Annotated in this window: 55 protein-coding genes and 1 pseudogene (2 of these 56 only partly in view); 13 read left to right on the forward strand and 43 right to left on the reverse strand. The window is 50.1% G+C overall.

What is annotated here, in order from left to right:
• The 3 genes from ACJJJB_RS12410 to rpoE all read right to left on the reverse strand — a co-directional run.
• A protein-coding gene (locus ACJJJB_RS12410) for a MucB/RseB family sigma factor regulatory protein (protein WP_020413468.1) crosses the window boundary here: on the reverse strand, positions 1-1,063 show its 5' portion. 131 nt of this gene lie to the left of the window's left edge; 1,063 of the gene's 1,194 nt are visible here — the first part of the coding sequence; it begins with the start codon at positions 1,061-1,063; its stop codon lies off the left edge, out of view.
• 1 nt (position 1,064) lies between these two features.
• The gene (locus tag ACJJJB_RS12415; RefSeq protein WP_083922729.1) at positions 1,065-1,751 is read right to left on the reverse strand and encodes a sigma-E factor negative regulatory protein; all 687 of its coding nucleotides are present in this window, start codon (positions 1,749-1,751) and stop codon (positions 1,065-1,067) included.
• 117 nt (positions 1,752-1,868) lie between these two features.
• Entirely contained in the window at positions 1,869-2,483 is a 615-nt protein-coding gene (rpoE, locus tag ACJJJB_RS12420) for an RNA polymerase sigma factor RpoE (RefSeq protein ID WP_020413470.1), read from the reverse strand.
• A 169-nt stretch (positions 2,484-2,652) separates the two neighbouring features.
• Between rpoE and nadB the strand changes: the two genes are divergently transcribed.
• On the forward strand, positions 2,653-4,269 hold the full coding sequence (nadB, locus tag ACJJJB_RS12425) for an L-aspartate oxidase (RefSeq protein WP_020413471.1): 1,617 nt from the start codon (positions 2,653-2,655) through the stop codon (positions 4,267-4,269).
• Positions 4,270-4,306: 37 nt separating this feature from the next.
• Here nadB and ACJJJB_RS12430 read toward each other — a convergent pair whose 3' ends face one another.
• Both ACJJJB_RS12430 and ACJJJB_RS12435 read right to left on the reverse strand, forming a co-directional pair.
• Complete coding sequence (locus ACJJJB_RS12430; protein ID WP_445365000.1) at positions 4,307-4,759, reverse strand: protein YgfX; 453 nt, start codon at positions 4,757-4,759, stop codon at positions 4,307-4,309.
• Complete coding sequence (locus ACJJJB_RS12435; protein WP_020413473.1) at positions 4,734-4,979, reverse strand: FAD assembly factor SdhE; 246 nt, start codon at positions 4,977-4,979, stop codon at positions 4,734-4,736. Before ACJJJB_RS12435 ends, ACJJJB_RS12430 begins: the two co-directional genes overlap by 26 nt.
• 114 nt (positions 4,980-5,093) lie before the next feature.
• Here ACJJJB_RS12435 and ygfZ point away from each other — a divergent pair, with 114 nt between their 5' ends.
• From ygfZ to ACJJJB_RS12450, 3 genes are all read left to right on the forward strand, one after another.
• Positions 5,094-6,134, forward strand: a complete 1,041-nt coding sequence (gene ygfZ / locus ACJJJB_RS12440) for a CAF17-like 4Fe-4S cluster assembly/insertion protein YgfZ (protein WP_353376561.1) — start codon at positions 5,094-5,096, stop codon at positions 6,132-6,134.
• 171 nt (positions 6,135-6,305) lie between these two features.
• A complete protein-coding gene (locus tag ACJJJB_RS12445) occupies positions 6,306-6,824 on the forward strand; it encodes an I78 family peptidase inhibitor (RefSeq protein ID WP_444946386.1) in 519 nt (172 codons plus the stop codon).
• 128 nt (positions 6,825-6,952) lie between these two features.
• Positions 6,953-7,552 carry a class I SAM-dependent DNA methyltransferase gene (locus ACJJJB_RS12450; protein ID WP_444946385.1) on the forward strand — a complete coding sequence of 200 codons (600 nt, stop codon included), beginning with the start codon at positions 6,953-6,955 and terminating at the stop codon, positions 7,550-7,552.
• 203 nt (positions 7,553-7,755) lie between these two features.
• Here the strand turns inward: ACJJJB_RS12450 and ACJJJB_RS12455 are convergent, their stop codons facing one another.
• The 8 genes from ACJJJB_RS12455 to ACJJJB_RS12490 all read right to left on the reverse strand — a co-directional run bounded on the left by ACJJJB_RS12455 (position 7,756) and on the right by ACJJJB_RS12490 (position 15,052).
• Entirely contained in the window at positions 7,756-8,565 is an 810-nt protein-coding gene (locus ACJJJB_RS12455; protein ID WP_020413477.1) for a hypothetical protein, read from the reverse strand.
• A 530-nt stretch (positions 8,566-9,095) separates the two neighbouring features.
• Entirely contained in the window at positions 9,096-9,818 is a 723-nt protein-coding gene (gene ung, locus ACJJJB_RS12460) for a uracil-DNA glycosylase (protein ID WP_353376557.1), read from the reverse strand.
• Positions 9,819-9,820: 2 nt separating this feature from the next.
• Positions 9,821-10,411, reverse strand: coding sequence for a uracil-DNA glycosylase family protein (locus tag ACJJJB_RS12465; RefSeq protein WP_040628784.1), 591 nt, complete (start codon positions 10,409-10,411; stop codon positions 9,821-9,823).
• Between the two features lie 344 nt (positions 10,412-10,755).
• Positions 10,756-11,694 carry an esterase-like activity of phytase family protein gene (locus tag ACJJJB_RS12470; protein WP_445365001.1) on the reverse strand — a complete coding sequence of 313 codons (939 nt, stop codon included), beginning with the start codon at positions 11,692-11,694 and terminating at the stop codon, positions 10,756-10,758.
• 55 nt (positions 11,695-11,749) lie between these two features.
• Positions 11,750-12,688: a hypothetical protein gene (locus ACJJJB_RS12475; protein WP_353376556.1), complete on the reverse strand. Its 939-nt coding sequence runs from the start codon at positions 12,686-12,688 to the stop codon at positions 11,750-11,752.
• Positions 12,689-13,071: 383 nt separating this feature from the next.
• Positions 13,072-14,001, reverse strand: a complete 930-nt coding sequence (locus ACJJJB_RS12480; protein WP_445365002.1) for an esterase-like activity of phytase family protein — start codon at positions 13,999-14,001, stop codon at positions 13,072-13,074.
• A 17-nt stretch (positions 14,002-14,018) separates the two neighbouring features.
• Entirely contained in the window at positions 14,019-14,501 is a 483-nt protein-coding gene (locus ACJJJB_RS12485; RefSeq protein WP_020413483.1) for a YajQ family cyclic di-GMP-binding protein, read from the reverse strand.
• A 14-nt stretch (positions 14,502-14,515) separates the two neighbouring features.
• Entirely contained in the window at positions 14,516-15,052 is a 537-nt protein-coding gene (locus tag ACJJJB_RS12490) for a YaeQ family protein (RefSeq protein WP_445365003.1), read from the reverse strand.
• Positions 15,053-15,138: 86 nt separating this feature from the next.
• Here ACJJJB_RS12490 and ACJJJB_RS12495 point away from each other — a divergent pair, with 86 nt between their 5' ends.
• The 4 genes from ACJJJB_RS12495 (at position 15,139) to ACJJJB_RS12510 (ending at position 19,204) form a co-directional block, all read left to right on the forward strand.
• Entirely contained in the window at positions 15,139-15,753 is a 615-nt protein-coding gene (locus ACJJJB_RS12495) for a LemA family protein (protein ID WP_282952868.1), read from the forward strand.
• A gap of 15 nt (positions 15,754-15,768) precedes the next feature.
• Positions 15,769-16,518 (forward strand): TPM domain-containing protein, encoded by a 750-nt coding sequence (locus ACJJJB_RS12500; RefSeq protein ID WP_445365004.1) that lies wholly within the window; start codon positions 15,769-15,771, stop codon positions 16,516-16,518.
• Positions 16,518-17,129: a TPM domain-containing protein gene (locus tag ACJJJB_RS12505; RefSeq protein WP_245556691.1), complete on the forward strand. Its 612-nt coding sequence runs from the start codon at positions 16,518-16,520 to the stop codon at positions 17,127-17,129. The genes ACJJJB_RS12500 and ACJJJB_RS12505 overlap by 1 nt, the downstream gene beginning before the upstream one ends.
• 290 nt (positions 17,130-17,419) lie before the next feature.
• Positions 17,420-19,204 carry a hypothetical protein gene (locus ACJJJB_RS12510; protein WP_445365005.1) on the forward strand — a complete coding sequence of 595 codons (1,785 nt, stop codon included), beginning with the start codon at positions 17,420-17,422 and terminating at the stop codon, positions 19,202-19,204.
• Positions 19,205-19,309: 105 nt separating this feature from the next.
• Here the strand turns inward: ACJJJB_RS12510 and ACJJJB_RS12515 are convergent, their stop codons facing one another.
• The 13 genes from ACJJJB_RS12515 to ACJJJB_RS12575 form a co-directional block, all read right to left on the reverse strand.
• A complete protein-coding gene (locus ACJJJB_RS12515; protein WP_020413489.1) occupies positions 19,310-19,450 on the reverse strand; it encodes a class IIb bacteriocin, lactobin A/cerein 7B family in 141 nt (46 codons plus the stop codon).
• 41 nt (positions 19,451-19,491) lie between these two features.
• Positions 19,492-21,636: a peptidase domain-containing ABC transporter gene (locus tag ACJJJB_RS12520; protein WP_282952862.1), complete on the reverse strand. Its 2,145-nt coding sequence runs from the start codon at positions 21,634-21,636 to the stop codon at positions 19,492-19,494.
• Positions 21,636-22,883 carry an HlyD family secretion protein gene (locus ACJJJB_RS12525; protein WP_282952861.1) on the reverse strand — a complete coding sequence of 416 codons (1,248 nt, stop codon included), beginning with the start codon at positions 22,881-22,883 and terminating at the stop codon, positions 21,636-21,638. Before ACJJJB_RS12525 ends, ACJJJB_RS12520 begins: the two co-directional genes overlap by 1 nt.
• Positions 22,884-23,381: 498 nt before the next feature.
• Positions 23,382-24,320 (reverse strand): hypothetical protein, encoded by a 939-nt coding sequence (locus ACJJJB_RS12530; RefSeq protein WP_353376547.1) that lies wholly within the window; start codon positions 24,318-24,320, stop codon positions 23,382-23,384.
• 233 nt (positions 24,321-24,553) lie between these two features.
• On the reverse strand, positions 24,554-26,038 hold the full coding sequence (lysS, locus tag ACJJJB_RS12535; RefSeq protein ID WP_282952859.1) for a lysine--tRNA ligase: 1,485 nt from the start codon (positions 26,036-26,038) through the stop codon (positions 24,554-24,556).
• Between the two features lie 84 nt (positions 26,039-26,122).
• A protein-coding gene (gene prfB, locus ACJJJB_RS12540; protein ID WP_157533496.1) for a peptide chain release factor 2 occupies positions 26,123-27,218 on the reverse strand; the annotation gives its coding sequence in 2 pieces (ribosomal slippage) (positions 26,123-27,145 and positions 27,147-27,218; 1,095 coding nt in all).
• A 96-nt stretch (positions 27,219-27,314) separates the two neighbouring features.
• Entirely contained in the window at positions 27,315-27,710 is a 396-nt protein-coding gene (locus tag ACJJJB_RS12545) for a MerR family transcriptional regulator (protein ID WP_026305094.1), read from the reverse strand.
• 61 nt (positions 27,711-27,771) lie between these two features.
• Complete coding sequence (locus ACJJJB_RS12550) at positions 27,772-28,224, reverse strand: hypothetical protein (RefSeq protein ID WP_353376544.1); 453 nt, start codon at positions 28,222-28,224, stop codon at positions 27,772-27,774.
• A 33-nt stretch (positions 28,225-28,257) separates the two neighbouring features.
• Entirely contained in the window at positions 28,258-28,887 is a 630-nt protein-coding gene (locus ACJJJB_RS12555) for a LysE family translocator (protein ID WP_353376543.1), read from the reverse strand.
• The gene (locus ACJJJB_RS12560) at positions 28,833-29,807 is read right to left on the reverse strand and encodes a DMT family transporter (protein ID WP_445365006.1); all 975 of its coding nucleotides are present in this window, start codon (positions 29,805-29,807) and stop codon (positions 28,833-28,835) included. The genes ACJJJB_RS12555 and ACJJJB_RS12560 overlap by 55 nt, the downstream gene beginning before the upstream one ends.
• Positions 29,808-29,886: 79 nt before the next feature.
• A complete protein-coding gene (gene recJ / locus ACJJJB_RS12565) occupies positions 29,887-31,614 on the reverse strand; it encodes a single-stranded-DNA-specific exonuclease RecJ (RefSeq protein WP_445365007.1) in 1,728 nt (575 codons plus the stop codon).
• A gap of 49 nt (positions 31,615-31,663) precedes the next feature.
• Positions 31,664-33,076: a threonine synthase gene (gene thrC, locus ACJJJB_RS12570; protein WP_444946377.1), complete on the reverse strand. Its 1,413-nt coding sequence runs from the start codon at positions 33,074-33,076 to the stop codon at positions 31,664-31,666.
• A 92-nt stretch (positions 33,077-33,168) separates the two neighbouring features.
• A complete protein-coding gene (locus tag ACJJJB_RS12575; protein ID WP_445366287.1) occupies positions 33,169-34,491 on the reverse strand; it encodes a homoserine dehydrogenase in 1,323 nt (440 codons plus the stop codon).
• 385 nt (positions 34,492-34,876) lie between these two features.
• On the opposite strand from ACJJJB_RS12575, the gene ACJJJB_RS12580 reads away from it, so the two are divergent.
• The 3 genes from ACJJJB_RS12580 to aspA all read left to right on the forward strand — a co-directional run bounded on the left by ACJJJB_RS12580 (position 34,877) and on the right by aspA (position 38,383).
• Positions 34,877-35,887, forward strand: a complete 1,011-nt coding sequence (locus ACJJJB_RS12580; protein WP_282952851.1) for a type I asparaginase — start codon at positions 34,877-34,879, stop codon at positions 35,885-35,887.
• Positions 35,888-35,975: 88 nt separating this feature from the next.
• Positions 35,976-36,791 (forward strand): helix-turn-helix domain-containing protein, encoded by an 816-nt coding sequence (locus ACJJJB_RS12585; RefSeq protein ID WP_353376538.1) that lies wholly within the window; start codon positions 35,976-35,978, stop codon positions 36,789-36,791.
• Between the two features lie 125 nt (positions 36,792-36,916).
• On the forward strand, positions 36,917-38,383 hold the full coding sequence (aspA, locus tag ACJJJB_RS12590; protein WP_020413503.1) for an aspartate ammonia-lyase: 1,467 nt from the start codon (positions 36,917-36,919) through the stop codon (positions 38,381-38,383).
• 49 nt (positions 38,384-38,432) lie between these two features.
• On the opposite strand, the gene ACJJJB_RS12595 is transcribed toward aspA, so the two are convergent.
• The 6 genes from ACJJJB_RS12595 to ffh all read right to left on the reverse strand — a co-directional run bounded on the left by ACJJJB_RS12595 (position 38,433) and on the right by ffh (position 43,162).
• Positions 38,433-39,185: a DsbC family protein gene (locus tag ACJJJB_RS12595; RefSeq protein ID WP_020413504.1), complete on the reverse strand. Its 753-nt coding sequence runs from the start codon at positions 39,183-39,185 to the stop codon at positions 38,433-38,435.
• 390 nt (positions 39,186-39,575) lie between these two features.
• Positions 39,576-39,932: a 50S ribosomal protein L19 gene (rplS, locus tag ACJJJB_RS12600; protein ID WP_281165165.1), complete on the reverse strand. Its 357-nt coding sequence runs from the start codon at positions 39,930-39,932 to the stop codon at positions 39,576-39,578.
• Positions 39,933-40,014: 82 nt separating this feature from the next.
• On the reverse strand, positions 40,015-40,770 hold the full coding sequence (gene trmD, locus ACJJJB_RS12605) for a tRNA (guanosine(37)-N1)-methyltransferase TrmD (protein WP_282952849.1): 756 nt from the start codon (positions 40,768-40,770) through the stop codon (positions 40,015-40,017).
• Positions 40,771-40,782: 12 nt separating this feature from the next.
• Positions 40,783-41,322, reverse strand: coding sequence for a ribosome maturation factor RimM (gene rimM, locus ACJJJB_RS12610; RefSeq protein WP_020413507.1), 540 nt, complete (start codon positions 41,320-41,322; stop codon positions 40,783-40,785).
• A gap of 22 nt (positions 41,323-41,344) precedes the next feature.
• Positions 41,345-41,584, reverse strand: a complete 240-nt coding sequence (rpsP, locus tag ACJJJB_RS12615) for a 30S ribosomal protein S16 (RefSeq protein WP_026305099.1) — start codon at positions 41,582-41,584, stop codon at positions 41,345-41,347.
• A gap of 156 nt (positions 41,585-41,740) precedes the next feature.
• Positions 41,741-43,162 carry a signal recognition particle protein gene (gene ffh / locus ACJJJB_RS12620; protein WP_282952847.1) on the reverse strand — a complete coding sequence of 474 codons (1,422 nt, stop codon included), beginning with the start codon at positions 43,160-43,162 and terminating at the stop codon, positions 41,741-41,743.
• A gap of 204 nt (positions 43,163-43,366) precedes the next feature.
• Here ffh and ACJJJB_RS12625 point away from each other — a divergent pair, with 204 nt between their 5' ends.
• Positions 43,367-44,167 carry a cytochrome C assembly family protein gene (locus ACJJJB_RS12625; RefSeq protein WP_020413510.1) on the forward strand — a complete coding sequence of 267 codons (801 nt, stop codon included), beginning with the start codon at positions 43,367-43,369 and terminating at the stop codon, positions 44,165-44,167.
• Positions 44,168-44,263: 96 nt separating this feature from the next.
• A complete protein-coding gene (locus ACJJJB_RS12630) occupies positions 44,264-45,526 on the forward strand; it encodes an HlyC/CorC family transporter (protein ID WP_026305100.1) in 1,263 nt (420 codons plus the stop codon).
• 30 nt (positions 45,527-45,556) lie between these two features.
• Here ACJJJB_RS12630 and rnhB read toward each other — a convergent pair whose 3' ends face one another.
• The 11 genes and pseudogenes from rnhB to ACJJJB_RS12685 form a co-directional block, all read right to left on the reverse strand.
• Positions 45,557-46,174 (reverse strand): ribonuclease HII, encoded by a 618-nt coding sequence (gene rnhB, locus ACJJJB_RS12635; RefSeq protein ID WP_282952846.1) that lies wholly within the window; start codon positions 46,172-46,174, stop codon positions 45,557-45,559.
• Positions 46,171-47,337, reverse strand: coding sequence for a lipid-A-disaccharide synthase (gene lpxB, locus ACJJJB_RS12640; RefSeq protein ID WP_282952845.1), 1,167 nt, complete (start codon positions 47,335-47,337; stop codon positions 46,171-46,173). The genes rnhB and lpxB overlap by 4 nt, the downstream gene beginning before the upstream one ends.
• A 112-nt stretch (positions 47,338-47,449) precedes the next feature.
• Positions 47,450-48,229, reverse strand: a complete 780-nt coding sequence (gene lpxA, locus ACJJJB_RS12645; RefSeq protein WP_020413514.1) for an acyl-ACP--UDP-N-acetylglucosamine O-acyltransferase — start codon at positions 48,227-48,229, stop codon at positions 47,450-47,452.
• A 122-nt stretch (positions 48,230-48,351) separates the two neighbouring features.
• Entirely contained in the window at positions 48,352-48,789 is a 438-nt protein-coding gene (fabZ, locus tag ACJJJB_RS12650) for a 3-hydroxyacyl-ACP dehydratase FabZ (protein WP_020413515.1), read from the reverse strand.
• Between the two features lie 85 nt (positions 48,790-48,874).
• The gene (gene lpxD / locus ACJJJB_RS12655; RefSeq protein ID WP_444946374.1) at positions 48,875-49,936 is read right to left on the reverse strand and encodes a UDP-3-O-(3-hydroxymyristoyl)glucosamine N-acyltransferase; all 1,062 of its coding nucleotides are present in this window, start codon (positions 49,934-49,936) and stop codon (positions 48,875-48,877) included.
• Positions 49,937-49,949: 13 nt separating this feature from the next.
• Positions 49,950-50,465, reverse strand: a complete 516-nt coding sequence (locus tag ACJJJB_RS12660) for an OmpH/Skp family outer membrane protein (protein WP_020413517.1) — start codon at positions 50,463-50,465, stop codon at positions 49,950-49,952.
• A gap of 70 nt (positions 50,466-50,535) precedes the next feature.
• Complete coding sequence (bamA, locus tag ACJJJB_RS12665) at positions 50,536-53,121, reverse strand: outer membrane protein assembly factor BamA (RefSeq protein WP_282952842.1); 2,586 nt, start codon at positions 53,119-53,121, stop codon at positions 50,536-50,538.
• Positions 53,122-53,233: 112 nt separating this feature from the next.
• A pseudogene (gene bamA / locus ACJJJB_RS12670) lies at positions 53,234-54,460 on the reverse strand (outer membrane protein assembly factor BamA); the annotation flags it as partial.
• Positions 54,461-54,574: 114 nt separating this feature from the next.
• The gene (gene rseP / locus ACJJJB_RS12675) at positions 54,575-55,930 is read right to left on the reverse strand and encodes an RIP metalloprotease RseP (protein WP_353376532.1); all 1,356 of its coding nucleotides are present in this window, start codon (positions 55,928-55,930) and stop codon (positions 54,575-54,577) included.
• Between the two features lie 57 nt (positions 55,931-55,987).
• Positions 55,988-57,172 carry a 1-deoxy-D-xylulose-5-phosphate reductoisomerase gene (ispC, locus tag ACJJJB_RS12680; RefSeq protein WP_020413521.1) on the reverse strand — a complete coding sequence of 395 codons (1,185 nt, stop codon included), beginning with the start codon at positions 57,170-57,172 and terminating at the stop codon, positions 55,988-55,990.
• Between the two features lie 122 nt (positions 57,173-57,294).
• A protein-coding gene (locus ACJJJB_RS12685) for a phosphatidate cytidylyltransferase (protein WP_020413522.1) crosses the window boundary here: on the reverse strand, positions 57,295-57,671 show its final stretch. 469 nt of this gene lie beyond the right edge of the window; 377 of the gene's 846 nt are visible here — the last part of the coding sequence; its start codon lies beyond the right edge, outside the window; the stop codon is at positions 57,295-57,297.

Here is a 57,671-nt window from a genome sequence, read left to right on the forward strand (position 1 = left end):
TCGCCCGCCCCTTAAAGTTCTCCAGCTCAGGGCCAAGACGCTGTACAAACACAGTAAACACGCCGAGCCCATCGCTAAAGACCATCATATCGCCATCTGATAGCGGCTTTACCGAAACCACTTTGAACCCATCGGGCAACCAGCGCACCTGCCAGCGGCTCTGTGAAGTCTCACAAGTGCTGCGATTGTCGATACGTCGTGCTGCGTTTGAAACCGTCTGCAGGGCCGAGTCCTCTACTGGAGACAAATCCAGCTGTACAAATTGATAGCGCTCCAAGACGCGCCCCTGGGTACTCACCAGCATTGTTTTCAAGGGCAAGCCTGTCTCACGGTCAAGACTTACCACCAGCCCCAGTCGATAGCGGTCGCGGGGCCTGGCCTCAATCACTACCGCATCCCGGTCGGCAATACGCTCTTCACCACGCAAGATAAACTGATAAGCGCGCTGAACTTGTTGCTGCCCCACCGCATTCCATAAAGTAGTCCTCGCGCTGGGGGACGCACCGAATTCGCAGTTACCACCACTACCGTGACTGATCAATTCACGCGGTTCGCCACTCAAATAGCGAACCCGCTCAACTTGCTCACCATCACGCACCGCATGCACTACCTGTAGGGTCTCCAACATGCCGGCATGCTCGAAAGTCACCAGCCCGCTATACTCCAGCTCGCTGACAGCCTTGGCGAGCTTGTTCAACCACTGCTCTACCTCATTTCCGGCAGCCTGGGCACTAGCCATATTGGAACCAACAAGTGCCCCAGGGGCAGCTGCCGAAGGCTCAATAACAGCCGTTTCCGCCATCACTGGTGCAGAAGGGTCAATTACAGCAGCTGTAGTTGCTGAACTGGCTTCCCCTCCTGCAGCGACCAAACCAGATTCCGCTACAGGAGAACCCTGAGAGCTGGCCATATCGAGGTTTACTGCACTGGGGGTATTGGGGTCACCACCGGCAGCCTCCTGTGCGAATGACAGCGGGGCCAGCAGGAAGGAGGCCAACAGCAGGCTGCTGGCACTAAGGGTTGCGCTATTGATAAGACCCCCCCGGTAAACGACTTTCGTCACACTACATTCCAACCTGTTCGCCGTAGGTCGCTCGGGCAAAGGGCACCATACCCTGACTACCAACATGCGCGGCCTGTTCGGAGTGTTGAATCATCACACGGTTTAAATGGCGCATCAGCTCCGGCGTAGGTGCCTGCTGAATCACTGCCTGCCCGCGCTGCTCAGGTACAAAGCGCGGTGTGGCCGTACTTACTGAACGAGTCGAGGGGGCTGGAACATAAAAACCAGAAGGTTGTGGCGCCGACTGGGCTACCGGCTGCGCCGGGCGCTCGATTTCGGCGACCTGATCTATACCCTGCACTAGGTTCTGCTGGGTATCGGTAATCTGTTGCACCCCAAGGATTGCGGCGAAGGCCACAGTGGCTGCCACTGCACCGCGCGAAAGCGGACGCCACCAACGACTGTTAACCAGTTCGTTGGCGGCTACAGAAGCACTTCCAGTCTGAGACAGAGGCTCTTCGAGATCGATCGCTGCAGAGATGCTCGCAGCCAAGCCACTATCTACAGGGGCGACATGCTCGCGACGCATTACGCTCGCGGCCAGTTGGTAGCGTGACCAGCGCTCACCCAACTCTTCAGAGACAGCAGAGGCTTTAAGCAGCCGCTGCAACTCCAATTCGCTGCCTTCGCCATCCATAAGCGCCGAGAGCGATTCGTTGAGACGTTCCTGATGATTCCCGTGGGACATAGGGGTTAACCCTCTTGTGCAATCATTTATTCGGTGCCCACACGCACCATAATTGGTATCAGTTATGACCGGGCTCTCGGCGGTTGGTTTCCCCGGCAGGGAAAATTTTCCGCAAAATTAGCCTCTGTCACCCAGTGTTTCCGGCTCACCGGCCATCACGGCCTGGACTGTCCGGTCAATCGCTTCCCGTGCGCGAAATATCCTAGAGCGCACTGTGCCTACCGGGCATCCCATTACCTCGGCGATCTCCTCATAGCTCAATCCCTCAAGCTCCCTCAACGTAACTGCTGAGCGCAGATCTTCTGGCAGTGCGCGAATAGCGCGATGAACAGCCCCCTCCAATTGGTCGCGAAACATCTGATTCTCAGGAGTCTCGTTATCCCGCAAAAGATCGGCACCCGAGTAGAACTCGGCATCCTCAAGATCCACATCTGAGGACGGCGGACGGCGACTGCGGGAAACCAAGTGGTTCTTAGCGGTATTAATCGCGATTCGATACATCCATGTGTAAAAAGCACTGTCGCCACGGAAATTGGCAAGTGCCCTATAGGCCTTTATAAAAGCCTCCTGAGTTACATCCTGTACCTCACTGTGGTCCTTGATAAACCTACTGACTACGGCAACAATTTTGTGTTGGTATTTGAGTACTAAAAGATCAAAAGCGCGTTTGTCTCCCTTTTGAACCCGCTCTACCAGCTCACGGTCACTCGTTGACGCCTGATGCGCTGTCATCCCCAACTCCCATATCCAGCCACACTGCGGGCGCCACTTGTCATTATTAAGGGGCTGCCGGCGCAGGCGTTTCTTTTACTTTGTTGATGACACTGACAATAGGACATAAGTTCCACGTCAAATCGACGAATAATCAGGAGGCGCTATACTACGCGACCCTAAAAGATAAATGAAATCTATGAATGCCCAGGCAAACTACGACATTCTCGTAATCGGCAGCGGTGCCGCCGGCCTTACCCTGGCCTTGCACCTCTCAACCAAGTATCGCGTAGCTCTGCTCTCCAAGCAGCGCCTGCAGGACGGCTCCACCTGGTTCGCCCAAGGAGGCATCGCTGCAGTGCTAGATGAGATGGATTCGGTGGAGTCGCACATTGCAGACACATTAGACGCGGGTGCAGGACTCTGCCACCCATCGTCTGTACGCTTCACGGTGGAGGAGAGTACCGCTGCTATTCGCTGGCTGATCAACCAGGGCGTAGACTTTACCCGCGAGGGGGAGGATTACCACCTTACGAAAGAGGGGGGGCACAGCCATCGCCGCATCATTCACAGCGCTGACGCCACTGGTAAAGCCGTACACAGCACTCTGCTGGTAAAGGTGCTTAACAGCTCCAATATCGACTGTTTTGAACACCGCGTCGCCATAGACCTGATCCGCCAGCCTGATCCCGAGAAGGGGCGTTTTCGCTGTGCTGGCGCTTATGTTCTGAATAAAAATACTGAAGAGGTCGAGCTTATTCAGGCCAAGGCTGTGGTGCTCGCCACAGGAGGTGCCAGCAAAGCTTACCTCTATACCAGCAACCCCGACGGAGCCAGTGGCGATGGTATTGCCATGGCTTGGCGCGCTGGTTGCCGGGTTGCCAATATGGAATTTAATCAGTTCCACCCCACCTGCCTGTACCATCCAAAAGCCAAAGCCTTCCTTATAACTGAAGCTCTACGCGGCGAAGGTGCACAATTGCAGCTGCCTGACGGCAGCCGTTTTATGGAGAGCTTTGACAGGCGTGGCGAACTGGCCCCTCGGGATATCGTCGCCCGGGCAATTGACCATGAGATGAAGCGCCTGGGTGCAGATTGCTTGTACCTGGATATCTCCCACAAAGACCCCGACTTTGTGCGGGAACACTTCCCTACGGTATACAGCAACTGTCTGAAGTACGGCATCGATATTACCCGGGAACCAATCCCAGTGGTTCCTGCCGCCCATTACACATGCGGCGGCATTATGGTGGACCATCACGGCCGCACAGACCTGGACCAGCTGTACGCCATTGGCGAAACGACATTTACTGGCCTGCATGGCGCCAACCGCCTAGCCAGTAACTCGCTTTTGGAGTGCTTGGTATATGCGCGCTCTGCCGCACTGCATATTGAGGAGCACCTCGATTCAGTACAGGTACCACGCCGCGCACCAGGCTGGGATGCTTCACGGGTAACAGATTCAGATGAAGATGTTGTGATCTCGCACAACTGGGATGAACTGCGTCGCTTCATGTGGGATTACGTAGGAATCGTACGCACACGCAAGCGCCTGCTACGAGCCCAGCATAGGGTAAAACTCTTGCAGCGAGAGATTCGCGAGTTTTACGCCAACTACCGCATCACCAACGACTTAGTGGAACTGCGTAACCTGGCACTGGTTTCAGAACTAATTATTCGCTCAGCCCTGGACCGCCGCGAAAGCCGTGGCCTGCACTATTCCCTAGACTACCCAGGCCTAAGGGAGCTGGCTATGGATACCGTTCTGGTACCTGAGAACTTCGCCAATCAGCGACAATTTATCTAGCAATTTAGAATAGAGGCGGCCCAGACTACCGATCCCCCTAACGGGAGAACCGCAGAGCCGCCTGCAGCCTGCGCCAGTCGTTAGGGCTTATTGCATCCCGTGCCAACACCAAACGCAACGACCTGCCCTGTATGTCTCTCCCATTAATAACCACTAACCAGCCCCATAAGACCAGCTCACCACGGAAATAGAACTGGCGCTCATTATCACCAACCACCCGCCAAAACCAGCGACGCTCTCGAGTAGATAATATACCCACCATCTGCGCCAAACTGCGTACCTCCCAATAGGCAAATACCAAGATAACAGTCAGCAGGATCCAGAATAACCAGGAGGGCAGCCCGCAGAGCCACAATAGAATTGCAGCTTGAAGCACAGCCATTGAAAGAAGAAAAAATAAGATAGAGGATGGCGCAACGACACAACTCAGGCGGGCGCTGCGCTCAAAATAGAGAGGGGAACCTTTACTCGCGCAAACCGGTGTTGTCACGGATAATTTGTACTATTCGCTGGAGATCTGGGTCGGCCGGGTCTTCACGGCGGAGGAACCAGGCAAACAGGTCCTGATCCTGCTCGTCCAACAACCGAATATAACGCTGCTGATCTTCAGGTTCCAGGGTCTCATATACATTTTCCAAAAATGGCAGCAGCACCAGATCCAGCTCCAACATTCCGCGGCGACTGGCCCAAAACAGGCGGTTGCGATCCATACTTCTTTTCCAACCAAGTTAAAGGATGCAGTATACCTGCAGCCTGGCCAAACTTGAAAATGGGCGCTCCAACCCCCAGATATTGCCACCAAGACAACCGGAGGTGGCAGCACTATGGACCAGCAACAGTGGCAGGATTTTCTCAGCAGCGAAGGCGCCATTTGGGAAGGCGGCAAAGCTCACTTCCCTCTAACCAGCACGGATGACCCGCAGGCACTGCACCTTATCGATCTTGGCCCCCAAGGCGCTGTTTCGATCAAAGGCCCGGACAGCCAGAAATTCTTACAGGGCCAGCTCACCTGCGATCTGGTAAATCTACCAGACAAGCACAGCACCCTAGGCGCCCACTGCAATCCTAAAGGCCGTATGATCAGCGCTTTCAGTGCCCTCAAGCTGTCCCAGAGCGAATTTATTCTGCGTCTTCCTCGCAACCTCGCTCCGATTGCCCAACAGGCCCTAAGTAAGTACGCAGTGTTTTTTAAAGCAGAATTGACAGATATCAGCGATGACAGCCATTGGCTCGGCTTGCAAGGTCAAAACGTCGCACAGCAAACAGCACAGCTACTTGGCTTCGCCCCTCCCTCCCCCGGTGAAGTAGTCACTTTTGATTTCGATGGCGAGCGCTGCATCGCCCAGGCGGTTAATGAAGCCCAGCTTGCGCTACTGGTGCCAGTCACCAAAGCACAGCAGCTCTGGCAAAACCTCTCCCCAGAGTGTGAAGCGACTGGCTATGACCTTTGGCAAAAGGGACAGATAGAGGCCGGCATTCCCCAAGTTGATGCCGCCACCTCAGAAATGTTCATCCCTCAGATGACTAATTTACACTTACTTGGCGGCGTCAGCTTTAAGAAAGGCTGTTACACCGGCCAGGAAGTGGTTGCACGTATGCAATTTCGCGGCGCCGCAAAACGCCGCTTATATCGCGCAAAAAGTACAGGAGGCGATCTCCCCATCAGCGGCCTGGAAGTTTTCGGGGATGGCAAGCAAAGCATTGGCAACCTGGTAGAGGCGTGTCACAGTAAAGACGGCATAGAGCTACTCGCTGTCCTTACTATTGCCAAAGTCGCATCCGGTGAAAAGCTTCATTTGGAAGACGGCCGCATCCTGGAAATTCAGGAGCTCCCCTATGATGCAGATGCCGATCCTCTAGCCTAGCTAAAGCCGAAGTAAATACTCCGAGGGCGGTTTATGGCCGCCCTTTTCAATGAATCTAATCAGCCCCTCTCCTCCCACCAAGAAATTTCACACAAGATCAACCAATCCTTCTACGACCCTTTAAATTCATGTCTATAACGAAACCCTACAAACATCACAAGGTGATAAAATATGAAACCCTTTTCTGTTGCAATTTTAATTGCAGTCCTATTTACATCTTCTACAGCACTTTCCGAATCAGCTGAAGAAGTGCTATTGGGGATAACTGTACGCCCCGAAACACTTGATTTACACGTCGCATCTGGAGGGTGCACCAAGAAAGAAGATTTCAATATTGACGTTAATAAAGGGACCACAGGGCTGCCGCCCTATCAAGTCACAGTCACACGCATTAAACCTGACCACTGTGAAGCGCTATCCCTGGAAGGTGTCAACTTATCTTTTGACAGAAAAAAACTGGGACTTGATGGCTCATCGACATTTAGACTAACTAATGAAATCGGTAATTTCTCACCTTACCAAGCGAAAATAAAAAACCATGAAATAAAGAAACTCCCTATATCTAGCATCATCGGAAAATATTCACGTATCTATAAAACTGGTGAAGCTCTGACTGAAGATTTTCGCCCTGAACGTGTAAATATAGAGCTGGATAACAATGGAAATATTGTTAATATTTGGAAGGGTTGAAAAAGGGGAATACAACTCGCCCTTAAAACGTTCAGAATAACTCAGCACATAAAAACAATAATTTCAACCAAGTCAAACCAAAGAATATTCAAACAAGCTTCAGACTACCCACCTGAGAATTTAAAAATATGAATCCTCAAGAAACCGGAAAAGCCTACGATGAAATAACCCATTTATGGGAGCGTAAAGTGTTTAATGCGGCAAACGGAATTGAACAACATAAACGAGCCTTGGCTTTTGTAAAGAACAGAGGTATGGCACTTGATGTTGGTTGCGGCTGTACTGGGAGGTTTATAGAGCTACTTCAAACTGAAGGCTTTGCGCCAGAAGGAATTGATATTTCTGCTAAAATGATCACTTTAGCAAAAAAGCGCCACCCGGATATCACCTTCCATCATCAGGATATATGTCTATGGGAAAGTCAGGAGCAATACGATTTTATTACTGCCTGGGATAGTATCTGGCATATTCCTCTTGAAAACCAAAAGGATGTCTTAACAAGGCTAGTCAAAAGACTCAACAGGGGTGGAGTGTTAATTTTCTCCTTCGGCGGCACAGATGAACCCAGCGAGCACAGAAACAATACCATGGGCCCAGAAATGTATTACTCAACGCTGGGCATAGTTGGGTTTCTTAAATTAACCCTCAGCTTAGACTGTACGTGCAGACACCTCGAATACGATCAACATCCAGAACTACACGCTTATTTAATTATTCAAAAAAACTGAAAATAAATTTTGCACAAAACTCGTAACTACACAATAATCTTTTCACGCCCTGAATATCACCCACTCTGCACCCAAGAACCAGCCATTAAAAATAAAATACCCAAAGACAACCTACCCTTCAACTTGATCCGACAGACCACTCCAACACATAATTAGCAGGTTCTATTTATTTTTTTAATAAAAACATATCCACAACAGCAAATCTAATTAGGGTTTGATGAAATCGCACTCTCTATCTTCCTTACCTTTTCTACAGATGGAAAGCCCGTTACCATCCCCCTTACAGTGGACTTTGTAATAGCAAAAAGTGACTTATTTATCTTTAACTTATTTGCAAGCTCAGGTAGATGGGTACCCTTACCACACAATGCCTGGATCGCAGAGTAAGTTCCATGAGACCATATCCCAAAAACTAAACACACACAGCTATCCCGCTGGTAGGGGTTCTCCGTTATGAAAATAAAACCATAATCCTCAGTGATAGAACCATCTAAAGTGTTTGACATATATACCCGCCCATCAGTTTCATCATTCGCAAAGCGTCCCAAAAAATCCACTTTAAATTTTGAGTCAATCTTCCTGGTCAGCAACAAATCACGGCTTACAACATTGATAGCTGGACCACCTATACATATAAATGTTTTTTGATCATGGACAAAATTATGTGAATCGTGAAAAACCACCTTCCTTTTAGGATATACTTTCTTAATCCTATCTTTCAAAAGCTGTATTGCGAGAGATTCGTCATAAGGCATAAATAATACATTATCCGGGATAAGACTTTGCGTCTTCGTAATATCTGAATATAGAGTTTTTTGCTTGATTAACGGAAGAACAACATGGATATCAGCCTTAGAGTCGCCCAAAAATCTATCCCAAAGGGCCCGGTAAGACTTCGCATCAAACTTCTTTTTACAAAACGCTGCCGTACCAATAAACAATGTGGTAAAGGCCGCCTCAACAAATGGAGCAGACAACCAATCTAGAACAGTATCCAAGAACAGATATTCCACTGCACCCACCACTCAAAGTAATTTGGCCACAAGAATTTATGATATTAAGACTAAAAATCCAGTATAAAGCCAAGAACACTTTTTTTCTTCTCAATGGATAAGAATGCTATAGACAAATACCCCCTACCAAACAGTCACCACGATCAATCAGACGGCAACCCAACCCCAAAAAGGCGCAAACAGAATTGACACATATTATTGAACAATACAGACAAAAAATATCAATCTAATTAAATGCGCGACGGACCCCAAAACACAAAACAATATAAATTCAGTAAGAATTCATAAACCACGCTCTCCACATAGCTTTAAGGCTTAACTGCTAAGACGCAAAAATAATCTTTATAGGATAAAGAGCGGTAAATAAACCTTAAATTGAGAGTTTAAGCACCAAAAGAAAGGAGCAGCCCTTATATTCAAGCGACCACCCCAAAGTGCTTATTTTATGAAAAATTAAGGCTAACCAACTATAAACCAATAACCCTAAACAAGATCCCCAACTAACATAATCAATATAAATTAGCAGACACTTAAATCTCTACAGCAACCCTCTGCAACCGATTAGCCTCTGGCAATGCCCATTCAATCGGCTTTTCACCACGCTGTTGCAACCAATGATTGACTTGAGAAAAAGGTCGGGTGCCAAAGAAGCCGCGATGAGCCGATAGGGGAGATGGATGTGGAGCGCGCAACACCAAATGCTTGTTGCGATCAATAAAGCCTCCCTTCTTCTGCGCGTAACTACCCCACAGCACAAATACCAAACCTTCTCGCTGTTCCGCCAATTTATGAATGGCGGCATCAGTAAACTGCTCCCAACCACGGCCCTGGTGAGCACCGGCCTTACTATCTTCTACGGTAAGGGTAGCGTTGAGCAGCAGTACACCCTGCTCCGCCCAGGGCTGGAGGCAACCGTGATGGGCAGGAGCAATACCCAGATCCGAATGCAACTCTTTATAGATATTCTGTAGAGAGGGCGGGATACGGACACCCGGCATTACAGAAAAACACAAGCCATGAGCCTGGCCAGGTCCGTGATAGGGATCCTGACCAAGAATCACTACTTTCACCTGATTAAAGGGGGTGGAGTTAAAAGCATTGAAAATCTGCCCACCAGGAGGGTAAATCCGCTTACCGGCCTCTTTCTCTCCCCTCAGGAATTGACGTAAATGGGCCATATAAGGCTGCTTGAACTCCTCGCCCAACACACTGTACCAGGAAGGATGAATTTTGATATTGTCCGGAACCGGCATTATTAAACCTTGAATATTTTCTTAACTTGTCTTCGCAGCTCCGGCACCACTTCTTCCTCAAACCAAGGTCTGCGACGCAACCATAAGGTATTGCGTGGACTGGGGTGCGGTAAAGGGAAATAGCGGGCCGGCAAGGCATCGCGATAATGGCGCACATTCTCAGTAATACTGCCATACCAATGCGGCAAGTAGTGGCGCTGGGCGTATTGTCCCACCAATAGAGTAAGTTGCAAGTTTGGCAGCTGCTCCAGCAGGCGCTGATGCCAGGTAGTGGCGCATTCAGGACGCGGAGGTAAATCTCCTCCCTTGCCACGACCAGGGTAGCAAAAACCCATAGGAATGATGGCAATCTCGGATTCGTCGTAGAACACCTGCCTATCTATCGATAACCAATCTCGAAGGCGGTCGCCGGATGGGTCATTCCAAGGGATACTGGAAGCATGGACTTTGGTACCCGGCGCCTGGCCAACTATCAGCAAACGTGCCGACTCTGCTGCACGCAGAACAGGATTGGGCCCCAGTGGCAGATGCTCCTCACACAAGCGACAAGCTCGTATTTCTTCCAGCAATGTGGATAATTTCTTCTTTGCCACTAATTCTCAACCCTCAGGAAAACCAGACGCAACATCAGTCCCAAACGAACTCTGGAAGCTCTAGTCCAACTGATATTAAGGCTGTTAAACATCACAAATATACTTTAGTTTTAGACAGCGACCTTATGGCTATCGTCGCTGGAATAGATCTCCAAGCAACTCACCAAGCATGGCAAATCAGCCATAACCTCGCTTGCTGGGTAAGTAGGGATCTCTGGAAAAGAGGGTAAGGATTACACTCTAAGATATTCAAGGCCTTACCACATAAATCTTGACTGGTTAAACCTTCAGGGTATCTACAAAAAAACAACCACAAGTAGCAGATACACTCCCCAAATCTGGCTTTACTGGACACCCTCAGGAAAGGCCAAATGTAACAAAAGCGCGCGGCGATCCTGAGGATTTGCACTGCGGCTGATGTTATCGTTATCAAACACTATAAATATACCTTCTTTCCCTACAGCCAACCCATCTCCCTTGCCTCCAGTGCGATGTGCCTCATATTGTAACTCAGAAGATTTTTCAATTTCTCGGTAGTCCAAGCACCATTCAGCTTTGAGGCTTGGTAGAACTCTTCGGCATACGGCATAAGCATTTCGCTCCAGAGTAAATAACCCGCCATCATAATAATCAAGCGCTCCCAGATCTTCAGGCTCTCCACGAAAGTTCAATCCGGCAACCGGTGGTGGAGTAAAAAGCTGAACATCGCCATTGGGGCTAAGCTTTACCAAACCGCGAGGCTCACTCTCCATAGCTACCCAAAAGTCATCACCAATTTTCACTAAACCCTCGCTAGCAAGGTTGAAGCCCTGCATGTAACCTCGAGCTCTGGCCTCGGTGGTCCACATAGCATCCAACCAGTGAGCGTTCCCCTGCCGGTCCACTTCAAGAATACGATTGTAACGCTCACTTACTATATAGATATATTTATCGGAGCATGTAATTCCCTCAAAATCCATTGCACCCACTGGCCTGGATAGGTCCAAGATAAAATGCCAAAAATTTCTAGGCTTATCTTTTTGGGGAACAGTTAGTCCTGAAAGCTGCAAATAAGAAGCTAATTTTGCGTGTCTGCCTTCTCGTTTTAGGGTGAAAATTTCCCTTGAATTTTTATCAGAAATCGTGAGCAGCTCCCCATAACAAAAACTCAGACCAGATATACCTTCTCCCACACTACCATCCAACCAATAGTGGTTTATCTTTTTTGCGGGAATAACTTCAGCTCCTACTCCCGTAACTGAGAGTAATACGCCGGTAATTACATAAAGAAAGCTCTTAATCATAACGGGCCCAAATTACTGCTTAGCTTTATAGCCAATTCATATGTCTCCGTTCAATCTAATCAATAACTTCCGGGAAACCCAGCTGTAAAAAGAGGGCACGTCGGTCTTGTGGATCAGCACTACGACTAATATTATCATTATCGAACACGATAAAAATGCCCCCTTCTCCGATAGCTAGGCCATCTCCCTTACCCCCCGTGCGAGAAGCCTCATACTTAAGCTCAGAGGATTCCTCTATTTCTCGATAGTCCAAACACCATTCTGCTTTTAGACTTGGCAGAGCCCTTCGACACACCGCATAAGCATTTGGCTCAAGAGTAAACAAAGCTCCATCGTAGTAATCTAAACCGGCCAAATTTTCAGACTCCCCACGGAAATCCAAATCTTTTACTGGTGGCGGTGTAAATATCTGGACACTCCCATCAGGACCAAGTTTTACCAAACCACGAGGATCACGCTCCATAGCCACCCAAAAATAATCCTTTACCTTTGCCAATCCAACACCAGAAAGGTTGTACCCTTGCATATAACCCTGAGCTTTTGCCATTGAGGACCACATATTTTCCAGCCAGTGCCCCTTGCCCCGCATATTTACCTCAGCAATACGATTGTAACGTTCGCTCAGTAAATAAATGGATTTATTAGTGCAACTAATTGCCTCAAAGTCCATCGCGGAAGCCGGACGGGTCAGCTCAAGAAAAAAATGCCAAAAATTTTTTGGTTTATCTTTCTTTGGAACTTTCAACCCTGAAATCTCTAAGAAAGTTTCCAATTTTGCACTTCCACCCTCAATCTTAATTCGATAAATTTCTCTTGAGTATTTATCTGAAACTGTAACCAAGCTATCACCACAGAAACTCAAGCCAGAAAGACTCAACCCAGCACTACCATCAACCCAGTAGTGCGTGATTTTTTTTGCGGGAATAATTTCAGTTGCCTGCCCTGTCAGTGAGAGCAATATCCCAACAGCACCAGATAAAAAACGATTTTTCACGGTAAATTCCATTTACTATGGAAACAATAAAGCTCTAGAACTACATCATTATCGATAAAGTTTTTAACGCTAAGCTGTCCTCTCATTAATCAGAAAAATTCTCCTACAGTAGAATCAGGATCTAAGCGTTACCAGGAAACTTGCGACATACTCACATCGGCTTCTAAGATACGATATGCAAAGTCGGCTGTTGCTCATCATAGTAGCCCCAACACTTATCAGCAATTTGTCGATAATTTGCTCTTTTGTAGAAGGCCATTGTTTGGAGATTGCCAACCTCGGGATTAAAAAATCAGATATAACGCAAATTATGCGCCATATTGGCTAGGCAGCTCCTAATAACCTCAGAGATGAACTGAACTCATTCCATATAAATTGAATAACTATTGATTATCTCTGGGGAAAGCTAAGTGAAGTAGTAGTGCACGTTTATCATCGGGAGCCAGAGCGCGGCCTACATTATTGTTATCAAACACTACAAAAATACCTTGCTGATTGACAGCCAATCCCTCCCCCTTGCCATAGCGAGTCTCTTCGTAGACACGTTCTGGGGACACTTCAAGGGCATGGTAATCCAGGCACCATTCCGCCTTCAGGCTTGGCAGAGCCCTGCGACATACCGCATGCGCATTACGTTCCAGGGTAAACAAAGCCCCGTCGTAATAATCCAAGCCGGTCAGGTCTTCCGAGCGCCCTCTAAAGTCGAGGCCAGCTACCGATGGTAAAGAAAACACACTGGCACCACCGCTCGAGTTCAACTTCAGCAAGCCCCGCGGTTCGCGCTCCATAGCTACCCAGAAGACGTCACCGGCCTTTACCAGCCCCTCACTGGAAGCATTGGCTTTTTGCAAGTAGCCTTGAGATTTCGCGGCGGGTGACCATAGGTACTCTTGCCAGCTTGCTTTTCCCTGGTCGCTCACCACAGCAATACGGTTATAGTGCTCACTGACAAGATAAATGGTGCTTCCATCACAGCTAACTCCTTCGAAGTCCAGCTCATCAGCTGGGCGAAAGAGTTCCTTAAATGCCTCCCAGAAACTCACAGGCTCATCATGCTCAGGCACACCTAAGCCATCTAGTTGAAGATGGGATACCAGATCGGCATCCCCGTCGCGCAACTTTAGTGTATTAATTTCTCCAGAATTTTTATCAGAAACTGCAAGTAGCCTGCCGGCACAAAAACTTAAGCCGGAAATATCCAGGCCCGCGCTATTATTCACCCAATAGCTAGCCTTTAACCTGGCAGAGCTAACTTCTGCCACTACTACCAGTGGTGAAAGCAACATAAATATAAAACTGAAGAAAAAACGCATAAAAACTACAAACCCAGTTAATCGCGGAAGTTATTGAACTGTAGCGGTTGTTCCAACTCCTTACTGCGCAGCAAGGCAATTACCTGCTGCAGATCATCGCGCTTCTTACCAGTAACTCGTACTTGCTCACCCTGAATAGCCGCCTGCACCTTAAGCTTTTCATCTTTGATCAATTTAACGATTTTTTTTGACAGATCTTTGTCAAGCCCGTTCTTTAAGGTCACACCTACTTTAACCTGCTTCCCAGACTGTTCTTTTTCTCCTACATCCATCGCCAAGGGGTCAATATCACATTTGATCAACGCACCACGTAACATATCCACCATCTGGTCAACCTGCATATCCACCTCAGCACGAACCACCAGAGAGAATTCACTCATCTCCACTTCAGCATCCACGCCTTTAAAATCAAAACGGTTGGTGACTGTGCGATTCACCTGATCCACCGCGTTTGTCAGCTGATGCTTATCCACTTCAGATACAATATCAAATGAAGGCATTAATTTTTCTGCTCCTATTTCCAGATTTCCGGAGTAATCTCCGCGTTGTTAGTACCATCGGCTAGCCATATATGACCATCCTGAATGGAAATGCTGAACTCCATATTTCGCTCGGCCATCGCCGTCAGCTGTTCAGTAGCGTCTGCAGCCAAATGATAAACCCTGAGGTTATCAAAATGTGTAAGCTGGCTCTCCAGCTTTTGCCACCACACTGGCGCAGTACGCCGCCCGTAACTGTAAACTAAAACTTGCTCAGCCCGATTGCTGGCTTTACGCACACGCTCCTCAGTAGGAAGACCTACTTCCACCCATAGATCTATCTCACCATTGAGGCTTTTCTGCCACAGGTCCGCCTCCTCATCTGAAGAGAGACCTCTAGTGAACTCAAGGGAATCCGCAGCGTTGTGGGCAAATGCCAGCAAGCGCACCATCATACGCTCATCGGTTTCCGATGGGTGACGGGCCAAAATTAACTGATGCTCCGCATAATAATCCCGATCCATATCGGCGATTTGTACTTTGGCCTTAAAAATTGTTGCTTTTAGTGCCATTTCGGCTCCATCTCTGTGCCGCCCCCAGCACAGAGACTAAGGCGGACTATTCTTGGTTGGTTTACAGGAGAATAAGGATACCCCGCATGAGCTCTGCCGCTGGCAACAGTCTACCCTCTTGGCACTGCATCCTACTCTGCCTGCTGGTGGCCTTGCTCAGTGGCTGCGGCATCAACAACATCCCTACCTATGACGAGCAGGTAAAAGCCGCCTGGGCCCAAGTAGAGAACCAATACCAGCGCCGGGCAGACTTGGTACCCAATTTGGTAAAAACAGTACAAGCCTATGCGGGCCATGAGCGTGAGACACTGCAAGCGGTTACCGAGGCTCGCGCCAAGGTAAATTCTATGCAGCTAGATGGCAACCTACTCAATGATCCAGCCAAGCTGCAACAATTCGAAGCTGCCCAATCCCAACTCTCCAGCGCCCTGGCCCGCCTAATGCTCGTGGTAGAACGCTACCCCGACCTTAAGGCCAACCAGAACTTCCTCAGTCTTCAATCCCAGCTGGAAGGAACTGAAAACAGAATCAGCGTGGCGCGGCGGGATTATATCCAGGCTGTGCAGCGCTACAACCGGGAAATCCGCACTTTTCCCGGTAAGATTTGGCACGTAATTCTTTACCGCAATATGCCTCTGCGTGAGACTTACCAAGCTACCACTGAGGGGGCGGAGAAGGCTCCAGAGGTGAATTTCCAATAGGCAGGTGTCAAATTTATGATTCGCTCCGCACTGCTTGCCTTAGCCCTAATCACCTCATGGATGACTATGTCGCTGTGGGCAGATGTACAGTTTCCCATACTGACGGGGCGCGTAATAGACAAGGAAGAGCTTTTATCATCAGAAGAACGATACCGACTGACTGAGCAGATCCAGCAATACGAATCTGAAAGCAGCAATCAACTCGTAGTCGCAATTTTGCCAGATCTACAAGGGCTCACTATAGAGGAGTACGCCAACCAGCTGGCACGAGAATGGAAGCTGGGTCATAAGGATAAAAACAATGGCATTTTGTTTTTAATCGCACCTAACAAGCGCAAGGTTCGCATTGAAGTCGGCTACGGTCTGGAGAGCGCACTGACAGACGCATTGGCTGCCAATATTATCCATACCAAAGTACTGCCGAAATTTCGCCGTGGAGCTTTTTCGGAAGGTATAGAAACTGGCGTGCAGTCTATCATCGCAGCCACAAAAAATGAGTATGTAGCCGAACCCATAGAAAATAAAAAAGACCGACGCATCGCCTTTTTGGCAGGAATATTCCTGATTTTAGTAATGCTGCACCTGTTTGGCACTTCAATGCTCAGTTCACCCGTACACAAGCGTAGCTATAAGCGAGGCCGCTTCGGCGGCTACTATGGAACGGGTGGTTTTGGAGGCGGTTACTCCAGCGGTGGCAGACCGGGGGGCGGGTTTAGCGGAGGTGGTGGCGGCTTTGGCGGAGGAGGCGCGTCGGGAGGATGGTAATGCTCAGCAACAGTTATCAACGCCAAGTAGCCGAAGCGATCAAAGAGGTGGAAACCCATACTGATGCCGAAGTAATGGCTGTTGTAGCAAAAGAAGCGGACAACTACTTATACATTTCCACGTTGTGGGCTGCATTTCTCGCACTTTTACTTTCCCCGCTGTTCCAATACCTGCCTTGGTGGATTAGCTTCCAACAGGCTTTTATACTGCAATGGATACTATTTATTGCCCTAGCAATTTTTTTCCGCTGGCGCCCCATCACAATGCGACTGGTCCCCAAAAAGATAAAATTTTGGCGAGCATCCAACCTCGCCCGTCGCCAGTTTCTCGAACAGGAATTACACAGTACCAAAGGTCGGCTTGGACTTTTGATTTTTGTATGCGAGGCAGAGCACTATGTAGAGATTTTGGCAGACCGCGGCCTCGCCCAGCATATTACCAATGACAATTGGCAGGTGATTATTGAAAGCTTTATACAGGAGATCAAACGGGGCAAGGCTGGGGAAGCCTTACTTTCATGTATAGCGCAATGTGGCGAGTTATTGAGAGAGGCCGCACCTAGAAGTGCAGTAAAAGACGAGCTGCCCAATCATTTAGTGCTAATTAACTAACCTGAACATCATATCTGCCAACATATTCATCGACAGCTTCGGCGTATAACTGGGGAAGGAAGTATCCGTCAAAAAAACAGTGTGAATCAACTCGATAAGTAAAATTACGAATACATGCACTGATTAAGGACAAGTCAGAGGAATGTTCAATCTATACTGATAGGATCGGCACTCGAAAATTTAATTACTACGTCTATGTCAAGACTAACGGAGCCTTGAACAACAAATAAGGCCTCTCAACTAGCCAGTTCTAATTAATATGAAGCCAACCCACTAGTTTCTTACTAAAAATGATTCAAATCAGAACAATAGAAGCAGGACTTATCAAAAAAATAGGAACTCTAGTCAGTATTTTTTTGATCATTTTGACACCATCTATCACCTATGCCAACTTCATAGGTTACGCCGGTGCCGAGACTGCTCCAAATATCGCTGAAATTGAAGTTACTGGAGATAAACTGCAAATCAGATTTGAAATATCAGCGGAAGATGCCGAAAAGTTCTGGCCTGAAATCCTTCCCACAGAAAGTATCTATGAACTGGCTATAGCCGTCAAAAAGCACAAAAAATTTGCTGTTAAAATTTTTACCGAAAAAAGGGAAATCAAACCGACAAATTCCGAAATTCGCATCGCCGAAAGAAAACCAAGAAACTCCCCCTTCGCTGGCAAGCTTGATCCACGCACTGGTCTTAGAGCGCCCAAGCTCCCAGATGATGAAATTATTTTACTGGCAAATATAGAATATCCTATCAAGGGGGTAAGTCATCTGGATATCCAACCCCCGCTAGGAAATGATGGAGAGGCAACAGTTACTATCGGATTTACCAGTCAACACGGTAAAACTCCAGTCAGTAATTTCCAATACTTATCTCGGACAGAATCTCTCAATATTGACTGGAAAGATCCCTGGAATACCAAATTTTCCAACCACAGCCTCAACCGCCAAAACCGCTATCCATTGCAATCTTTCCTCTATGTAGAGCCACGCCAAATTCGACACGAAATACTATTGCGCCCCAAAGATTTACTACGGTGGACTGATCAAAATTTCAATGCCTGGCAACCATTAACCACCAAAAAACGTGAACTTCTTCGCCGCACAACCTTGAAATACCTACGGGGCAAAAATCCAACTACTATCGACCGTGAGATATCCGAACCAATCAGCACTGAAATAATATTCCTCAAAGCCAATGAGGCAGGCTATACGAAAATAACTGAAGATGAATCAATAGAAATCGGCTCCCTACTTATCGGCTACAGGGAAAGATTCAAAATTAAAGAGCTGCCTCAGAGTGTCAGTATCGACTGGACTATTTTTACCGATGCTATAAACTCGGTACCAACACTGATTCAAGACCCTGCAGGCCCCTTTCCCACCCATGTTGCGCCTGATTTTCCAGATATACAATGGCGCAACTACTTATACGACTACCGTGCTCCCAATAGCGGTCCAGTACTCATTGAGAACCCCAGCGCCGTAATCCCAATGGCAGTGCTCTTCGGGTTTTGCATTTTTATTTTCTTCATCCTGACTCTTCGCACTAGAAGAGTAGAGGCGAAAAACAAGCACCCTATTCTATTTTACAGTATTGTACTTATTTGTGCAGGAGCTATTTACTATACCCTCCCAGGAGAGCTACGCATCCCCCTGCCTGGGACGGTCAACAAAAAAGAACTTGAACAAATGGTAGAAACACTTCTTAAGAGGCTGGCCGCTGCATATGAAGAACCCCAAACTGAAGCATTAAACACCCGCTTATCTAATCTTATTAGCGACGAAAATTTCAAAAACACCACTACCAATCTTTCACATATTTTTCAACCAGTGACTTCTAGCGGAAATTCGGGTTCGTTGCGCTCAATCAATAATCTTGAAGTAGAATATGCTAAACATATAGTTATCAATGGGAATAAGGCGTTCAGAATCACCAGCAAGTGGCAAGCAACTGCAGAGGGTTACAATTGGGGGCAGATAGAAAAAAAAACGCAGGAAATAAGGGCAAATATTGAAATTATTCAGTCAGACAAGCACTGGAAGGTTTTCGCATTTACCTCTCTTTCTATACGTTAACTAAAACAGTCACTTTTTATTGAGCACAACACTTACCACCTAAGCCAGCTAAAGATCTACGCCCATATGGGCGCAGATTTAACTATACAGTTACCTATTCCTGTTTCAGCCTGATTCAGAGGTATAGGAAGCTGTTTCAGCATCGCCATCCCCATTGTCATTTATTATTTTATCAATAATCTTAATAATAGTTTTTATAAGGCCACCATTAACTTCCTGCATTTCATTGACCGTGAGCTCTTTCATAAGTAAAGTCCTATATTTAAATTAAGGGTATTTCCGTTTATCTAAGCAACTCCAGAAAATGCACTGGATAATACAATCCGCCTCCCTGCAGACCTGACCGTCTCCGGCCTATGAGCAACCAGTACTCTGGTTATGGCAAGTCCTTTGATATGGTCATTAACCAAAGATTCTGTAGCCATATCCAAGTGACTAGTTGCTTCATCCATGAACAAAATGCGTGGTACACGATAGAGCGCGCGTGCCAGCACAATTCTCTGCTTTTGCCCACCACTAAGGCTGGTACCCATATCACCAACCAAGGTATTGTATTGCATAGGCATATACATTATCTCATCGTGAATACATGCCTTTTTCGCACTACGAACTACTTCCTGCATATCTATCTTGGGTTCAAAGCAGGCGATATTGTCGCTAATGCTACCTGCAAGCAGTTGATCATCCTGCAAAACTCCAGCTATCTGACTTCGATAGTGAGGTATTTGCTTTAAAGGCTGACCATCGATCAGGATCTCCCCCGCTGTCGGCTGCAGCAAACCCATCATGCACTTTAAAAGAGTACTTTTACCGCACCCGCTTGGGCCTACAATGGCAACAGTTTCACCGGGTTCTATTGTAAAGCTCAAATTTTGAAAGGCTGGTGTTTCCGCTTCACCATATTGAAAAGTAAGATTACGCACCTCAATTTTACCTTGCAGAGGTCCACTCCGATCAATTTCCACTCTACGATTACATACTTCCCCCGTTGACTCAGTCTTAGTAAAGACAATGTCAGACAATCGATCCAAATGTAAACCAAGCATTTTCAACTCTATCCACTTTGCGATTAATGCATCCATGGATTGTACAAAGCGGTTCTTGTAGCTCATATAGGCATAAAGCATACCAATAGTGAAAATATTACCCATCACAGCTATTGCAGCAAAATAAATCACCAAAAGATTTTCTATACCAAACAACAAACGGTTCGCCGTTTTATAACCAATATTCCAGCGGGTGATGCGAATATCCTTATTAATGGCATCGACCAAATAGTTTTGCCACTGACTTTGACGATCATTTTCACGCTGAAATAATTTAATTGTCTGTATGGCTCGCACCGACTCCATAAAGTGTGAGTCATGCTTTGCCTGCACAACAATTTCCTCTTCAGTAAGGAGATGCAACGGGCGATACAGCAATACTCGTAAGATAATATAAAGCGCAACCGCCAATAGCACAATTAACGTTAGCTTCATATCATAAAATATCATAGCGACGAGTGTAATGAGAGCCATTATTCCGTCCACAACTGCAGCAACCAATCCTGTGGTAAGCAACTCACGTACTTTGTTCAGGGAACCAAAGCGAGAGACTATATCGCCCATATGTCGGGTAAAAAAATAATTCATCGGCAAACGAATCAGGTGGCGAAAAAGATTTGCTGCCATTTGTACATTTAGCCGACTAGAAACATGCAGAATGACCCATTCCCTTAACGCATTCGTACCAACTTGTATCGCCAGTAACAAGCCAAAACCCATAGCTAATACCAATAGCAGGCTTTCATCCCCCCGCAAGATGACATCATCCACCACGGTTTGCATATAGAAAGGGGAAACTACAACAAACAATTGCAGTATCAATGACAGTATCAATATCTGGCCCAAACTACGTTTTAGCCCACTGATAGACGACCAGAAATGACGTAGCTTAAGCTGTTGACGGTCCTCCCCCAGTTGAAATTCATCTGTCGGCAAAAGTTCCAGAGCAACACCAGTAAAGTGTTGGGCAAGCTCCTCAAGGGACAATATCCGCTCCCCCATTGCTGGATCATGAATAACGGCAGTACCGCGCTGTAATGACTTGAGTACCACAAAGTGATTCATATCCCAATGGAGTACACAGGGACACTGCAACTCTTCCAACTCCTCCATTTCAAGTCGCAGTGCACGGCCCGCTAAATGTAAGCGATCAGCGATATCTACCAGGGTCTTGAGGTTGATGCCATGATTGGAAATATGAAATCGGTGGCGCAGACTAACAAGGTCAGTATCATAACCATGAAATCCCGCAATCATCGCCAGACATACCAATCCACACTCCGCAGCCTCCGTCTGCAAAATTACCGGCAATTGGCGATGTACAGAGAAATTCAAATGGGTTTCCGCTCGCCCATTATTTACCGATGACCATGCGCTGGTTTCCATTACAACCGCCCCTTTAAACTATAAATTGGTTCCAGCAACCACTCTAATAAGCTTCTCTCCGACAGATTCACATCGGCAGACAAAGTCATACCTGGCTTGAGTTGAAAGCGTCGCCCGTAGGCATTAACCGAAGGATCAGCCAGCTCTACAATGACCTTAAAAACCGGCTCATCCACAGCTACAGGTACACGATGTAACTCATCAGGCAGAAGAACAGTGTCTGACACTTCCAGTACAGTGCCGGCATAGAGACCAAATTTTTGGTAAGGGAAGGCATCATAGCGAATTTTCACTTGCTGGCCCGGACTGAGAAAGCCCGCTGAGCGTACAGATACCAGCAATTGTGCCGTTAGTATATGCCCCTCCGGCAACAGTGATAAAACTGGAATATGGGTTTGCGTCTGTTGCCCCTCAAACGCCTGCAAATTACTAACCACTCCTGATCGGGATGCTTTAACGATATAAGCTCGCTGACCATGCAATTTAGCTATTTGCTGGGCTAGGTCTGAGAGCCTTGTTCGCAATTGATCACTACTATTAGCGTATTCTTCGGGGAGTAGTAATCGATCTCTTTCAAGCCTCTGAATTTGATTGCGTAAATTAACCCGACTCCGCTCAAGCTCCTGTCGATCGACATATAGCTCCAACTCCTGGGCAATGGTGGCATCCAGTTCTGAAGAGGATACATGACCATCTAGCTTTAGAACACGGTAACGTTCTACCTGCTCAGCCACTAACGCAGAATGTCGGGATTGCAATTCTATCTGTTTTTCAAGTAGTGCCAGATCCTCCCTACTAGCATTAATACGCTCATCTACATCATGGAGTTGTTGACGATAAATCTTATCGCCGCGCTCAAGCTGCTCATTGACTAGCTTTTGTTGACTCTCATATTCAGTCAATAATAAGGCCTCGAGGTTCTTTCCGTCAGCTAATATCCGATCTCCATTTACCACTAGCAGTGGTTGGCCTTTAATCACCCTATCACCTTCGCGCACCAGAACCTGTTTAATAATGCCCGAACGCTCAGCATAAACCCGCACCAATCCAGAGGCTGGCTCCAACCAGCCAGTTACGCTCTCCTTGCGAGCATAACTGCTAATAGCTAACCAGATAAAGACAACTGCTATCCAAATTAGTAGCAGCGCGAGAATAGCGGTATGTGAAAAACGCGGCAGGAGTAAAACCCCACCGTGCAAGCGATCCACTTGCCTTTCTACAACTTGCTGGCGAAACAGTCCTGTCACCACAATTACCTTATTCCAGGTTAATTATTTAACGGTCAGATTTTTATCTTCACACAGCAATGCTGTCAACGAAGTAAAACCAAAAACTTTATAACAACCGTCCCAGTAATGTTTCTGATAAACCGGGGCCCTCATCTATTGATAGGCTTTTTAGCGAGGTTAGATCCGCATATTAACACCAGAATTCAACCTTTAAAAATCTCAAAAATTTAAAGCCATTATCAACCCTGGCTCCATAAGAAAATCGCCTTTAAATTTTTATTTTTTTATTGTTTATCTATCAAGCCAGATATAAATACACCCAAAAAACTCAGGCATCTCATTCGAAGATCTATTCCAGGGGGAACGTTTTATAAAAAGAATATTATTGCCAGGTTCGCGATTAAATCACAAACAGAATAGAAGTGAATATACTTCACCAACAAGCATCATAGGAGTACCAGGAAAACGGAGTCTCCAGTCAGTATTTATATATTATCCAAACCTAATAATCAGGGATCACCAACGCCATGTAGCGGCTATATAGGGCCCATGCTGGTCAATATCATAGGCAAATTTTCCATCTGGAAGTCTACTGGAATAGTCGATACTGTAATACTGGTAACCCAAACGTAAGGATGTTGCTTCCCAAGCACGCCAGTCAAGTCCGACCAGTAGATTCCATTGCAATTCGTCACCGCTGGCACCAAAACCTCCGATTTCAGTGCGCGCCCCCAGAGTAAGACAATCATTCAGCCTGAGCCCCACTCTGGTGCCTATAGCTGGTTCCCACCAGCTCTTGCGGCCTCCCAGCCGGTTTCGCACTTCAGGCATCGGGGCAATATCAATTCCTACCCTGGCTTTCACCTCCTGCCGGAGACGGTTCCAGCGTACACCCGCACCGACATCCCAAAAATAACGGTGGTCACCAGTGGCAAAACTCCCATCTAATAAACGAAATGCACCAAATGCAGCAACCCACCCCTGATGTACATCCACATTTACATCAATATTGATGTCTATATCTAACTGTGGATTTCTGGGAGGGCGTATACTAGCCCCCTCTTTTAAATTCAGGTGTACATAATAAAGATCGGTAACTACGCCAAAGCGTCCCTTCCAGGCCTCAAGCCGGGCAGAAAAAGCCACATTTAGAAGTTCCAGGGTTCTCTTCAGGTTGAGATCAACATCCACTGTGGTTCCAGCCACTGTAGACTCACCCTTGGTACGCAAGGGCAGGAATAAGTATGGCGTGACGGCAAAGCGCCAGCCGTTTTGAGTCGAGACTCTAGGAAGGGAAGGCGTATACGGTACAGGAAGGTTTTGGAACTCAATTGGTACCGAGCTAGCATTTAGTTCCTGTGATAGAGGGTATTGTAACTTCGACTGAGCCAGGGCAGTACAGCAGATAAACAAACTCCCCAGCCCACAAATACATTGCGCCGCCTTAGTTGCCAACACTTTCTCCTTCTTTTATTGCTCACTTTCTACAGCTCTGCAATTTCGTCGATGGATTTATTTAGAGTAGATCGCGGCCGTAACATCAGTTACACAGATGCGACAAACGGGAAAAGGCCAATGAAATTCCTGTACAGGAATGCCCGACTTTAGAAGAGGATATCCGGAGAGGGCCGTCGCGCCGAAATATTGACGCGACGGCAGAGCACACTGCTAGTAGCGCGGTGAGCCGTTTAATCGTTCGTTTCAGGACGCATATGCGGGAACAGCAGTACGTCGCGAATCGATGGAGAGTTGGTAAACAGCATTACCAGACGGTCGATACCGATGCCCTCACCAGCGGTGGGCGGCAGACCGTATTCCAGCGCGCGGATATAATCGGCGTCGTAATGCATGGCTTCGTCGTCACCGGCATCTTTCTCCGCAACCTGGGCCTTGAAGCGTTCGGCTTGATCTTCCGCGTCATTCAACTCGGAGAAACCGTTGGCAATCTCGCGGCCGCCAACGAAGAATTCAAAGCGGTCGGTGACAAACGGGTTGTCATCATTACGGCGAGCCAACGGAGACACTTCGGTTGGATACTCAGTGATAAAGGTCGGCTGGTCGAGACGGTGCTCTACAGTTTTCTCGAAGATCTCGATCTGTACCTTACCCAGGCCCCAGCTGTCTTTCAGTGGGATTTGCAGCTTCTCGGCAACGGCGCGGGCGGATTCAATATTGTCGATATCGGCCGCAGTCAGTTCCGGGTTGTAGTGCAGGATGGAATCGAACACAGACAAACGCGCGAACGGCTTGGAGAAGTCGTAGCTGCTGTCCTGGTATTCCACAGTGGTGGAGCCCAGAACATCTTCACAGATACCGCGCAGCATCTTCTCAGTGAGATCCATCAGGTCGTTGTAGTCCGCATACGCCTGGTAGAACTCAAGCATGGTGAATTCGGGGTTGTGGCGCGTGGACAGGCCCTCGTTACGGAAGTTGCGGTTGATCTCGTAAACCCGCTCAAAACCACCCACGACCAGACGCTTCAGATACAGTTCCGGGGCAATACGCAGGTACATATCGATATCCAGCGCATTGTGGTGAGTAACGAACGGGCGCGCACTGGCACCGCCGGGAATAACTTGCAGCATAGGCGTTTCCACTTCCATAAACTGCTGGGCGTTGAGGAAATCGCGGATGTACTCGATCACTTTGGAGCGCACGCGGAACACTTCGCGGGCTTCCGGCGTGGCGATCAGGTCCACATAGCGCTGGCGATAACGCATTTCCTGATCGGCGATGCCGTGGAATTTTTCCGGCAGCGGGCGCAGTGCTTTGGTCAGCAGGCTGTACTCTTCACAGTTGACGTAGAGATCGCCCTTGCCGGATTTGTGCAGTGTGCCTTTTACGCCGACGATATCGCCGATATCCCAGGCACCGAAGCGCTCTTTAATATCTTTCTGTGCCGCTTTATCGGCGTAGAGCTGGATGCGGTCAGACACATCCTGGATCACCATAAAGGGTCCGCGTTTAGCCAGGATTCGCCCCGCTACGCACGCCCGTTTACCCAGTTCTTCCAGCTCCTCTTTCTGTTTATCGCCGAACTCAGCTTGCAGGTCGGCAGCGAGGTTCTCGCGGCGAAAACTGTTGGGGAAAGCATTGCCCTTCTCGCGCAGAGCGGAAAGCTTGGTGCGGCGCTCGGCGATCAGTTTGTTTTCGTCTTGCTGGATATCAGTCATGGTGATCTATCAGTTTTGTGAGTGATATTACCCCTCGTCCCATTAGTGAGAGACGAGGGGCGCGGTGAGAGTGGAGTCTTTAAATCAGAGGCCGGCTTTGAGGCTGGCTTCGATAAATTGGTCCAGGTCTCCGTCCAGTACTGCCTGGCAGTTACTGGTCTGGACACTGGTACGCAGGTCCTTGATACGCTGGTCGTCCAACACGTAGGAGCGGATCTGGCTGCCCCAACCGATGTCGGCCTTGCTGTCTTCCATGGCCTGCTTCTCTGCGTTGCGCTTGAGCATTTCCTGCTCGTACATTTTTGCGCGCAGCATTTTCCAGGCTTTATCGCGGTTCTGGTGCTGGGAGCGCTCGCTCTGGCACTGCACGACGATCCCGGATTCTGTGTGGGTCAAACGCACAGCAGAATCGGTTTTGTTGACGTGCTGACCACCGGCGCCTGACGCGCGGTAGGTGTCTTCACGCACCTGGGATTTGTCGATTTCAATCTCGATATTGTCATCGATTTCCGGTGACACAAATACCGAGCTGAAAGAAGTGTGACGGCGATTGCCGGAATCAAACGGCGATTTGCGCACCAGGCGGTGTACACCGGTTTCTGTGCGCAACCAGCCGAAGGCATGGTCGCCGGCAAAGTGCACGGTGGCACTCTTGATACCGGCCACTTCCCCCGCAGAGACCTCTTCCAGGGTGGTCTTGAAGCCGTGGGCTTCACCCCAGCGCAGGTACATACGCAGGATCATTTCCGCCCAGTCCTGGGCCTCGGTACCACCGGAGCCGGCCTGGATATCCAGGTAGGCATTGTTCTCGTCATTCTCGCCGGAGAACATACGGCGGAATTCCAGAATCCCCAGCTGCTGCTGGAGACCTTCGATCTCAGTGGAGACCTCCCCTACGGAGTCCTCATCATTTTCCTCGACTGCCATTTCCAGCAGTTCGCGGCAATCGGCGATACCGGAGTCGAGGTTTTCGATGGTATTAACCACCGTTTCCAGGGAGGAGCGCTCGCGCCCCAGTTCCTGTGCGCGGTTGGGGTCGTCCCAAACGCTCGGCTCGGCCAGCTCCAGCTCTACTTCGGTAAGGCGTTCTTTCTTGCTGGCGTAGTCAAAGATACCCCCTAAGAACGTCAGTGCGCTCTTCGAGGTCTTTTAATTGATTGAGGAGGGGATTGATTTCCATGAACTTTCGGTGTCCGGACAAAATAAAAAGCGGCGCGCATTCTACCGCAGCGCGCGGGGGTCCTGCCAGTCGACAGCTAATGAGATACCCATTGGATTAGCCTGGAAGCTGACCAGATAACCGGTCCAGGATTGCGCACTCGGGTGAGTCGTTGCCGGCACAACTTTTCTCAAATGCCAACAGGGTTGTACGCATTTCGAGCAGGTCTCGGAGTTGCTCTTCCAGGTGGGATAGTTTTTCACTGACCAGCAGCTTGGTTTCCCGGCTGCGCCTGTCGGGGTTCTCGCGCAACTCCAGCAAAGCCCGAACCTCTCCAGTCGAAAAACCGCTGACACGGGCCCTCTGGATAAAGCGCAGGGTTTCTACATCACTTGCAGTGTACTGGCGGTAGCCATTAGCCCCACGACTGGGAACCAACAGGCCAATTTCCTCGTAGTGACGTAAGGCTTTACTACTTAGGCCCGAGCTGCGGGCTGCCTGAGATATATTCACCGATAGCACCTACGGATTCCAAGGCTCACCAAACACCACAGCAAGCACTATTCAACAATTTCTAGGCGCTGTTATCGCGACATGCCGCAAATTGGTATTGCACCTGCTCGGCGGGATCGAAACCCAACTCCAACGCTGCATCTAAAGCATCCATACCAACGAGATGCAGCAATATATCTCCGGTAGGGGCCCCACACACTGCCGGGTACATCCTGTCAGTTCGCACGCCACAGCGGGACTCCTGTACCGCAATGCCATTCTCTCGTAATTTGGCCAGGCTCTGTTGTAGTGTCATACCTCCACCTTCACACTGCTTGCGACCGCTTTTGCGATAGACCCAAACCAACTCCCCCGGCCTCGGCGCGGGAGCGCTTGGCGCTACCTCCGGCTGGGTAGGCCCCGGGGTATTTTCAACTTGATTTTCCATTGCCTGCTCCTCCTTGGCACCGCCGCAGGCAGCCACGGCCACCACCAGGGTCAATGCAATCAATGCAGATAGTGTTGTTTTTACCATCGAACTTCCTCCATAAAACGACGACAGCCCAACTCAGGACAGTGCCAGCCAGACTCCCACCAGTAACATCAATGTACCGGAGATGCGATTGATCAAGCGCACATTCTCAGCACGTTCCAGCAGACGACTGAGTGCCTGACCACCTCCAGCGTAAATCAGCAGACACAGGGTTTCCAGCAACAGTATTGTGGCAAGCAGCACGGAGAGTTGCGGCACCAAAGGTTTACTTTGATTGATAAAGGGTGGCAATAAGGCAATGAAAAAAGCCCATCCTTTAGGGTTGGCCACAGCAGTAACAAACCCTTGGGCCACTAACGCTTTAGGCGAAGGCCGTACACGCATAGCCCCCCGGCCTCCGCCATCAATGGCGGCCAATTGCCCTCGCGAGCGCCACATTTGCACGCCCACCCAAGCAAGATAAGCACCGCCACAGTATTTGAAAACCTGAAATACTGTCGGGTACTGCACCATCAGCACTGCAGCCCCAAGCACTGCAGCCAGAGCCACTAGGGCTACTCCCGCCAGCTCACCAACCATCATCCACAAGGTGTGGCGCACCCCCAGTGTAATTCCCAGGCTGAGCGCCAACATCATGCACAATCCCGGCGTTACCGAGGCAAAAAAACTGGCTGGGACAAAAAGCGCGAGTACAGACAGCTCCATTTTACTTCCCAGTGATGGGTACCATTGTGGTTACCGTAATGACTAACAAGCATTCCTGCCAACATAAGGCCACAACCGATAAGCTCACGGGCATTCAGCACTTCATTGAGGAATAGCCAGCCCGCCGCCAGAGCAAACACCGCCTCCAGACTCATAATTACCGTGGCGTGGGAAGGCGCCGCATAGCGCTGGGCCAGCAATTGGAAAGTAAAGGCCAGTGCCGTGGAAAAAATCATCATATAGGCGATGGGCCAGGCTGCATCCACAGCCGACTGTATTGTTGCTTCTTCAGTGAAGAGGGACGCCAGGGCTGACAACAAGCCGCATACCAGGAACTGAATACAGGCGAGACGCAATGCATCGTAGCGCTTCACCAGATGATCGGCCGACAACACCTGTATAGCGAATACGAAGGCACTCGCGAACACCATTAAGTCACCGATTAATTGCGACTCTTCAGCAAAGTCCGCCAGCCAATAGAGGCCGAAAAGGGCAAGAGCAATGCCCACCCAAGTCCAGCGATTGGTTTTGTGGCCGAGGGACAAACCGATCACTGGCACCAATAGCAGGTAGAAACCGGTAATAAACCCAGCCCGACCAGCGGTTGTATAGAGCAAGCTCACTTGCTGCAGCGCCGCACCAAGAAACAGCCAGAAACCGAGCACAGCACCGCCGGGCAAACAGGCTTTCCAACGATGATTAACATGCTTGCCGCCCACTTCACCGGGCTGGGAATCCCTGCGAGAAGACAACCAATAAACGATCGGCACCAAAATCAGGCCACCGAGAATAAAGCGCCATGCGTTAAATGCCAGCGGCTCAATATCCGCCATAGCGACCTTTTGTGGCACAAAGGCGACACCCCAGAACAGGGCGGCCAATAACAGCAGGACTTCAGCCTGGACTTGTTTCCGTTTCACTTCTTCTACTTCCAACGACGTTTTTAAGCACAGCCGCGAATACGCTCCCCGCACTTCGCGATTTTTGAAAAGGTGACTCTTATACCGCCTCCAGCAGGTTCACCATTAACTGTAGGGATTCCCGCCCGCGAAATTCATTGACATCCAACTTGTAGGCCAAACGCACTCTTTCGGCAGCCTGCGGCCACTGATCTATGTCCACATTAAAGGCGATGGCATCCAGTGCCAGTTGCGGAGCCTGTGGTGGGGCAACCACTATTTTTAGGTGGCGCTCACCAACGATTCGCTGTTGCAGCAGCAGAAACTCCCCATCGAAGACCGGCTCGGGAAACGCCTGGCCCCAAGGGGCGCAGGCGCGCAACAAGGCTGCAGTTTGCAGGGTGTAATCTGCAATATCCAATTCACCATCAGAGTCGATCACTGCCTGTAATTGATTTTCATCCAGGCGGTTGCGCACTGCCCGCTCAAACTCGGTACGAAAGGCACTGAGGTGCTCCGCCGGCAAGCTCAAACCCGCGGCCATGGCGTGACCGCCGAATTTACTGATCAATTCAGGATTGGCTGCAGCCACATCGCTCAGGGCATCGCGGATATGTAAACCGGGAATGGAGCGCGCAGAGCCTTTCACCAGGCCATTATCCCCTTCTGCAAAGGCAATTACCGGGCGGTGGAATTTCTCCTTGATACGGCTGGCGAGGATACCCACTACCCCCTGGTGCCAATTAGTATCGTAGAGGCAAAGACTCCAGGGAATCTCCCCCTCAAGCTGTAATTCTTCCAACGCCGCCAGGGCTTCCCGCTGCATACCCTGCTCTATTGCCTTGCGGTCCCGGTTGAGCCTATCCAGCTCCCCCGCCAGCTCTCGGGCCTCATTGGGATCGCGGGTCAGGAGGCAGCGGATGCCGGTACCAATATCATCCAGGCGCCCGGCAGCATTGATCCGCGGCCCCAGGGTAAAACCGATATCTGTAGTGGAAAGCCTTCGCTGATCGCGCCCCGCCACTTCCAACAGTGCGGAAATCCCGGGCCGGCAACGGCCGGAACGGATACGGGCGATACCCTGGTGCACCAGGATGCGATTGTTATGATCCAGAGGCACCAAATCTGCCACAGTGCCTAATGCCACCAGGTCGAGGTACTCAGCCATATTCGGCGGGACTATGCCACTCTGTTCAAACCAGCCGCACTCCTGCAGAGCACTGCGCAGGCGGCTCAACAGATAGAAAATCACTCCCACACCGGCGAGATTCTTGCTGGGAAAATCACAGCCCGGTTGGTTTGGATTGACGATGGCATCAGCCTCTGGCAACTCACTGCCCGGTAGGTGGTGATCGGTTACGATCACCGTCATCCCCGCCGCCTTGGCCGCTGCAACTCCATCGATGCTGCTGATGCCGTTATCTACTGTGACCAGCATATCCGGGGCATAATCTTTGGCCACTTCAACGATTTCCGGGGTCAACCCATAGCCGAAATCGAAGCGGTTCGGCACGAGGAAGTCAACACCCGAAGCTCCCATGGCCCCCAACGCCAGTACGGCGAGCGTGCTGCTGGTAGCACCGTCGGCATCGAAGTCACCGACAATCAAGATCTTCTGTTGCGCTCGCACGGTTTCCACCAGCAGTGTCACCGCTGTATCCAGCCCCCGCATCAACTGAGGTTGCTGCAGCTTGGCGAGACTGTGGTTCAGGGCCTCCTCGCTGACGATACCGCGACCAAGCAGTACCCTCTGCAAAATTTTGGGAGTTTCAGAAGCAAAACGGCCAGTGGAAAAATCCACTGGCCGCCGCTGAATTGTTGTATTCATTCTCTCTCAGCTATTTTTAATCCGGCCGCCAAGTCCCTCGCTGCGCCAGCTAGTGCCCTTCGGACAACATGGTCGCCATATAGTCGTGCACTTGGGACAAGTCGTTGGGCAGCACCTTGAATCGCTCTTCGCGCTGCCAGAGGTCCTGCATATGTGCCGGTAAGGGAATTTTAGTTTGTGGCAGTGCCTGCGCCACAGCATCGGGGAATTTTGCCGGGTGTGCAGTGGATAAGCAAACCATTGGCTGCTCAGCAGAGCGGCGCACCCTTCTTGCGGCCTCGACACCAATAGCGGTATGGGGATCGAGCAGATAGCCGGTCGCCTGGTACTGCTCACGAATCACCTCAATAGTACGCGCATCGTCGACCCTATAGCTGGAAAATGTCTTTTGGGCCTGCGCCAGGGCCGATTCGCTCAAGTGCATAGGTACACTGCGATCTGCCAGCAACTCCGCCACTGCGGCACCATCGCGGCCGTAGAGATCAAACAGCAGGCGCTCAAAATTGCTCGACACCATGATATCCATGCTGGGCGACAGGCTGTGTATCAGCGGCTTAGGGGTGTGGTCGTTATCGCTGATGCAGCGGTGCAGGATATCGTTGGCATTAGTGGCGATCACCAGTTGATCGATAGGCAGCCCCATCCGCTTCGCCAGGTAACCGGCAAAAATATCGCCAAAGTTGCCAGTGGGCACGGAGAAATTTACCGTTTTATCTGATGCGCCCAGGCGCAAGGCCGCGTAAAAGTAGTAGACAATCTGCGCCATAATACGCGCCCAATTAATGGAGTTCACCGCCACTAAACGGCGCCCATCGGGTAAAAAGGACTGGTTGGCGAAGCTGGCCTTCACCATATTCTGGCAATCGTCGAAATTACCTTCCATGGCGATATTGAACACATTGTCCGACAACACCGTGGTCATCTGCCGGCGCTGCACCTCTGAGACCCGGTTATGGGGATGCAAAATAAAAATATCGACATTGTCGCAGTGGCGGCAGCCTTCAATCGCCGCCGAACCGGTATCCCCGGAAGTAGCTCCCATCACCACCACGCGCTCACCACGCTTTTTCAGCAGGTGGTCGAACAACTGACCGAGAAACTGCAGGGCAAAATCTTTAAAGGCCAGAGTTGGGCCGTGGAAAAGCTCCAGAATCCACTCGTTGGTATCGGTCTGCACCAAAGGCGCTACCGCCCTGTGACGAAACTGACCCTGCCCCAAACCATAGGAGCGCTCGATAATATCGCGTAGCTCCCGCTCATTGAGATCCTCTCCCACAAACGGCCGGATAATTTCAAAAGCCAGCTGCTGGTAATCCAGACCCGCCATAGCCGCAATATCCTCTCGGGAAAATTGCGGCAGTGACTCCGGTACATAGAGGCCGCCATCACTGGCAAGCCCGGTGAGAACAGTATCGGCAAAAGAGAGAGACGGCGCGCGGCCGCGAGTGCTGATAAATTTCACGGTGTTAATTGGCTCTCAAACTTAGCGGGATGTACAGAAAACTGGCAACGCTCCTCTCGGGAACAGCACCAAATAAGCGACAAAGGTAAGGATCAGCCAAGGCTTTCCACGCGAATTCGCACCACATCACCCTCAACCGTATCCAGGGCTTCAATCTGAACGACTGCTTCACGCAGGCAGGCCTCTCTGGCGCGGCTGGTCAGGATCACCACCGGCACCAACTCCTCACCTTCCGAAGGCTCGTGCTGAATCAAGGCCTCAATACTAATACCCTGATCACTGCAAATAGTGGCCACCTTAGACATAACACCGGGCTTATCATGGGCAGATATGCGCAGATAATAGCTGGTAACCACCTCTTCTTCCGGCAGCACCTGAGTATCTCCCTGCTCGGTAAGTGCCACCCCGGCAGCGGGCACTCGCTGGTCTGGCCTGGCATCGAGGGTACGCGCCACATCGACAATATCAGCAATCACAGCTGAAGCTGTGGCCTCCGCACCAGCACCAGCGCCGTAATACAGGGTCGGCCCAACCGCATCACCATTCACAAGCACAGCGTTCATAACCCCATTTACATTGGCAATCAGGCGGCGCTGGGGGATCAGTGTCGGATGTACTCGCAGCTCCACCCCTTGATCTGTACGGCGGGCAATACCCAAATGCTTGATTCTATAGCCGAGTTCATCGGCATAGCGGATGTCTTCGCTGGAGATGCGGCTGATGCCCTCGGTATACACCTTGTCGAAAGCGAGCGGCATAGTGAATGCCAGAGAAGCCATAATCACCAGCTTGTGCGCTGCATCAATACCTTCCACATCGAAAGTGGGATCGGCCTCCGCATAGCCGAGCGCTTGCGCCTGGGACAGCGCCTCAGCGAAGCTGCGGCCCTTATCGCGCATTTCGGTAAGAATATAGTTACCCGTGCCGTTTATAATACCCGCGAGCCACTGAATCCGGTTGCCGACCAGCCCCTCGCGCAAGGATTTTATAATCGGAATACCCCCAGCCACGGCAGCCTCATAGGCAATAGTGACTCCTTTGCTGGCAGCTAACTCAAACAGTTCATTGCCATGCTCGGCTATCAGCGCTTTGTTAGCAGTAACAACATGCTTGCCATTCTCTATGGCTGCTAATACCAGCTCACGGGCCACAGTAGTGCCACCGATTAACTCCACCAGAATGTCGACATCGGGATTGTTGGCAACATCGAAAATTTCCCGCGTTACATTCAGTCGGCTGGTGTCACAGTCCGGGTTATCCCGGCGCGCCCCAACCTGCTCAATAGCCACCGGGCGCCCACAGCGTGCGGCCACTTCCTCCGCATTGCGTGCCAGGACATTGATCGTCCCACCACCCACTGTGCCCAGGCCGCACACACCAATTCTCACTGCACGCTGCGTTTTTCCTGCAACCACCCGACCAACTGCCCCCGCAGACTCTTCAATTGTTGCGCTCACAAATTCCCTCCGCGCATTTGCTCCCGGCCCAACGTAACCACACTAAAATATCACTCCGGGGCACAGCGCAATAAATATCAACAAAGTCGACAAAAGATCGACAACCTTACCGAGAGATACGCAATAAATCCAATTAAATTGCGCACCGGCTTTAGGCATCCTCAAATAAGGGCATTTGACACTTCTGTCACCATAAAACACTTCTTGAAACAGATACCATCCTCAGTAGATGCTATATAAGCATCTACTAGCATCAGGTGCCAACAACCTGCGAAATTGCATATACCGCGTCTTTTCCAGAAAAATGGGCGCCCTGAAAACTGACTCAGATAGCGGTCGAGTAATGAAAAAAACTCTTATCCTGTACACTGGCGGAACCCTGGGCATGCGTCGAAGCGAGTCCGGCTACATCCCGGATGCCGATTTGGAAGGCGCTCTAGAACGCCTTTTACAAGATGCCATTGGCCAGCTCCCAAGCTATGACTTTCAGGCTCTCGACCCACTGCTGGATAGCGCTAATATGCAGCCTCGGGACTGGTATCGTATTGCCACCCTGATACGCGACAACTATAGCCAGTACTCCGGCTTTGTCGTGTTGCACGGTACCGACACCATGGCCTATACCGCATCCGCACTCTCTTTTGCGCTTCAGGGCCTGGCCAAACCAGTACTGGTTACCGGCTCGCAGATTCCCCTGAGGGAGATGCGAAGCGATGCTTACAACAACCTGATTGCCGCCCTTTTGCTCAGTGGTTCCGATGAAATCAAGGAGATCTGTCTCTACTTCAACGGCAAACTGTTGCGAGGTAACCGCGCTGTTAAAGTGAGTTCAGGCTCACTGGATGCCTTTACCAGCCCGAACTATCCATGCCTTGGTGAAGTGGGCATTCAGATCAATATTGATCGCAACGCCCTACTGGAACCCGGTGATGCTACACAATTCCAAATCCCGGAATCCGCTGATGGCGATGTTGTACTAATAAAGCTTTTCCCCGGCATTTCCTCCCTCTTCCTCAGTAAGGTCATTGAACATCGCCCGCGAGGCCTAGTGATAGAGACCTATGGTACCGGTAATGCACCCACCGATGACTGTGCCTTTACCTCACAACTGGAGAAAGCTACGGAGTTGGGCATTATTTGTGTAGCCGTATCCCAGTGCCTCGAAAATGTAGTAGACCTAGGCAAGTATGCAGCGGGCTCTGCCTTATTACGCGCAGGTGTTATTGGTGGATTGGATATGACCAGCGAAGCTTGTTTTGCCAAGTTAAATCACTTATTAGCTATGGGCTATCCAACCGATAAAATCAAAGAACTGATGGAAACTTCACTGTGTGGAGAGTGTACCCCCAGTTAAATAGAGTACGAAATCGGCATACCCAGGGAGTGGTTAACAAAATATTGGGAAGGATTTTCCGGGCATTGGAACCAGAAGCAGATAATCGATGAGTAACGACTTCTCACAAAACTTGCGCCTTTTGTGCAGTTTCTACCGCTCAATCGCCGAAGTGTGCAGGCGTATGGAGGTTAATCGGGCGCAATTTAATAAATATCTGAATGGTCATACCCAACCTTCGCAGTACACTCTCAATAAAATCTGCCATTTTTTTGGGGTTGAGCCTCACGAAATTATGATGCCTCATGAACAGTTTGATCAGATTGTTCGTGTACGCAGCACACCCTCAAGTATAAAAGAAGCAATACGCCCATACAGTCCGGATATCGACATTCTCATGCGTGAATCCCAGGGCCGGGCGGATAAGTACCTGGGCTTCTATTTTGAGTATCACTACTCCATGACCTTTCCGGATCATATTGTTCGCAGCCTGCTACATATAGAGTCCGATGGAGATGGCTATTACTTCCAGCGCTTTGAGCGTATGCGCTATCCAAACAGGGAGGAATGGTACAAATCCCGCTATAAGGGAATGCTCTTTTTTCTTTCTGAGCGCATATTCCTGATTGGTTACGAAGCCCTGACACGAAATGAGATAGCACAAACTATTCTCTACCCAACCTATAAGAGCCGCGTCAGTTATTTATCAGGCCTCAAGCTTGGTGCTTCCGCCAATGACAGGCGGGAACCCGTCTGCACCAAAGTGGTTTTGGAATCCCTTGGACGAAATATCAGTATTAAAAATGCATTGAAGCTTTGCGGCGTTTTTGGTCCGGACTCAGGTGAAATCAACTCGAATATCCGTGAAAACATCCAGACCTCAACTACTGAAGGCCCGCAGAATTTTTTTGCCACCCCACTTTAAACAACAAGGCCCCTTTTCACTTAAGGGGTCAATTTACCACAACAAAAAGGCGAACCTCAGAGCAAAGTAAACCTTGCTCTCTACGCGCTCGCCCACATGCAGATAAAGAGAAAACAGGAATCAATATGACCAATGATTTCCATACACTAAAACCCATGCCCGTATTCAGCGCCGGCAGCGCAACACGAGTTGAGCGCGACCTGCTGGGGGAGCGTGAAGTGCCTGCAGATGTTTATTTTGGCATCCAGACACTGCGCGCCCTGGAAAATTTCCAGATAACGGGAATTACCGTGAATCACTTCCCCAACCTGGTAAAAGCCCTGGCGATGGTCAAAAAGGCTGCGGCACAGGCCAACCGGGAACTGGGCTATCTTGAAAACAACCTGCAAACAGCCATTGCGGGCGCCTGTGATGAAATTATCGACGGCAAACTGCACGACCAGTTTCTTGTGGACATGATTCAGGGGGGGGCCGGCACCTCCACCAATATGAATGCCAATGAAGTTATAGCTAATCGCGCACTGGAGCTGTTGGGGCATAGTAAAGGCGAATACCAAAAAGCCCACCCTAACAACCACGTAAACCTGTCACAGTCCACTAACGATGTTTACCCAACCTCCATCAACCTGGCCGTACTGCTTAGCTACAACGATTTGGTACAGTCTATGGAGGTTCTCTGTGTCGAATTCGATAAAAAGGCCGAAGAATTCGCTCAGGTTATAAAAATGGGGCGTACCCAGCTGCAAGATGCTGTCCCCATGACTCTGGGGCAAGAGTTTGCTGCCTTCGCCGCAACCGTTCGTGAAGATGTCGCCAGAGTCAAGGAGCTGGTGACACTGTTTACAGAAATCAATATGGGCGGTACCGCGATTGGCACAGGCATCAATACTGACCCCGAGTACCGCCAGTTAGTTGTTTCAGCCCTTTCTGAAATTTCCGGCATAGATTTTGTCTGCGCAGAAAATCTGGTTGAGGCGACTTCCGATATGGGCGCCTTCGTAATGTTTTCCGGCGTGATGAAACGTATCGCGGTAAAAATCTCAAAAATTTGCAGCGACCTGCGCTTATTATCCAGCGGCCCACGCGCCGGCCTCAATGAAATCAACCTCCCACCAATGCAGCCCGGCTCATCGATTATGCCCGGCAAGGTAAACCCCGTAATTCCAGAAGTGGTTAACCAGGTCGCCTACCAGGTAATTGGCAACGATCTGACCATTACCCTGGCAGCAGAGTCCGGCCAGCTACAGTTAAACGTTATGGAACCTGTAATCGCCTTTAACCTGCTGCAGTCTATGCGACTGATGACTCAAGCTATGGATACCCTGGCACAACGCTGTATCAGTGGCATCACCGCCAATGAGGAGCACTGCCTGCAGATGGTGGAAAACAGCATTGGCCTGATCACTGCGGTAAATCCATTTATCGGCTACGAAAATGCGACCCGTATAGCCAAACAAGCATTGATTACCGGGGCCAGCGTGAAACAGCTAATTTTAGAAGATGGGCTGCTAAGCGAGGAGGAACTCAATGATATTCTTGCTCCGGAAAATATGACCCAACCCAGGAAAGTATCCTTGAAAAGCCCTGCTTAATAGAGAGACGCCGGCAGCTCAGCTGCCGGCTTATCAGGCTCGGAAAGGATTAAATACCCAGCTCCTTAACTAAAGATGCCGGCGGTAGATAACCCGGTACCACTCGACCATCTTCCATTACGATAGTAGGCGTACCACGGACATCAATCGCCTCATTGCCGAGCTTGTATTGAGCCGCCACTGGATTGTTATCGCAAACCTTAAGGGGCACATTCTCCCGGTTTTTCAGAGCGGTCAATGTTTTATTACTGTCGTCAGCACACCATGCGGTAGCGAGCTTGCGGTACCCCAGAGACTGCAAACCACCTCTCGGGAACGCTAGGTAGCGCACCTCAATACCACGTTTATTCAGCTCAGGCACATCCTGGTGCAGCTTGCGGCAATAACCACAATCCACATCGGTAAATACATAGATGCTCGCCTTGGTCTCCCCCTTCGGAGAGAACACAATCATGTCCTTAACATCCTGATTGCCCATCACCTTGGCCCGATGACCGGCCCTACGCGTCTCAGAGAGGTTAGCGAGGCCACCTCCACTCTTCACCTGAAACAAGTCGCCGTAGATAAAATGACCGCCGTCTTCTGAGACAAATAGGGTAGTGTTGCCACCATCTACATCCACCTCATAGAGTCCTCTAATTGGGCTCTTACGCACATCGCCATAAGTGGCCTTGGGGTTACCAGTCTCCAGGCGAGCCTTTATGGCTTTTGCAACATTTGCGTCGACTTCCGCCAGGGCCGCAGATCCAAGCAGGCCGAGCAGTAAACCAGCAAATGCTAGTGGCTTCTTGATAAGCATCATTACCGATTGCTCCTTAAATTCTCAATGGGCTTCGACTCAAACGTCGGCCTTCAGTTCCAGCCAGTATGGCAGCTAATTACCGTAACCGGTCTCAATGGCGCGTTTTAACATATTCAGGCACAGGGAACTACGCCCTAATGCCAAGGTTGTGAGCTGAACAACCGAAACTTACAAATATTTGTTTTTATGTGAGGATTGGGATTTCCGGGCCTCACCAGCCTTTATCCACCACCGGCTGGCCACTCACTTACCCTGCCAGGTTGGCGGTCACTCCCACAAGAGCTGATTAGAGGGTAAATGACCTAAGGGTCCCATCGCTCAAAATCTATCAGGCACAAAAAAGCCGGGGCCATTTGGCCCCGGCTTTTTCGTGAGCTGCTAGAGAAGTACTTAGTTAAGCTTCTCTTTGATACGCGCCGCTTTACCAGTCAGGTTGCGCAGGTAGTACAACTTAGCCTGACGCACGTCACCACGACGCTTCACCTTAATACTGTCAACCAGCGGGCTGTGAGTTTGGAAAGTACGCTCTACACCAACGCCATGGGAGATTTTACGCACGGTGAAAGAGGAGTTCAGGCCACGGTTACGCTTACCGATAACCACACCTTCAAACGCCTGCAGACGCTCACGGTTACCCTCTTTTACTTTTACCTGAACGATTACAGTGTCGCCCGGTGCGAAAGGAGGTACCTCGCTCTTCAGCTGTTCCTGCTCCAGCTGTTGGATAATTTTGTTAGTCATTTGGATTTGCTCCCAAATAGAGTTTGTGTAGCTTCTCAGCTAGTTCACCGAACTACTCCCGCCTCCCGGCGAATCCGGCATCAATTTTTTAGGACTTCTGCTCCTGCTGAATTTCCTCCAGCAACTGCTTCTGCTCCTTATTCAGCTCCATCCCTTCCAAAAGGTCAGGGCGGCGCTGTTGTGTGCGCACCAGTGCCTGCTTGAGGCGCCAACGGCGTATTCTTTCATGGTTGCCCGAGAGCAACACTTCCGGCACCGCTACGCCCCGATACTGCTCTGGCCGGGTGTAGTGGGGACAGTCCAGCAGCCCCGAGGAAAAAGAGTCCTCAACTGCAGACTGATCGTGTCCTAAAGCACCGGGAATCAGGCGGGTAATCGCATCCACCATCACCATAGCAGCCAATTCGCCACCGCTAAGGACATAGTCACCAATAGACCACTCTTCGTCGATCATTGATTCGACAATGCGCTCATCTATCCCCTCATAGCGCCCAGCCAGCAGAACCAGATTACCAGCTTCGGAAAGGTCTTCGACCCCGCGCTGATCCAGTTGCCGCCCTTGGGGAGACAGATAGATACTTCGTACAGCCTTACCATCCTCACCGGCCCAGCTGCGAGCAGCCTGTAAAGCCTGGTAAAGGGGTTCAGCCATCATCACCATTCCGGGACCACCGCCGTAAGGTCGATCATCCACAGTGCGGTGTTTGTCACTGGTGAACTCCCGAGGGTTCCAGCAGCGCACTTCCAACAGGCCATCTTTCACAGCCCGGCCGCTGACGCCATACTCGGTCAATGCGGCAAACATTTCCGGGAAAATGCTTACCAGAGCGATTCTTTTTGTCATCGCCCAAACGCCTTAAAAAGCCGGGTCCCAGTCGACGGTAATTACACCGGCTTCCAGGTCAATATCTGCAATAAACTGGTCTGGCAAATAGGGAATCAAGCGCTCGCGCTTATCATCACCTCCGCGCACCACCAACACATCATTGGCGCCAGTTTCCATCATGCGTGCGACAATACCAAAGTCGTGCTCTCCGCCGTTGAAACGGCTGATAACCCGTAAACCTTCGAGCTGGTGCCAGTAGTACTCGCCCTGCCCCAGTTCCGGCATAAGATCACGCGCAACAGCAATATCACGCTGGCAAAGTTGAGCCGCTAAATCGCGGTCATCCACGCCTTTCACATGTACAATCAATCCCTTTCCGTGACGCTTACCAGCGTCGACTTCCAGGGCCTCCCAGCCTTTCGGCCCCCGCAACCACCAATTGGGGAATTGCAGGATGTTGTCCATCGGCTCGGTATAGGAGTGAACCTTGACCCAGCCGCGCACACCATAAACGGTAGTCACGCGCCCTACAGTGACCAATTGATCGGAGTTCTCACCGCTATTCGTCACAGGCGCACCACTTACGCGCAAATTAAGCGGATTCTTTCAGCAGCTTGCTGACGCGGTCAGAAACCTGTGCGCCGCGGCCCAGCCAAAAGTCAACGCGCTCACGATCGATACGCAGACGCTCTTCCTGGCCACGAGCAACCGGGTTGAAGAATCCAACACGCTCAATGAAACGACCGTCGCGGGAATTGCGGCTGTCGGTTACGGTCAGGTGATAGAACGGACGCTTTTTAGCGCCGCCACGAGCCAAACGAATGGTTACCATGTAACTTTCCTGTAGATTCAAATACTGGATGGCTGTGTTGAGCAGCCACCTATACAACTTCGCCGGCAGCTCACCCAGCGAAAGGCGGCGTATTCTAATGTACCGCAGGGGATTTGTATAGCGATTCATCGGGCCGCAACAGCGGCCCAAAAGGCACTATTTCTTCTTAAAACCAGGAGGCAAACCACCAGGCAGGCCACCCATGCCGCCAACACCTCCGGGCATACCGCCACCCATGCCAGGCAGGCCGCCAAGGCCGCGCATCATTTTGCCCATACCGCCGCCTTTGAGCTTCTTCATCATTTTACCCATCTGCTTGTGCTGCTTGAGCAGACGATTCAAATCCTGTAACTGGGTGCCGGAACCGGCCACAATGCGGCGCTTACGCGAACCGTTAAGCAGCTCAGGGTTACGGCGCTCAGCGGGGGTCATAGAGGAAATAATCGCATCCATTCGCTTGAACTCTTTGCCCATATCAGCCTGCTGGGCTGCCTGGGCAACGCCTCCCATGCCCGGCATTTTTTCAAGCAATGAACCAAAGCCACCCATATTCTGCATTTGCTGTAGCTGATCGCGAAGATCCTCAAGGTCAAAACCTTTACCCTTCTGGACTTTCTTAACCAGCCTTTCTGCCTTCTCCTTATCGATTTTTTGCTCAGCCTCTTCGATCAGAGACAGAATATCGCCCATTCCCAAAATACGGGAGGCAATTCGATCTGGGTGGAAGGTCTCCAGAGCGTCAGTTTTTTCACCGACACCGATAAACTTGATCGGCTTACCAGTCACATGACGCACAGACAACGCCGCACCACCGCGGGCATCACCGTCAGCTTTTGTCAGGATAACCCCGGTCAGCGGTAGGGCTTCATTAAAGGCACTAGCAGTGTTCACCGCGTCCTGACCGATCATCGCATCAATCACAAACAGGGTTTCTGCAGGGTTTAGCTCACTGTGTAGTTCGCGAATCTCGTCCATCAGCTGACTATCAATATGCAGACGACCAGCGGTATCGACGATAAGCACATCAGCAAACTGTTTGCGCGCAGCATCTACAGCACCTTTGGCGATATCCAAAGGCTTCTGCTCAGCCTCCGACGGGTGAAACAATGCACCCACTTCACCCGCCAGAGTCTCCAATTGCTTGATTGCGGCAGGGCGGTACACATCCGCACTCACCACCATTACCTTTTTCTTTTCCCGCTCCTGCAGGTACTTGGCCAGTTTGGCAACACTGGTAGTCTTACCGGCACCCTGCAAACCCGCCATCAGGATTACTGCTGGGGGCTGGACAGCAAGGTTAAGTGGCTCAGCAGCGGCCCCCATCACCTTAACCAGCTCATCCTGAACAATCTTGACGAACTGCTGCCCCGGATTCAGAGCCTTGCTAACCTTCTGCCCCACAGCTGCCGTGCGCACCTGCTGCACGAAAGCCTTAACCACTGGCAAGGCGACATCCGCCTCTAGCAGAGCCTTGCGTACCTCACGCAAGGTGTCGCGGATATTGTCATCGGTCAGGCGCGCCTTGCCGGTGACTTTCTTTAGGGCCGCCGATAAGCGGTCACTCAGGTTATCGAACATAAATTCGTCTCGATGTCTCCGATTGCGGATTGGACCCCAGTGCGGAGGGCCGCGAAATTTGAGGGAGCCTCTTCTAACTCCCACTTTGAGGCGCGGCAGTATAGCCCAGGTACCCTCACAGCAGAAATATCACCAGATCTTCCCTGTTCCAGCGGGCTGTGACACACTCCTCTTCTATTGCAATAAAAGATACGGATCTATTCAATGGCGGCATTCGCCCACTGGACGGCAATCGCTCTCTACATAGCTACAACTGCAGTCGCAGCAGGTGCCCTCGCCCGCGAGCGGCAGCCAAATAATAAACTGCTGCTGGGCCTTCTCGCAGGTGCTTTGATCACACATGCGATATCCCTGGGACACACCCTGTTCTCACCCGCAGGATATCGCTTCGACTTACTGGCGATGCTCTCCCTGATCGCCTGGGTGGTAAATCTGTTACTGCTTATTTTGGCTGCAGGTCGCCCACTAACTCTGCTAATCCTAATCTTTGCTCCCATGGGTGCGCTTACAGAGTTCGCGGCATCGCACACCTGGGGTTCTGTTGAGCCACACCAGCAGCTCTCCGCAGGCATTGCCGTACACGCATTGCTTTCAATTTCGGCCTACTCCCTGCTGACCTTGGCCACCCTACAGGCTATTTACCTATTTTATCTTAACCAGCAGCTGCACAACCACAGGCCTGTGGGCGCCACCCGACTGCTACCGCCGCTTCAGAGCATGGAATCCCTGTTATTTGGCTTGGTCGCGTTCGGACAGCTGTTACTCACCGCCTCACTAATCACAGGTTTTATATTTGTGGGAAATCTTTTTGAGCAGGGCCCACTTCACAAAACCATACTCTCCATCATCGCCTGGGTACTCTACAGCATCCTCCTATGGGGGCACTGGCAGTGGGGCTGGCGGGGCAACACCGCAGTCCGCTGGACGCTGAGCGCCTTTGCTGCACTGATGCTGGCCTATTTTGGCAGCAAACTGGTAATGGAAGTGATTTTGCAGCGCGGGTAACGTGAATGGATAAAACAACTTAAAAGTGACCGGAAAACTTGCGGAGGTCTGCATTCTGTTCCAATATCTCCGCTCCCAAATAAAAAGAGTTCTCCCTTGAACGAGATGCCCCCGGGCCTGCTATTTAGCCTGCTGGCCCTGCTGATTGTTATATCAGCTTTCTTTTCCAGCTCCGAAACCAGCATGATGGCACTCAACCGCTATCGCCTGCGGCACCAGGCAAAAAGCGGCCACCGCGGAGCCAAGCGGGCTATGGAGCTTCTTGCTCGGCCCGATAAGCTGATCGGCTCAATTCTTATTGGCAATAACCTCGTTAACGTACTTGTCTCCGTTATTGTTGGCTCTGTCTTTGCTCAAGTGTATGGTGAGATACTCACAACGATAGTATTAACTATCACCCTGTTGATCTTTGCGGAAGTCACCCCAAAAACCATTGCCGCACTGCACCCGGAAAAAATTGCCTTTCCCGCCTCATTTATTTTGCGCCCACTGCAGTGGCTACTTACTCCTGTTGTTCTCCTGGTGGGTGGTATTTCCAATGGGCTTGCGCGCTTGCTGGGCGTAGAAACAACCGCCAATAGTGACGCCGAGCACCTAGCTCCAGATGAACTTAGGACTGTGGTATTTGAGTCCGGCGCACTAATTCCCAGCAAGCACAAAGGCATGCTGCTAAATGTGTTGGACCTGGATCAAGCAACAGTTGAAGACATTATGATCCCACGCAATGAAGTGATGGGGGTTGACCTTGAAAACGGCGCCGAAGAGATTCTCCAACAACTGGCTGAAAGCAGCTTCACTCGCTTGCCAGTTTACAGAGGTGATATCAACAAGGTTGTTGGTATATTGCACCTGCGCCGCGCCGCGCAGATCCTTCGCGATGGCCCCGATAACCTGACCGCCGAGCGCCTCAAGTCCTTTACCGATGAGCCTTATTTTGTTCCGGAAGCCACCCCACTCCCCACTCTGTTAATGAACTTTCAAAAAACCAAGCGTCGTATGGGGTTGGTTGTGGATGAATACGGGGAAGTGATGGGTATTGTCACCCTGGAAGACCTGCTAGAGGAAATAGTTGGCGACTTTACCGCTAGCCAGGTACCTAGTGATGACGAGGAGATTATTGCTTCCGGCGACGGCTGGTATGTGATAGAGGGTGGCACCTCTATTCGGGATATCAACCGCACGCTGGGATGGGACTTACCCACCGATGGCCCTAAAACCTTTAATGGTCTGGCCATGGAACACTTGGAGAGCATCCCTGATGGCAATATCAGCCTCTATATTTTCAATTACCTGGTAGAAATTGAAGAGGTTTCTGAAAAAATGATTACTAAAGCCAGGATCAAAAAAATAGACCGGTGACTGGCCTTAGGTCGTCACCAGTCAATTGTATTAGGCGAAGTCCACCAATAGCCGCTTTACTGGGGCAAAGCTCACCCGATGAACAGGGCTCGGCCCCAACTCTTGCAGTGCCTGCAAATGGGCCTTGGTAGGGTAGCCTTTGTGCCCGGCCATTCCATACCCGGGGTACTCCATATCCAGCACCACCATCTCCCTATCTCGGGTTACTTTGGCAAGAATAGAGGCCGCTGCAATCGCCGCGACTCGATTATCCCCCTGAACCACTGTATCGCAGAGATAACCCCAACTTGGCTTCTTATTACCATCCACCAGAACAAATTCCGGCTGCACTGCCAATTGTTCTACCGCCCGGTGCATAGCCAGCAAACTAGCTTGCAGGATATTGATTTGATCAATTTCCTGCACTGTGGCGCGAGCTATGGAATAACTCAGGGCACGCTCTTTAATCTCCCCAAAAAGCTGCTCCCGCCTCTTTTCACTTAACTTTTTTGAGTCTGCCAATCCCACTATTGGCTTGGCAGGGTCCAGAATTACTGCCGCAGCAACAACATCTCCCGCCAGAGGACCGCGCCCCACTTCATCGACACCAGCAAGTAAATCTCCCTGGTAAGTACACACATAGGGAGGAAGCTCTTTTTTAGCGCTCATAATTGATTTCCAGTCGAATCCAACAGACTACAAACAGCATCTGCAGCGCGCTCAGAGGCGTTTCGGCGCAACTGCTGATGGAGGTCATCAAACTCTCTGTGTAGCTGATCTCCGAGTAATGGGTCTTCAAAATAACGCATTAAAGCCGCCCCAAGATTCTCTGCAGTAGCATTACTCTGCAGTATTTCTGGAACCAGCTCCCGCTGAGCTAATAGGTTGGGCAGAGAAACCCAAGGAGTGTGTAGCATTCGAGAAACAATTACATAAGAGATTCGACCCAATTTATAGGCAACCACCATGGGCTTCTTTAACAGCATTGTTTCCAATGTCGCGGTTCCCGAAGCGATTAGCACAGAATCTGCAGCGCTCAGCGCTTTATGAGAGTCTCCCTCTAACAATGTTACCGGAAGACCTGGAAAGTCCTTCAGCTGTTCTTGCAACTCAGCCAGGCGCTGCTCATTCGCCGCTGGAAGCACAAACTTCAGGTCGGCATTGCGCTGGTGACACCAGCGGGCAGTCTGTAAAAACAAAGGGCCCAGCAAGCGCACCTCACCACCACGGCTACCCGGCAACAAGGCTATTACCCTATCGCTTTCACTAAATCCCAGCTCTTTACGCGCGGCAATACTACTCACTTGTAAGGGAATATCATCCGCTAAAGGGTGCCCGACAAACGTCACGGGAACCTGATTCTGCCGATAAAAGTCTGCCTCAAATGGTAATAGCGTCAGCATATGGTCTACCGCTCGGGCAATCTTTTTAATTCTGCCACGACGCCAAGCCCAAACCGATGGGCTGACATAATGCATAGTCCGCACTCCCTCTACTTTGAGAGACTCCTCAAGAGATAGATTAAAATCGGGGGAGTCAATACCAATAAAAAGATCTGGCGGATTATCTAAAAAATGCTGACGTAACGATCGGCGGATCTTTAACAACTCAGGTAGCCTTTTTAAAGGCTCAACCAATCCCATTACCGAGAGGCGCTCCATGGGAAAAAGAGATTCCGCACCAAGGGCCAACATTCGTGGACCCGCAATGCCTTCAAACTGAACCTGAGGGAGGCGTTTTTTCAATGCAGCCATCAGACCTGCCCCAAGAATATCTCCCGAAGCCTCACCAACAACAATACCAATACGCACCGGTTTATTATTTTGTGACACGCCTAAAAACCCCTCCTACTTGGGAGCAACCCTTTATATGTATAAATCGCGCAAACTACGCAAAGACTAACTTGGAGAGCCCAAAAGATTAAAGCTCCCCAAATAACCGAGGTTAGCGAACGATACCGCGAGAAGAGGATTGCAAAGAATCTATCCATGGCTGAATCACGGGAGACTGCTCGCGCAACTCAGCTAGAGCCTGCAGTGCCTCCTGCAAAGTAAGACCACGCCTATAGACCGTTTTGTAAGCCTTATTGATCAATGAAATATCATCACGAGAGAAGCCCCGGCGCCTCAGCCCCTCAGCATTAATGGTTTTGGCTTCTGCAGGATTCCCAGCGACCATGACATAGGCAGGGACATCTTTACCAATAGCAGCACCCATTCCTAAAAAAGCATGCTCGCCAACGGTGCAGTTCTGGTGGACTAAACTGTAACCACTGAGAATAGCCCAGTCCTTAACAATCACATGACCGGCAAGACCCACATTGTTAACCAATATAGTGTGGTTACCCACGACGCTATCGTGCCCAATGTGAGCGTAAGCCATAATCAGGTTATCATTTCCGATCGTAGTTTCTCCACGATCCTGCACTGTTCCACGGTGGATAGTGACACCTTCCCGAATAACATTGCTATCGCCGATAACGAGGGTGGTTTCCTCACCACGGTATTTCTTATCGGGTGTGTCCTGACCTACAGAAGCAAATTGGTAGATCCGGTTATTTTTCCCCAACTTAGTGGGCCCACTTAAAACAACATGTGATGCGATATCACAGGCATCACCAACCTCGACGCCAGCTCCAATAATGGAATAGGCTCCGATACTCACCCCGGAACCAATAACAGCTGTCGGATCGACAATAGCTGTGGGGTGGATATTTGTCTGCATTCTGGAATCTACTCCTCAGGTAGTGAAATCTAGGCACTACAGCATCAAATAAATAGCGAAACTGGGACTTTGAAGAAAGCTAAGCATCTAGCCGATCAATCAATGCGCAGGGGTTCTGGGTTCTATACCTTCTTTACAGCGCACAGCAATTCCGCTGAAGCTGCCAGCTCACCATCCACACTGGCTTTACAGGCAAACTTCCAGATATTTCGGCGTACAGAAACAGCCTCAGACTCTAGATCCAGTCTATCACCGGGTATTACCTGACGCTTAAAGCGCGCTTTATCGACACCGCCAAACAGATATAAATAACCATCTTCAGGCTTTTTACCAAAAGTCTTAAACCCTAGTATCCCAGATACCTGAGCCATGGCCTCGACGATCATAACACCGGGAAAGATTGGCATCTGTGGAAAGTGACCATTAAAGACCTCTTCGTTCACAGAAATATTTTTATAGCCTTTAATATATTTCCCTTCCTCCAACTCCACGATCCGGTCTACCAACAAAAATGGATAACGATGCGGCAGATACTCGCGAATTTCACATACATCCATCATTCTAAACGCCCCCAGAAACCACTTCGGGGCGTTAAACGCCCCGAAAACAACAAAAACAATATTTGATCAATTCTTACCGGCTGGACTACTCATTCTTGCCGCTTCGACGGGACAATTCATCCAACTTCTTTTCCAAGTCCTTCACTTTGCGGGCCATTTTATCCAGCTGCCCAAAACGCACAGCGTTGCGACGCCAGGATTGGCTATCAGAGAATGGCAAACCACCGGAGTAAATGCCCGGGCTATCAATGGATTTGGTCACAAAAGTATTGGCCGTAACCTGGCAGCCATCAGCTACCGTTACGTGCCCCGCAATACGCGAACTGCCACCCAGAGCGCAATGCTTTCCGATGATTGCACTGCCTGCTATACCGGTACAGGCGGCTATGGCTGAGTAGTCACCAATTCGCACATTGTGCGCGATTTGAACCAAATTGTCGATCTTGACTCCGCGACCCACTACCGTATCGCCCAAAGCTCCCCGGTCAATACAAGTATTGGCTCCAATTTCAACTTCATCACCAATATCGACTCCACCGAGCTGATAGATCTTGATCCACTCTCCCTTATGGGGTGCAAAGCCAAAACCATCAGCGCCGATCACTACTTGGCTGTGGATAATACAATCCCGCCCAACCCTGCAGCCGTGATGCACGATAGCACCAGCGTAGAGGCAGCTCCCCTCCTCAAGAATACTTCCCTCCCCCACAAAGCAGTTGGCTCCCACAGTAACGCGGGGACCTACTGATGCATGAGCTTCCACAACAGCGCCAGCACCCACACTGGCCGAGGGATCAACCGTAGCTTTTGGGTGAATTACCGCTGCTGGATGCACACCGGCTTCAGCTTCTGGTGCCGTATTAAATAAGGCACTTGCACGTGCGAAAGCCAAATAGGGGTTATCCACGCACAGGGTGGAAACCGGGCACTCATCGACAAATTCAGTTGTAACCAATACCGCTCCAGCGCTAGTGGTTTTAAGGAAGCGACGATAACTGGGATTTGCCAGGAAGGTCAGTTGGTCAGACACGGCATCCTGCAGGGTGTTAAGGCTGCTAATTTCCTGGTCTTGACTGACATCTGGTGCCATACGCAACTCAGCGCCCAGCTCTAGTGCGAGCTGGGCCAAGGACAAATTGTGTCTCATACAGGGATAATACTTACTTGGCTGCGTTCATGCGCTTTACGACATCCTGAGTTAGATCAACTTCAGGGTTTGCGAAGTAGGCGGTAGAGGCATCAAGAACCAAGTCCAGTTTCTGCTCTTTAATAATTGCTTCCAGTGCAGTTTTGGCTTTAGGGCCAAGGGAGCCCTGGATTTCCTGACCGACCTGAGCCTCCATCGCACGCAACTTTTTGACCGTAGTCTCAAAATCAGAGCGCTTGAAATTCATTTTACGCTGATACTCGGTCTTCTGCTCATCGGACCAGGTGACACTGTTTTTCTGTGCATCTTCAGCCATTTTCTGCAGTTCGGAACGAATAGATTCTGCACTACTTTGCAGTTTGGAATATTCAGAGCTGGTCTTCAAAGAATTGACCTTTGTCTTGGCTACGTCGGTGCTCATGATCGCAGCCTGCAGGTTAAATACAGCTACCTTGGTCTGCGCCAAGGCAGCTCCAGACAAGGTGATACCGGCCAGCAGGATTGCAATAACTTTTACATTCTTAAGCACTTTGGTCTCTCCAATTGATTTTATTTTATATGCGCTTTTAACGCGCCTAATTTAATTTTTCCTAATGAAATCAGAAGCTATTACCCAGAGTAAACTGGAACACTTCCACATCATCATCCTCGTTTTTCTTCAGGGCCTTAGCCAAACTAAACGTCAGGGGACCAAAGCCTGTCACCCAAGTCAAGCCCACACCTGCAGAAACATTCATCTTGCCAAAATCCACATCGTAACAGTTGATCTGGGTTTCATCACAATTGGTATCGAAAACATTACCCGCATCAATAAAGAAGGCAGACTGCAAGGAGCGCTGATCCTTGATAAAAGGTAATGGGAAGATTACTTCAGCACTACCTTCAATCAAAATATTACCTCCGAATGGATCGGCATCATCTATTGGAGTGGTATCCAAGGTACCATCATCATTTATCAAATAGCATGACTGGGTAACCTCTCCATTTTCAGTTGCACAAGGAGCAAAACCGGAGACAAAATTCCCTTCCGATACTTCGTAAGTATAAGGTTGATAAGTTGCAGCGGGTGTAGAGCGCGGACCCAAAGTATTACGTTCAAACCCTCGTACTGAGCCAAAGCCACCCGCATAAAAATTCTCAAAGAAAGGAAGCTTATCCAGGTCGCCATACCCATCCCCATACCCCAAGCGCGTACGCAGTCGTAGCGTTAAGCTCTTAGTGAGAGGACGGAAATATTGGCCGGTATAAACAAATTTATAGTACTCCAAGTCACTACCTGGAACCGTAAACTCTGCTGAGAAATTTTGTGAGGCTCCCCTAGTAGCCAATATGCCCCTGTTCAAAGTTGAGCGGGCATAGGAAGCAGTCAAAGTAAGGTTATTAAATGCATCTCCATAACGATCGATAAAACCATCCGCACCAAACAAACCATCAGTAAGTGGCATCGCAAGATCAAGGGTCTGATCAGAGTTTAATGCAGCGACTACCTCATCTGCCTCTTGTTCGGTAATTACTCCGTTAACTCCAGCAACCGGCTGGGGAGTAGAGCTTATTTCCTGAACCGAGCTACTTGAGGCAGAAAGCTCCAAGTGGCTAAAACCAACATTCAACCCCACTCGGGAAATTTCTGAAACAGGATAACCAAAGCTTACCCCGCCACCGTAAGTTGTGGTGTTGTAGTCTGAGAGGTTTACCTCTGAGTAATCATTCTCACGGAAGAAGACATTAAACCCACGGCTAACACCATCCGGCGTAAAGTAAGGGTCTGCATAAGAAAAATTAAGTGCTGTCTGATAGGTAGATACATTCAACCCGATTCCTACCGACTTACCCGTGCCCAGCCAGTTATTTTCTTGGATATTTGCCCCGAGAACGAGGCCACTGCTCTGGGCCCAGCCTAGGGTGCCTCCAATAGAGCCAGAGGGCTGCTCCTCAACAGTATACTCAACATCAATCTGATCCGAGGTACCCGGAACCTCTGTAGTTTCAACCTCTACCCCCTTGAAATAACCAAGACGCTCAAGGCGCACTTTGGATTGCTCGATACGGGCAGAAGAAGCCGAAGCCGATTCCATTTGTCGCAATTCACGACGCAATACCTCGTCAGCGGTACGCGTATTCCCACGGAAGCTAATACGGCGTACATAAGCGCGCTTGCCTGGGTTAATAAAGAAGGTGATTTTTACCGTCTTTTCTTCTTTGTTTGGCTCGGGAATACCATTCACCTCGGCGAAGGTGTAGCCTTCGTTGCCAAGCCGCTTGGTAATGTAATCTGAAGTTGTTGTCATTCTCACCTGAGAGAATGTTTGCCCTTCCCGCACCAGAAGTAGGCGCTTGATTTCCTCTTCCCCTACTACCGGATCACCCGCAAGCTCTACATCACTAACCGTGTAAACATCACCTTCAATTACATTGACAGTAATGAAAACGCTCTGCTTGTCAGGGCTCAGAGAAACTTGGGTGGAATCGATCTGAAAATCTAAATAGCCGCGATCCAGGTAGTAAGACTCCAGGCGCTCTAAGTCACCTGTCAGTTTCTCTCGGGAATACTTATCGTCACTGCGCAACCAGGACAGCCAACCGGTTGTTTGCAGCTCAAAAATCTCTGCAAGCTCCTCGTCGGAGAAAGCCTTGTTTCCTACAACATTGATGTGCTTAATCGCAGCGACAGATCCCTCATCAACGATCACTCGGAGCTCAACCTGATTGCGTGGCAGCTCCTTCACTTCTGTTTTGACACTGGCACCATAGCGGCCCTGAGCCACATACTGGCGTTCAAGCTCCTGGGCAAGCCCTTCGAGGGTAGCGCGCTTAAAGATCTGCCCTTCCGACAAACCGTTGTCATGCATGCCCTTCAACAGATCTTCAGTTGAAATTGCCTTGTTGCCAGTAATCTCTATTTTTGAAATGGCCGGACGCTCCCGGACAGTCACTACCAAGACGCCATTCTCGCGACCTATCTGGATATCCTCGAAATACCCTGTACGAAACAGTGCCCTGGTTGCACTCTGAATCTCAACAGACTCGATTTCATCTCCCACCCTAACTGGCAGTGCAGAGAAAACTGTGCCGGCAGAGACACGTTGTAATCCTTCCACGCGGATATCGTTGACCACGAACGACTGTGCTAAAGCACTCAGTGGCAGCACTAGGCCGAGGGAGGCCGCTTTCAGGAAATCTTTCATCTACTAATTCCAGGTCTTTTTATTCGCAATCCAGAAGTTATGGCACCGATTAGTGCCCCGTTTCCCCCAACAGCTGAGGGTTTTCCTCTAACGTCCATTCGATATCAATCTAGTCTGAGGTTCTAGGTACCTCAACGGTCTTAACTTCTACAACCTTGAGGTAACCAAGGCGTTCGAGACGCGCTTTGGATTGTTCAATACGGGCGGAAGAAGCTAAAGCAGATTCCATCTGGCGCAACTCTCGACGTAACACTTCATCCGCTGTACGAGTATTTCCGCGAAAACTAATACGCCGTACGTAAACGCGCTTACCCGGATTGATAAAGAAGGTAACTTTTACCGTCTTATCTTCTTTATCCGCCTCAGGAATACCATTTACATCCGCAAAAGCGTAACCTTTATTACCCAGTCGCTGTGCAATAAAGTCAGAAGTTGTAGTCATTTTCACCTGGGAGAATGTCTCTCCTTCACGCACTAGCAATAGACGCCTGATTTCCTCCTCAGGTACTACCGGATCGCCAGCGAGTTCCACTTCACCAACTGTATAAATATCGCCTTCAGTCATATTGACTGTAATAAACACGCTCTTCTTGTCCGGGCTCAGGGATACTTGTGTAGAATCAATCTGAAATCCCAAATACCCGCGATCCAAGTAATAAGACTGTAGGCGCTCCAGGTCGCCAGTCAGCTTTTCACGAGAATATTTGTCATCTCTGCGCAACCAGGATAGCCAACCGGTAGTCCGCAACTCAAAGATCCCTTTAAGCTCCTCATCTGAAAAAACCCGATTCCCGACGATGTTGATATGCTTAATTGCTGCAACAGAACCTTCATCAACGGTTACGCGAAGTTTCACTTGGTTGCGCGGTAACTCCTTCACCTCCGCCTCCACATTGGCACCATAACGGCCCTGGGCCACATACTGACGCTCAAGCTCCTTAGCCAAGCCTTCGAGAGTTGCCCGCTTAAAGATGTGCCCTTCAGCCAGACCATTTTCCTCCATACCTTTCAGCAGGTCTTCTGTGGCAATCGCTTTATTCCCATTTATCTCGATACTGGAGATAGCAGGCCTCTCCCGAACAATAATAACGAGGATATCGTTCTCACGACTTATCTGAATATCCTCAAAATAACCGGTACGAAATAGCGCACGCGTTAAGCCCTGGACTTCCATTGCTTCGAGTTCATCGCCGACGCGCACCGGAAGTTCCGAGAAAACTGTGCCTGCAGAAACGCGTTGTAATCCCTCCACACGGATATCGCTGACCACGAACGACTGTGCCATAGCACTCACTGCCAGCATCAGGCCGAGGGAGACCGCTTTCAGGAAGTAATTCATCTACTATTCCAGGCCTTACTAACTGCAATTCAGGAGTTTCAGCATTACAAGAGAGCTCCCTATCCCAAGCACAATTTTTCACATCCAATCGGTGAGTCAGAATTTTTTCTCAAATTACAAGCGCAAAATATCGTTGTATAGCGCAAGCCCCATAATGCAGAGCACGAGAGCCATACCTACCTGCAGCCCGATCATCTGAACCCTCTCAGAAACAGGAGAGCCCTTGATCGCCTCAATACCGTAGTAAAGAAGGTGACCACCATCGAGTACCGGAATAGGTAGCAGATTGAGTACACCGAGACTGATACTGAGCAGGGCCAAAAGTGACAAGAATGACTGCCATCCAGCTTCTGCAGAAGTACCCGCCACTTTAGCAATGGTGATTGGACCACTCAAGTTTTTGGTTGAAAGTTGACCAAATATCAACTTTTTCAAGCTATTCAGGGTGAATACAGTTTTATCCCAGGTCTCCTGTAAACCCTTTGAAAAAGCCCCCAGAACTCCGTAGTGAAAAACCCGCACCCGCTCCTCCGGCCAGCGCTCAGTTATAGGGCTAACTCCTATACGGCCGATTCGCTCACCGCTATCCAGTGCCACTTCTGCTGGAGTTACCGAAAGCGCCAAGCGCTGCCCCTGGCGATCAACCTCTACCTGGAGAGGCACACCGGCGCGGGCACGAACATATTCACTCCACTCTTTCCAACCGGAAAAGGCCCGCCCATCAGTTCCCACTATCTCATCTCCGGGGCGAATCCCCGCGGCACTGGCAGGGCTCCCCTCGGAAACACTGTGAAGTTTCATACTCACGGGCGGCGTCCAGAGCTCCAAACCCACCTCAGACAGCGGGTCAGCTACCTCTTTGCCTGATAGCCAGCGGTTGATATCCGCGACCATTTGGTACTCAAGATTGGAATCTGGATAGCGCACGGAAAACTCGATGCTTCCACTGTCGCCTAGGCGATTCGCTAAGCGCCAATTCAGAGCCTGCCAGGTTGGTGTGCTCTGACCATCGACGGCAATAATTTCCTGACCGGACTCCAGCCCTGCTACCTCGGCGATACTTCCGGGTTTTACCGCGCTAATGATGGGTACTGGGCCGGCACTGCCCCCCATAAACACTACCCAAAAGAGTACTATTGCCAATAGGAAGTTTGCGGCCGGCCCTGCAGCAGCAATTGCCATTCGCGCCCAGACACTCTTGCGATTGAAAGCATGATCCAGTTCATGACTGGCAACTTTGCCCTCCCGCTCATCAAGCATCTTGACGTAACCGCCAAGAGGAATAGCCGAAATAGTAAATTCTGTACCGTGGCGGTCATAACGGGAAATGAGGCGGCGGCCAAAGCCCACGGAAAAACGCAGCACCTTGACTCCACAGAGACGTGCTACAAGAAAGTGTCCAAACTCGTGGAAGGATACCAGTACACCGAGAGCCACCAAGGCCCAGATTGCCGTCTGAATTAAATCCATACTCAGTTACAGTCTCTTTTCATGCGCAAACCCCGGCATTATACGCCTACCGACTTATTAGAGCGCCCCAAGGGTTCGCTCAGTCAGCTCCCGCGCATTGAGATCAATGGTTTCGACTGCGTCCAGCCCCGTCAGTTCAACTACCGCAGTGCTATTCATCACTTTTTCTATAGCAGCTGCAATACTAGTAAACGCAATGCGCCCCTGTAAAAACGCCTCAACCGCGATTTCATTTGCTGCATTCAGCACCGTAGGCGCACTTCCTCCCATGTCAATAGCCTCCTGGGCCAGGCGCAGGCAAGGAAAGCGTTGATAGTCAGGGGCTTCAAAATCCAACCGCCCCTGAGTAATTAAGTCGAGAGCAGGCACCCCGGCATCAATCCGCTTAGGAAAAGCTAGAGCATGGGCTATTGGCGTACGCATGTCCGGGTTCCCCATCTGAGCAAGCAGTGATCCATCCCTATACTGGACCATAGAGTGAATAATGCTCTGCGGATGCACCACCACCTCAATTTGCTCCGGTCGTGCATTGAACAGGTAGCAGGCCTCAATAAATTCCAACCCCTTGTTCATCATGGTGGCGGAATCCACCGAAATCTTCCGCCCCATGGACCAATTTGGGTGTGCACAAGCTTCGTCTGGTGTCACCTTATATAGATCGCCGGTATCGCGTGTACGGAAAGGCCCCCCGGAACCTGTAAGTAAAATTTTCTCCACACCCGCCTCTTCCAAGCTCTCACACGGAGATGGTAAACACTGGAAAATTGCGTTGTGCTCACTGTCCACAGGTAACAACTGGGCGCCGCTGGCATGCAGGGCTCGCAGGAATACAGGGCCAGCCATAACTAGCGCCTCTTTATTGGCGAGCAGCACTTTTTTCCCAGCCTCAACCGCCGCAAGTGTCGGGCGTAAGCCGGCAGCACCGACGATTGCCGCCATCACCACATCAGTCTCATCCTCTGAGGCTACCCGACATAGGCCCTCAGCACCCGATAGCACTTCAGTATCCACTCCCTCTGCTAGCAGCGCCCGTAAGTCTTCAGCCTTTTCAGCACCGTTAACCACGGCATAGCGGGGATTAAATCTGCGGCACTGCTGAGCTAGCTCCGCCACTCTCTCATTGGCGGTCAAGGCAAATATTGAGTACTGCTGCGGATGGCGGGCAAGTACATCCAGCGTACTAACTCCGATTGAGCCTGTGGAGCCTAGTACGGTTACCGCCTGTGGGGAATTACCTTGCATGAGCGCTCGCTAAACCTGGGAAACTGTTGGCGCCATCACTCCACTCGCACCTCGCCAACCTGAGGCAGTGCGAACAAAATGACATAACACCGGAAAAGAGTTCAAAAGGGCAAATGAGCCCATTACAGATACTTGGGTAACTCACTGGCGAGAGCGGCCATAGTAAATACCGGCAGAGCAGCGGAAAGGCTGTCGAGCCTGTCCATAATCCCCCCGTGCCCTGGTAGTATATGGCTGCTGTCCTTGATACCCCGGTGTCGCTTGAACATACTTTCCAGGAGATCGCCTATTACAGAAGCAAGAGCAGTGACAAGGACACCAAAGGTAAAGAGAAGAGTGTTCTTTAAAGGCAGTGCAAATAAGAATGAGGTCCCAAGTGCAAGGATCAGGCATGCCCCAAGACCACCAAAAAAGCCCTCCCAAGATTTGCCTGGGCTGACTTCGCGCGCCAGTTTGCGTCTACCGTACTTGCGTCCTACGAAATAAGCGCCCACATCTG

The organism is Microbulbifer variabilis (assembly GCF_052468405.1).

Excerpts from the sequence above, each read along its gene's own strand:
- recJ (WP_445365007.1), bottom strand. The coding sequence starts at position 31,614 with ATGAATACAACAATTCAGCGGCGGCCAGTGGATTTTTCCACTGGCCGT.
- ispC (WP_020413521.1), bottom strand. The coding sequence starts at position 57,172 with ATGCAAGGTAATTCCCCACAGGCGGTAACCGTACTAGGCTCCACAGGC.
- ffh (WP_282952847.1), bottom strand. The coding sequence starts at position 43,162 with ATGTTCGATAACCTGAGTGACCGCTTATCGGCGGCCCTAAAGAAAGTC.
- ACJJJB_RS12505 (WP_245556691.1), top strand. The coding sequence starts at position 16,518 with ATGCTCAGCAACAGTTATCAACGCCAAGTAGCCGAAGCGATCAAAGAG.
- ACJJJB_RS12485 (WP_020413483.1), bottom strand. The coding sequence starts at position 14,501 with ATGCCTTCATTTGATATTGTATCTGAAGTGGATAAGCATCAGCTGACA.
- ACJJJB_RS12580 (WP_282952851.1), top strand. The coding sequence starts at position 34,877 with ATGAAAAAAACTCTTATCCTGTACACTGGCGGAACCCTGGGCATGCGT.
- ygfZ (WP_353376561.1), top strand. The coding sequence starts at position 5,094 with ATGGACCAGCAACAGTGGCAGGATTTTCTCAGCAGCGAAGGCGCCATT.
- nadB (WP_020413471.1), top strand. The coding sequence starts at position 2,653 with ATGAAATCTATGAATGCCCAGGCAAACTACGACATTCTCGTAATCGGC.
- rnhB (WP_282952846.1), bottom strand. The coding sequence starts at position 46,174 with ATGAGCGCTAAAAAAGAGCTTCCTCCCTATGTGTGTACTTACCAGGGA.
- ACJJJB_RS12495 (WP_282952868.1), top strand. The coding sequence starts at position 15,139 with ATGAGCTCTGCCGCTGGCAACAGTCTACCCTCTTGGCACTGCATCCTA.
- aspA (WP_020413503.1), top strand. The coding sequence starts at position 36,917 with ATGACCAATGATTTCCATACACTAAAACCCATGCCCGTATTCAGCGCC.
- ACJJJB_RS12625 (WP_020413510.1), top strand. The coding sequence starts at position 43,367 with ATGGCGGCATTCGCCCACTGGACGGCAATCGCTCTCTACATAGCTACA.
- lysS (WP_282952859.1), bottom strand. The coding sequence starts at position 26,038 with ATGACTGATATCCAGCAAGACGAAAACAAACTGATCGCCGAGCGCCGC.
- rpsP (WP_026305099.1), bottom strand. The coding sequence starts at position 41,584 with ATGGTAACCATTCGTTTGGCTCGTGGCGGCGCTAAAAAGCGTCCGTTC.
- ACJJJB_RS12435 (WP_020413473.1), bottom strand. The coding sequence starts at position 4,979 with ATGGATCGCAACCGCCTGTTTTGGGCCAGTCGCCGCGGAATGTTGGAG.
- rpoE (WP_020413470.1), bottom strand. The coding sequence starts at position 2,483 with ATGACAGCGCATCAGGCGTCAACGAGTGACCGTGAGCTGGTAGAGCGG.
- ACJJJB_RS12445 (WP_444946386.1), top strand. The coding sequence starts at position 6,306 with ATGAAACCCTTTTCTGTTGCAATTTTAATTGCAGTCCTATTTACATCT.
- ACJJJB_RS12510 (WP_445365005.1), top strand. The coding sequence starts at position 17,420 with ATGATTCAAATCAGAACAATAGAAGCAGGACTTATCAAAAAAATAGGA.
- lpxA (WP_020413514.1), bottom strand. The coding sequence starts at position 48,229 with ATGCAGACAAATATCCACCCCACAGCTATTGTCGATCCGACAGCTGTT.
- lpxD (WP_444946374.1), bottom strand. The coding sequence starts at position 49,936 with ATGAGACACAATTTGTCCTTGGCCCAGCTCGCACTAGAGCTGGGCGCT.
- ACJJJB_RS12520 (WP_282952862.1), bottom strand. The coding sequence starts at position 21,636 with ATGGAAACCAGCGCATGGTCATCGGTAAATAATGGGCGAGCGGAAACC.
- ACJJJB_RS12550 (WP_353376544.1), bottom strand. The coding sequence starts at position 28,224 with ATGGTAAAAACAACACTATCTGCATTGATTGCATTGACCCTGGTGGTG.
- ACJJJB_RS12585 (WP_353376538.1), top strand. The coding sequence starts at position 35,976 with ATGAGTAACGACTTCTCACAAAACTTGCGCCTTTTGTGCAGTTTCTAC.
- trmD (WP_282952849.1), bottom strand. The coding sequence starts at position 40,770 with ATGACAAAAAGAATCGCTCTGGTAAGCATTTTCCCGGAAATGTTTGCC.
- rseP (WP_353376532.1), bottom strand. The coding sequence starts at position 55,930 with ATGGATTTAATTCAGACGGCAATCTGGGCCTTGGTGGCTCTCGGTGTA.
- ACJJJB_RS12480 (WP_445365002.1), bottom strand. The coding sequence starts at position 14,001 with ATGCGTTTTTTCTTCAGTTTTATATTTATGTTGCTTTCACCACTGGTA.
- ACJJJB_RS12515 (WP_020413489.1), bottom strand. The coding sequence starts at position 19,450 with ATGAAAGAGCTCACGGTCAATGAAATGCAGGAAGTTAATGGTGGCCTT.
- bamA (WP_282952842.1), bottom strand. The coding sequence starts at position 53,121 with ATGAAAGATTTCCTGAAAGCGGCCTCCCTCGGCCTAGTGCTGCCACTG.
- ACJJJB_RS12470 (WP_445365001.1), bottom strand. The coding sequence starts at position 11,694 with ATGATTAAGAGCTTTCTTTATGTAATTACCGGCGTATTACTCTCAGTT.
- ACJJJB_RS12555 (WP_353376543.1), bottom strand. The coding sequence starts at position 28,887 with ATGGAGCTGTCTGTACTCGCGCTTTTTGTCCCAGCCAGTTTTTTTGCC.
- fabZ (WP_020413515.1), bottom strand. The coding sequence starts at position 48,789 with ATGATGGATGTATGTGAAATTCGCGAGTATCTGCCGCATCGTTATCCA.
- ACJJJB_RS12595 (WP_020413504.1), bottom strand. The coding sequence starts at position 39,185 with ATGATGCTTATCAAGAAGCCACTAGCATTTGCTGGTTTACTGCTCGGC.
- ACJJJB_RS12500 (WP_445365004.1), top strand. The coding sequence starts at position 15,769 with ATGATTCGCTCCGCACTGCTTGCCTTAGCCCTAATCACCTCATGGATG.
- ACJJJB_RS12415 (WP_083922729.1), bottom strand. The coding sequence starts at position 1,751 with ATGTCCCACGGGAATCATCAGGAACGTCTCAACGAATCGCTCTCGGCG.
- ACJJJB_RS12490 (WP_445365003.1), bottom strand. The coding sequence starts at position 15,052 with ATGGCACTAAAAGCAACAATTTTTAAGGCCAAAGTACAAATCGCCGAT.
- ACJJJB_RS12450 (WP_444946385.1), top strand. The coding sequence starts at position 6,953 with ATGAATCCTCAAGAAACCGGAAAAGCCTACGATGAAATAACCCATTTA.
- ung (WP_353376557.1), bottom strand. The coding sequence starts at position 9,818 with ATGCCGGTTCCGGACAATATCAAAATTCATCCTTCCTGGTACAGTGTG.